The following is a 57,671-nucleotide window of genomic DNA, read 5'->3' as shown; positions in this document are numbered from 1 at the left end:
TGACCGTCGACGTCGGCGTCCGCCATCAAGATGATCTTGTGGTACCGGAGCTTCTCGATGTCGAAGTCCTCGTGCACGCCCGTGCCGAAGGCCGAGATCAGCGCCTGGACCTCGTTGTTCTGCAGGATCTTGTCGACCCGGGCCTTCTCGACGTTGAGAATCTTGCCGCGGATCGGGAGGATCGCCTGGTACTCGGGGTTACGGCCGGACTTGGCCGAGCCACCGGCGGAGTCACCCTCGACGATGAAGATCTCGCACTTGGTGGGGTCGTTGGACTGGCAGTCGCTGAGCTTGCCGGGCAGCGACGCGGTCTCCAACAGGCCCTTGCGGCGGGTCAGATCGCGCGCCTTGCGGGCCGCGACCCGGGCGGTGGCCGCCTGGATGCCCTTGCGGATGATGTCCGCGGCCTCGTTGGGATTGCGGTCCAACCAGTCGTTGAGGTGCTCGTGGACGACCTTCTGGACGAAGGTCTTCACCTCGGTGTTGCCCAGCTTGGTCTTGGTCTGGCCCTCGAACTGCGGCTCGGCGAGCTTGACCGAGATGATCGCCGTCAGACCCTCGCGGATGTCCTCGCCCGTGAGGTTGTCGTCCTTCTCCCGCAGCAGCTTCTTCTCGCGCGCGTAACGGTTGATCAGACCCGTCAGCGCGGCGCGGAAGCCCTCCTCGTGGGTGCCGCCCTCGTGGGTGTGGATGATGTTCGCGAAGCTGTAGACACCCTCGCTGTACTGGGTGTTCCACTGCATCGCGAGGTCGACGGAGAGGTTCCGCTCCTTGTCCTCGGCCTCGACCGAGACGACCGTCGGGTGAACCAGCTCCCCCTTGCGGGAGTTGAGGTACTTCACGAAGTCGACGATGCCGCCCTCGTAGTGGTACCGCACCGAGAGCGGCTTGCCCTCCTCGTCCACATGGTCCGGGCGCTCGTCCTTGAGCGAGATGGTCAGCCCCTTGTTGAGGAACGCCATCTCCTGGAAGCGCCGCGACAGCGTCTCGAAGCTGTACGTGGTGGTCTCGAAGATCTCGGGGTCGGCCCAGAAGGTGACCGAGGTGCCGTGCTCGTCGGTGGCCTCGTGCTTGGCCAGCGGGGCGGTCGGCACGCCCTGCTTGTAATCCTGGGTCCAGCGGTGGCCGTCCGTGCGGATCTCGACGGCGACCCGGGTCGACAGGGCGTTCACGACGGAGACACCCACGCCGTGCAGACCACCGGAGACCGCGTAACCGCCGCCGCCGAACTTGCCGCCGGCGTGCAGGACGGTCAGCACGACCTCGACGGCCGGCTTGTTCTCGGACGGCACGATGCCGACGGGGATACCGCGACCGTTGTCGACGACCTGCACGCCGCCGTCGGCGAGGATCGTCACCTCGATGGTGTCGGCGTGACCGGCCAGCGCCTCGTCGACGGAGTTGTCGACGACCTCCTGCACGAGGTGGTGCAGACCGCGCTCGCCCGTGGAGCCGATGTACATGCCGGGGCGCTTACGAACCGCGTCCAGGCCCTCAAGGACGGTGATCGCGCTGGCGTCATACGACTTCTCCACCGAGGAGTCGCCCACGGCGCCGGCCGAACCCCCCTCTGCGGTAGAAGCCATGTTGTTCTCGTTGAGGTCGCCGGAGTCGGCCACGAAGCGCCCTTTCTGGCACAGCACGAGCCCTTCCACACCTGTTGCGATCTCCCCGCGAAGAACAGATGGGAGCGGCTCGTCGTTCGACTTGTTCCGCGAGTGGGCGGGATTGCTACCAGTCTACCGGTAGCGCCGACACTCATGGGGGTTTGCAGGCGCCTGAGTCGTCATGTGCCGCCCTGAACCAGCATCCGCCGACTCCCCATATGCGAGACGGGGCCCCAGGACGCTCACGCAGGCACTCAGCGCTTCGGGATGTCAACCGGCGGCGACCGCCGGTGAAGTCTCATGCGTCACACGTGTTTACACGGCTCGTACGGACGTGCGCCGTTTCACGTGAAACCGTCCGTGACCGGCCACGGACGTGCGATGGGGGTGGTGTTTCACGTGAAACACCACCCCCATCGGCGGGATTCTCGATCGCGTGGCGGCCCTCACCCGTAGGTGTCGCCGGGACCCTTGCTGCCCGGCGCGCGCAGGGCTCCGTACCGGCGCCCCGGGCCGCCCGGCCCCAGCACCTTGAGCATCTTCACCGTGCCGTGGCCCAGGTCCTCGTTGAGGCGGGCCACCAGCTGCGGTGCCAGCAGCCGCAGTTGGGTCGCCCAGGCCGTCGAGTCGCACTGGACCGTCAGGATGCGGGCGTCCTCGTCGTACCGCTGCGGCTCGCAGTGCTGCGCCACCTCGGGCCCCACCAACTGCGGCCAACGGCCCATCACTCCGCCGACCGCCGCCGGGGTCTCCCAGCCGCGCTCGGTGATCAGGCGGTTGATCGCGGCGCCCAACGGCAGCGGGTCCCGGCCGTCGGCCCGCGCGCCCGAGCGCAGTCCGCCGCGGCGGGCCTGCTTCTTCTGCTGCACGGCCGCGCCCCGGGCACGCGCCTGTTCCTTGGCGGCCACCAGTGCCTGCCGGGCCAGGTCCACCCCGGACAGCTCGGGCGTTCTGGGCTGTTCCGACTGTGGTTTGGTCACCGCTCCACCCTCTCCACGGTGCCGCCGGAGACCGCGTACCGCGCCCCGGCCAGCACGCCCGGCACATCGTCGTCCACCGCCGCGGTCACGAGGACCTGCTCACCCGGCGCGACCAGCTCCGCCAGCCGCTCCCGGCGCCGGCTGTCCAACTCGGCGAAGACGTCGTCGAGCACCAACACCGGTTCGTTGCCCTCGGCGCGCAGCAGCTCGTACGAGGCCAGCCGCAGGGCCAGCGCGTACGACCAGGACTCGCCGTGGCTCGCATAGCCCTTGGCCGGCAACTGCCCCAGCTTCAGCAGCAGTTCGTCGCGGTGCGGGCCGACGAGCGTCACCCCGCGCTCGATCTCGTTCTTGCGGGCCTCGCCGAGCGCCGCCAGCAGCGCGCCGTACAGCTCCTCGCGGTTCGCGGCGGCGGCCATCGCCTCGCCCGCCGAACCGCGGTACTCCAGCCCCAACGGGCCGCCGCCCGGCGCCAGTTGCTCGTACGCCTTGTCCGCCAGCGGCCGCAGCGCGGCGATCAAGTCGAGCCGCTGGGAAAGGAGTTCGGCGCCGGCGCGGGCCAGGTGCTGGTCCCAGACGTCCAGCGTCGACAGGTCCATCTGCCGGCCGCCGTGCCGGCGGGCCAGCGCCGCCGTCTTCAGGAGGGTGTTGCGCTGCTTGAGGACGCGGTCGTAGTCCGCGCGCACCCCCGCCATCCGTGGCGAACGCGCGGTGATCAGCTCGTCGAGGAACCGCCGGCGCTCACCGGGGTCGCCCTTGACCAGCGCCAGGTCCTCGGGCGCGAACAGCACCGTCCGCACGATCCCCAACACATCGCGCGGTCTGACCTGCGACGACCTGTTGATCCGGGCGCGGTTCGCCTTGCCCGGATTGAGCTCCAGCTCGATCAGTTGCTGCCGCTCGCCCTGGGTGACCGCGGCCCGGACGATAGCCCGGTCGGCACCCATCCGCACCAGGGGTGCGTCCGAGGAGACCCGGTGGCTGCCGAGCGTGGCCAGATAGCCGACCGCCTCGACGAGGTTGGTCTTGCCCTGCCCGTTGGGCCCCACGAACGCCGTGACGCCCGGGTCGAGCGGGACCTCGACCCGGGCGTACGAGCGGAAGTCGGCGAGCGACAGATGCGTGACATGCATGGTTCCGCGCCGACCTCCCCCGGCTGCTGTGCTGGTGGTGCTTACTACTTGCTCTCGACCGCGTGGCCACCGAACTGGTTGCGCAGCGCGGCGATCATCTTCATCTGCGGCGAGTCGTCCTGGCGGGACGCGAAGCGGGCGAAGAGCGACGCGGTGATCGCCGGCAGCGGCACGGCGTTGTCGATCGCGGCCTCGACCGTCCAGCGGCCCTCACCGGAGTCGGCGGCGTAACCGCGCAGCTTCGCCAGGTGCTCGTCCTCGTCGAGGGCGTTGACCGCCAGGTCCAGCAGCCAGGAGCGGATGACCGTGCCCTCCTGCCAGGAGCGGAAGATCTCGCGGACGTTCTCCACGGAGTCGACCTTCTCCAGCAGCTCCCAGCCCTCGGCGTAGGCCTGCATCATCGCGTACTCGATGCCGTTGTGGACCATCTTCGCGAAGTGGCCCGCGCCCACCTTGCCGGCGTGCACGGAGCCGAACTCGCCCTCGGGCTTGAGGGCGTCGAAGATCGGCTGCGCCTTGGCGACGTTCTCCTTGTCGCCGCCGTACATCAGCGCGTAGCCGTTCTCCAGGCCCCAGACGCCGCCGGAGACGCCGCAGTCCACGAAGCCGATGCCCTTGGCGGCCAGCTCCTCGGCGTGCTTCTCGTCGTCGGTCCAGCGGGAGTTGCCGCCGTCCACGACGAGGTCGCCGGGCGAGAGCAGCTCGGCCAGCTCGTCGATCGTCGCCTGGGTGGCGGCGCCGGCCGGGACCATGACCCAGACCACCCGCGGACCCTTGAGCCTGTCCACAAGCCCCTTGAGGCTGTCCACATCGGCCAGGTCCGGGTTGCGGTCGTATCCGATGACGGTGTGGCCGGCGCGGCGAATGCGCTCGCGCATGTTGCCGCCCATCTTGCCGAGACCGACGAGACCGAGCTCCATCAGAGACCCTCTTTGCACATAGTCGTTGCTGTTCGTACCCGAGTCCGAGCCTACGCCCGGGACCCTGTGCACAGCTGTGGGCTCAGCCGCTCATCAGGAGGCCGTCAGCCAGTCGCCGCAAGGGCCCCGGCAGATGGCCGGGGCCCGGTCGGCACGAGGCTGGTCGCCCGCGTCAGCCCGAGAGGCGGACGGGCATGATCAGGTACTTGTACGCGTCGTCGGCCTCGGCGTCCTTGGCCGGACGGCCGCTGAGCAGCGCGGGCTTGGTCGAGGTGGTGAAGGACAACTGGGCCACCGGGGAGTCGATGGCCGACAGGCCCTCCAGAAGGAAGCCCGGGTTGAAGGCGATCGAGATGTCGTCGCCCTCCAGGTCGGCGTCGACCCTTTCCACAGCCTGTGCATCGTCGCTGGAGCCGGCCTCCAGGATCAGCACGCCCTGCTCGAAGCTCAGCCGCACCGGGGTGTTCCGCTCGGCGACCAGCGCCACGCGCTTGACGGCCTCGACGAACGGGGCGGTCTCGATCACGGCGACGGAGTTGAACTCGGTCGGGAAGAGCGTCCGGTACTTCGGCAGGTCGCCCTCAAGGAGGCGGGTCGTGGTCCGGCGGCCGGCGCCCTCGAAACCGATGAGGCCCTCGCCCTGCCCGGAGCCGGACAGCGCCAGGGTGACGGTGTCGCCGCCGCTCAGGGACTTGGCGGTGTCCAGCAGGGTCTTGGCGGGCACCAGGGCGACCGCGGAGGCGTCCGGGTTCTCCGGCTTCCACAGGAACTCGCGGACCGCGAAGCGGTAGCGGTCGGTGGAGGCGAGGGTGACGGTGTCGCCCTCGATCTCGATCCGCACACCGGTCAGCACCGGCAGGGTGTCGTCGCGACCGGCGGCGATGGCCACCTGGGCGGCCGCCGCGGCGAAGACCTCACCAGGGACGGTGCCGGTGGCGGTGGGCATCGTCGGCAGGGACGGGTACTCCTCCACAGGCAGGGTGTGGAGGGTGAAGCGGGAGGAGCCGCAGACCACGGTCACTCGTACACCGTCGGTGGAAATCTCCACCGGGCGGTTGGGGAGCGCACGGCAGATGTCGGCGAGCAGCCGGCCGGAGACGAGGACGGTGCCCTCCTCTTCCACCTCGGCGTCCACCGAAACCCGCGCGGAGACCTCGTAGTCGAAGCCGGACAGGCTCAGCGCGCCGTCGTCCGCCTTCAGGAGCAGGCCCGCGAGGACGGGCACCGGCGGACGGGCCGGGAGGCTCTTGGCCGCCCAGGCCACTGCCTCCGCGAGTACATCGCGCTCCACCCGGATCTTCACCGGAAACCGCCTCCTGCTGTTGCTGGCTCTCGCCCTGCTGGCTCTTCGTCGTCGGCTGAGTTGCCGGAGACCAGTCTGACGCACACCACCGACAGTCGGTGCGGCTCGGGGTCAAGTCGACTCGACCGGAGCGACGGGCTCCCGAGCCGAGTTGTGCACAGGGCCCGTTTCGAAGCGCATTCCCCGGTAGATATCCGTGGTCGTAGTAGTAGGCCCTGTGGAAACCGTGGACAACTGACTTTGCGCAGGTCAGCGCCGATTTTTTGTCCACCGTGCCTGTGGGTGGCGGCCGTGGATAAGCGGCTCCGGCTGTGGACCGCGTGAAGTTCTGCACACCCCATGCACAGGGCTGAGGGACTTCTCCCCAGTGCCATCCCCAGCTTTACCCCTGTTCCCCACAGCCCAACCCCGCACCTTGGTGTGACCGCTTTCACTCGGCGCGGTGAGGGCGGGTGTTGCGTTGCCGAACAGTGGACAGCGGTGTGGAGAAGCTGGGGATCACTGGGGACAACCCCGCTGTACCTGTGGGCGGCCGGTGGACAAGCTCGCGCGACGCCTGTGGACGAAAACTCTGTCCACAGGCTGTGGATTTCGTTTGGCCACAATTCCACATGCGGCTGACCTCGCCCGATGGCCCGTCAGCAGACCGACCTGTGGATCCCACAGGGATAACTTTCCTCTCCCCAGGCTGTGGACGGAAGATTCTTGCCCAATCTGTGGAGAGAGGCCGTGACCAGGCCCGGAATCGAACAGCGCCGGCGCGCTCCACAGGTTTGGGACGACGACCGGTGGCCTACAGAACCCACCGACCGGCCCGTCCACCGCCCCCGAACGCCACTCCTCGACCGCCCCGCGAGCCCCGCAGACGGCACGGACGACGGCACCGGACGCCGTTCTCCCTCCCTCACCCCGCACACGACGAAGGGCGCCCCGGGAGCGGATCCCGGAGCGCCCTGATGGCGGTCGCGGCCGGCGGTGACCGCCCGTCAGCCGTTCTTGATGCGGTTGGTCAGCTCGGTGACCTGGTTGTAGATGGAGCGCCGCTCGGCCATCAGCGCGCGGATCTTGCGATCGGCGTGCATCACCGTCGTGTGGTCGCGGCCGCCGAACTGCGCGCCGATCTTCGGCAACGAGAGGTCGGTGAGCTCCCGGCACAGGTACATCGCGATCTGGCGGGCCGTCACCAGCACCCGGCTGCGCGAGGATCCACACAGATCGTCCACGGTCAGCCCGAAGTAGTCCGCGGTCGCGGCCATGATCGCGGTCGCGGTGATCTCCGGCGCGGTGTCCTCGCCGCCGGGGATCAGGTCCTTCAGCACGATCTCGGTGAGCCCCAGGTCCACCGGCTGCCGGTTGAGCGACGCGAACGCGGTGACCCGGATCAGCGCGCCCTCCAACTCGCGGATGTTGCGCGAGATCCGGGACGCGATGAACTCCAGCACCTCCGGCGGCGCGTTCAACTGCTCCTGCACGGCCTTCTTGCGGAGGATCGCGATCCGGGTCTCCAGCTCCGGCGGCTGGACGTCGGTGATCAGCCCCCACTCGAAGCGGTTGCGCAACCGGTCCTCCAGGGTGACCAGTTGCTTCGGCGGCCGGTCACTGGAGAGCACGATCTGCTTGTTCGCGTTGTGCAGGGTGTTGAAGGTGTGGAAGAACTCCTCCTGCGTCGACTCCTTGCTCGCCAGGAACTGGATGTCGTCGACCAGCAGGATGTCCATGTCCCGGTAGCGCTTGCGGAACGCGTCCGCCTTGCCGTCCCGGATGGAGTTGATGAACTCGTTGGTGAACTCCTCGGAGCTCACGTACCGCACCCGGGTGCCCGGGTAGAGGCTGCGGGCGTAGTGCCCGATGGCGTGCAGCAGGTGGGTCTTGCCCAGACCCGACTCCCCATAGATGAAGAGGGGGTTGTACGCCTTGGCCGGCGCCTCGGCGACCGCGACCGCCGCGGCGTGCGCGAAGCGGTTGGAGGCACCGATGACGAAGGTGTCGAAGAGGTACTTGGGGTTCAGCCGCGCGGTCGGCTCGCCGGGACCGGTCGCCGGCGCGGGTTGCGCGGCGAGCGGGCTGGGCGCACCGCTGGGCGCCGGCAAAGGGGAACCGGGACCACCCGGCCGGCCACCAGGACCGGGTGGGGGAAGTCGGAGAGGTCGCGCCGCTGCTGCTCGTACCCCGGGCGCGGACCTTCCGAGGGGCGCGGCCCGGTGCGGTCGGGACCCTGTGAGCGGTAGTCGTTCTGGTGCTGCTGGAGGTGGGCGGGCGGCGGAGCGCCGTACGGCTCGCGCCACTGCTCCGCGGAGGTCTCGCGGTCGGGGTAGCCGCCCAGGGGCTGCTGTTGCCAGCCATACTCCTCGCGCGGGCCGACCGCGTCGGTGACGGCATGCTGGGGCCACGCCCCGGGCTCGTGCCGCGGCTGCGGGTAATCCGGGTACGCGGGGCGGACGCTGGGCAGGTCGTCGCCCTGGTGCCCATAGCCCTGCCGGGAGTCGCGCCGCCCGTCGTAGCCGTCGTACGCGTCGTGCTGTGCCGGCTGGTGTTGCGCCTGGTGGTGCTGTGCCGGCTGGTGCTGGGTGTGCTGCTGCGGAGGCGCGGGCGGCTGGGGCGCGGGCTCCTCGGAGGAGTCGTCGACGGTGATCGCGATCCGGATCGGCCGCCCGCATTCATGGCTGAGCGCTTCCCCGATCAGCGGCGCCAGCCGTCCTTCGAGGACGCCCTTGGCGAACTCGTTGGGCACGGCGAGCAGTGCGGTGTCCGCGACCAGCGCCAGGGGCTGGGTCCGCTTGAGCCAGTCCTGGTCCTTGGGCTTCAGGCCGTCGGTGTCGGCCCGCAAGAGGTGATCGAGTACACGTGGCCACACTGCGGCAAGATCGGCAGGTACATCAGCCACAGGGCACGCTCTCTCACAGTCCCACGAATGTGTGATTCTCAGGACGGGCGGGAAGGAAATGAAGTTCAGCCACGGTAGTCAGGGCGGGCCTGGGGATTCAAGTTGTTGTCCACAGGCTGTGCATAGTGTGTCCTGGCCGAGGCTCTCCGCGCTGTCACGGAGCTGGTTTGACCGGATGGCGTAGCCCCGCGTACCGTGCACAGGTCGAGTTGTCGATGGCTGCTGCCGCCTGCCTCCGATGGGCAAAGATCGCGCTCTCGTGATCGTGTAGCGGTGCACTCGGGCGTGGCGAGCTACTCGTGGGCGCACGGTGACAGCCAGTCGACGCCCCACAACCTGTCTCCCGAGACAGCAAGAATTCCTGGAGCCCCCGAGTGAGCAAGCGCACCTTCCAGCCGAACAACCGCCGTCGCGCGAAGACCCACGGCTTCCGTCTGCGCATGCGGACCCGTGCCGGCCGCGCGATCCTCGCGTCGCGCCGCAGCAAGGGTCGCGCCCGCCTGTCCGCCTGATCAGCCCGACCTAGGTCCATGACGTGCTGCCTACCGAAAATCGGCTGAGGCGGCGCGAGGACTTCGCGACCGCGGTACGCCGGGGACGCAGGGCCGGGCGCCCGCTCCTCGTCGTGCACTGTCGTAGCGGCGTAACGGACCCGCACGCAGCGGGGGGAACTGTTCCCCCGACGCGTGCGGGTTTCGTCGTCAGCAAGGCCATTGGCATTGCGGTCGTCCGCAACAAGGTCAAGCGGAGACTTCGCCATCTCATGCGCGACCGGCTGGACCGGCTGCCCGCCGGTAGCCTGGTTGTCGTACGGGCCCTGCCCGGCGCGGGCGCGGCGGAGTACGACCAGCTGGCCCGCGACCTGGACGCCGCTCTCCAGCGGCTGCTGGGAGGGGCGCCGAAAGGCAGCAATCCCACCGGGGCCGCAGCCGGCGGCGACGCCGCAGGCCCCCGGGCTCCCGGACGGGACCCGGGAGGGAGCGCACAGTGAAGTACCCGCTGCTGCTTTTGATCAAGATCTACCAGTGGACCATCAGCCCGCTGTTGGGCCCGGTCTGCAAGTACTACCCGTCGTGCTCGCACTATGGCTACACCGCCATCGATCGACACGGCGCGGTGAAGGGGACTGCGCTGACCGCTTGGCGCATCCTGCGGTGCAATCCGTGGTCGCTCGGTGGCGTCGACCACGTCCCTCCCCGGAAGCGTCCGGTTTGGCATCAGCGGCTGAGGAGCCGCCTGGGCGGGCCTGCCGTCCCTGAGCCTGTCGCCCAGCCCGAGACTCAGCCCAACGCCCAAGGAGCCTGATTCGTGGACACGATCCTCAAACCCCTTTATTACGCAGTTTCCTGGATCATCGTCCAGTTCCACTCGTTCTTCAGCCTGATCTTCGATCCGAACAGTGGCGCGGCTTGGGGCCTGTCCATCGTCTCGCTGGTGGTGCTGATCCGCATCTGCCTGATCCCGCTCTTCGTGAAGCAGATCAAGGCGACGCGGAACATGCAGGCGCTCCAGCCGAAGATGAAGGCGATCCAGGAGCGCTACAAGAGCGACAAGCAGCGCCAGTCCGAAGAGATGATGAAGCTCTACAAGGAGTCGGGCACCAACCCGCTCTCGAGCTGTCTCCCGATCCTGGCGCAGTCCCCGTTCTTCATCTCCCTGTACCAGGTCCTCAGCCACATCGCGCAGAACAAGACGGTCGGCGTCATCGACCCGGCGCTGCTGGCGAGCGCGCAGAAGGCGCACATCTTCGGTGCGCCTCTCGCGGCGAAGTTCATGGACACCGCCTCGAAGATCCAGGCCCTGGGCGCCTCGGTGACTGACGTCCGCGTGGTCACGGTCATCATGATCGTCCTGATGTCGGCGTCGCAGTTCTACACCCAGCGCCAGCTCATGACGAAGAACGTCGACCTGACGGTGAAGACGCCGTTCATGCAGCAGCAGAAGATGCTGATGTACGTCTTCCCGGTCATGTTCGCCGTCTTCGGCATCAACTTCCCGGTCGGGGTCCTCGTCTACTGGCTGACCACCAACGTGTGGACCATGGGTCAGCAGATGTTCGTCATCCGCCGCAACCCCACCCCGGGCAGCAAGGCGTTCACCGAGCGCCAGGAGCGGCTGCGCGCCAGCGGCAAGCTGGTGGAGAGCCCCGCCGAGATCGAGGCGAAGAAGGCCGCCGAGGAGGCGCGCCAGAACCGCCAGCAGCCCAAGCGGCAGACCAAGGCCAAGCGTCAGACCAGCGCCGGCGCCGCCGCGCCGAGTGGTGCCACGCAGAACCGCACGCGGGCGAGCTCGTCGTCGGGTGGTGCTGCGGCTTCGCAGGACAGCACGGCCACGCAGGACGACAAGGGGAAGGGTGGTACGCCCGCCAAGGGTGGTGCCGCCTCCGGATCCCGTAACACCAAGTCCGGGCAGCGCAAGGGCCAGCAGCGCCCCAAGCACCCGTCCAAGAAGTAAGAAGGAGTCCTTACGTGACGGACACGACCCCTGGCACCAAGGGCGCCGACACCCTGACCCGCCTGGAGCAGGAAGGCGAGGTCGCGGCCGACTACCTGGAGGGTCTGCTGGACATCGCGGACCTCGACGGTGACATCGACATGGACGTCGAGGCGGACCGTGCCTCGGTGTCGATCGTCGGTGATTCGACCAGCCGCGATCTGCAGAAGCTGGTCGGCCGCGACGGTGAGGTGCTGGAGGCGCTGCAGGAGCTGACGCGGCTGGCGGTGCACCGGGAGACCGGCGACCGCAGCCGTCTGATGCTCGACATTGCCGGCTTCCGGGCGCATAAGCGTGAGGAGCTCGCCAAGGTCGGCGCGAGCGCCGCGGCGGAGGCCAAGAGCACCGGTCAGCCGGTGAAGCTCGACCCGATGACGCCGTTCGAGCGCAAGGTCGTCCACGACGCGGTGGCCGCGGCCGGACTGCAGAGCGAGTCCGAGGGCGAGGAGCCGCAGCGCCGCGTGGTGGTCCTCCCGGCCTGACGCTTCGCGCTCAGTCTTCTTTGGCCCCGTCTGCTCGCAGGCGGGGCCAAAACTTCTCAGCCTTCTGTGTTATCCCCGGTCGTAGCGCCGGGATCCCGGCAGGAAAAGCAGTCCAGAGGAAGGGCGGTTCCCGTGACGGAGGCACCAGCGGAGCTCCCTCCTGCGCCGAAAACGGCGCAGGAGGTTTTCGGCGAGCGCTTTCCGGAGGCCGTACGGTACGGCGAACTGCTCGCCGACGCGGGCGTGAAGCGCGGGCTGATCGGTCCGCGGGAGGTGCCGCGGCTGTGGGAGCGGCACCTGCTGAACTGCGCGGTGCTCTCCGAGGTGGTCCCTGAGGGCGTATCGGTGTGTGACGTGGGTTCGGGAGCCGGGCTGCCCGGTATTCCGCTGGCGTTGGTGCGTCCGGACCTCAAGATCACGCTTCTGGAGCCGCTGCTGCGGCGGACGAACTTCCTCCAGGAGGTCGTCGAACTGCTCGGGCTGGACCACGTCACCGTCGTGCGAGGCCGTGCCGAAGAGGTCATGGGCAAGCTTCCGCAGGTGCACGTGGTGACCGCGCGGGCCGTCGCGCCGCTCGACCGACTGGCCGGCTGGGGCGTGCCGCTGCTGCGCCCTTACGGAGAGATGCTGGCGCTCAAGGGCGACACCGCGGAGGAAGAACTCAAGGCGGCTCGGGCCGCGCTGAGCAAGCTGGGCGTGGTGGACACGTCGATCGTGCATGTCGGTGAGGGCGTGGTGGATCCGCTGTCGACCGTGGTGCGCGTCGAGGTGGGCGAGAGCCCCGGTGGGGTGCGCTTCGCCGCCAAGCGAGCGAAGGCGGCCCGTACGAGCCGGGCGACTAGGGGGCGTCGGCGCTGATGTCGGAACGCCGGAGGAATCCGGCACGGCTTCTTGGCGGCGGGCATCACCATCCGCGGAATAACGGATAGGGCAAATTGCGCGGGCGCTACAAAAAGCCACAAGACGGAGTGTCGCGACTTAATCGGACGCGGCGCTGGCATCGTGTTTCACGTGAAACGTCGTTCTCTGCTGCAAGGGATCATCGGCCGCGGTCGTGTGGCTGCCGAGTCGCACGACCGGAAACCCACTCGGGTCACGAAAGTATCCACAGAAGTGGGTTCATCCACAGGAGAACGGACCTCACTGGTTCGCGATACCGAAAGCATGGCAGGCTCTCACCATCGTGAGCCTGATGTCGAGGAGAGTGAATCCTTGCGGTCCGACGCCAACATCGCGGGACCGATGACCGATCCGGTCCCCGGTCCCCGCAACGAGTCGTTCGGGGACGACGTTTCACGTGAAACGCCGCCCCTGATGGACAACACACCGGTAGGTCGCGCAGCGCAGTTCGCGGTAGGGGCAATGGGCCGCGTAGGCGAGGGGATGCCCCGTCCTGAAGAGACCCGGGTCATCGTGGTCGCTAATCAGAAGGGCGGAGTTGGCAAGACCACCACCACGGTGAACCTGGCGGCTTCGCTGGCGCTGCACGGGGCCCGGGTGCTGGTGATTGACCTCGACCCGCAGGGAAATGCGTCGACGGCCCTGGGGATCGACCATCACGCCGAAGTGCCGTCCATCTACGACGTACTGGTCGAGAGCAAGCCACTCTCTGACGTCGTGCAACCGGTGGTGGAGGTGGAGGGGCTCTTCTGCGCGCCCGCCACCATCGACCTGGCCGGTGCCGAGATCGAGTTGGTCTCCCTGGTGGCGCGCGAGAGCAGGCTGGACCGTGCCATCAAGGCGTATGAGCAGCCGCTGGACTACATCCTCATCGACTGCCCGCCCTCGCTCGGTCTGCTGACCGTCAACGCCTTGGTCGCCAGTGCCGAGGTGCTGATCCCGATCCAGTGCGAGTACTACGCGCTGGAAGGACTGGGCCAGTTGCTGCGAAACGTCGACCTGGTGCGGGGACACCTGAACCCCAAGCTCCACGTCTCGACGATCCTGCTCACCATGTACGACGGACGTACCCGCCTGGCCTCGCAGGTTGCCGATGAGGTGCGCAGCCACTTCGGCAACGAGGTACTTCGGACGAGCATCCCCCGTTCGGTGCGTATCTCGGAGGCCCCCAGCTACGGGCAGACGGTACTTACCTACGACCCGGGTTCCACCGGTGCGCTCTCGTATCTCGAAGCGGCGAAAGAGATCGCGTTGCGGGGGGCGGCACAACCCGGGGAGCAGGGCCTGAGCGTGAACTACCAAGCACAGCACAGCATCTCGGAGGGGACCCAGTGAGCGAACGACGTAGAGGGCTGGGCCGGGGGCTCGGCGCGCTGATCCCCGCAGCACCCCAGAGCGCGGACGCCTCCGGGCCCGCGGCGGGAAGGGGAGCGGCGTCGCCCTCGTCCGCACCGGTTTTGGCCCCGGACCGTGGGGTGGCGGCCGCCAAGGTGGCCTCGCTGCCGACGCCCGGTGTTTCACGTGAAACCGAAGCATCGGCCGCGGCGCAGAACGGCACCACGCCGGAGGTGGCCGGTGCCCACTTCGCCGAGGTGTCGCTGGATTCGATCAGGCCGAACCCGCGGCAGCCGCGGGAGGTCTTCGACGAGGACGCCCTCGCCGAACTGGTCACCTCCATCAAGGAAGTGGGCCTGCTTCAGCCGGTGGTGGTCCGTCAGACCGCGCCCGGACGCTACGAGCTCATCATGGGCGAGCGGCGCTGGCGAGCCTGCCGCGAGGCTGGCTTGGAGAAGATCCCCACGATCGTGCGGGCCACGGAAGACGAGCGCCTGCTGCTCGACGCGCTTCTGGAGAACCTCCACCGTGCCCAGCTGAACCCACTGGAAGAGGCCGCTGCCTACGACCAGTTGCTGGAGGACTTCAAGTGCACGCATGACGTATTGGCCGACCGGATCGGACGTTCGCGTCCGCAGGTCACCAACACGCTGCGGCTGTTGAAGCTCTCGCCGTCCGTGCAGAAGCGGCTCGCTGCGGGGGTGCTCTCCGCGGGCCATGCGCGGGCGCTGCTGTCCGTGGTGGATCCGGAGGAGCAGGACAACCTGGCACGACGGATCGTGGCGGAAGGGCTGTCGGTCCGTTCGGTCGAGGAGATCGTGACGCTCATGGGGTCGGACCCCAAGGGCGCAGGCAAGGGTAAGAAGCCGCGAGCGGGTGCTCGGGTGTCCCCCGCACTCACCGGTCTTGCTACCCGGCTTTCCGACCGCTTCGAAACCCGGGTGAAGGTCGATCTCGGTCAGAAGAAGGGAAAGATCGTCGTCGAATTCGCCTCGATGGAAGACCTGGAGCGCATCCTCGGCACACTCGCTCCGGGCGAGGGCCGTGTCTTGGGGAAGTCGCTGGACGAAGGCGACGACGAAAGAGGCTGAGCTGACGTATGCGGCTCGTGGGCGAGCCGTGTTCCGGAGCCGATACCGGAACACGGCTCGCCCTTTGCTTTCTGGCAGTACCCGCGCCCGGAAAGGGCGGATACGATGCGATCGGGTATGGCGCGCATCCACATGGAGAGACCTCGCATCGAGGAGAGGGCCATGCGATCAGTGAGCCGCACCGGACTACTGGCGGCGGGGTTCGGCCTCGCAGCCCTCGGAGGGTTCGTTGGTGGTCTGCTCAGGGAGCAGGCGGCGCTGACAGCGCTGCGCGGTGCGGCAGGCGAGGGAAGCGAGGACCTGGTTCCATGGGCCGTCGGCTCGTACCGCTCACGCTGGACAACCTTCCGGATCTCCCGAAGCGCTGCCGCTCCTGCGTCTTCTGGGAGCTCGACCCCGTCAGTGGCGAGGCCGCGGTAAAGACGGGGCGTCCCGAACTGGAGAAGGAAGCCTGGATCTCGGCGGTTCTGTTGGAGTGGGGATCCTGCGGGCGCGTTGTCTATGTGGACGATGTGCCGGCCGGATTCGTCATGTACGCCCCGCCGGCTTATGTACCGCGTTCGACGGCCTTCCCCACCAGCCCGGTGTCGCCGGATGCAGTGCAGCTCCTGACGGCATGGCTGACGCCTGGTTATCAGGGGCAGGGACTGGGGCGAGTGATGGTGCAGACGGTCGCCAAGGACCTGATCCAGCGTGGCTTCAAGGCCATCGAAGCCTTCGGCGACGCGCGCTGGTCCGAGCCGGCGTGTGTATTGCCCGCCGACCACCTCCTCGCAGTCGGCTTCAAGACGGTCCGCCCTCATCCGCGCTTCCCGCGGTTGCGGCTCGAACTGCGGACGACGATTTCGTGGAAGGAAGACGTGGAGCTAGCACTGGATCGGCTGCTGGGAGCCGTCCAAAAGGAGCCCGCGCTCAGGCCGTTGTAGACGGACCTGCCGGTGTTTCACGTGAAACACCGCCTTGGTTTCACGTGAAACAGGCCCGCCCCCACGAGGGGACGGGCCTGTTTCACGTGAAACGTGGCGGCGTACCTCAGGCGAGGTAGTCCGAGAGGTCGCGCTCGATGGCGGCCTTCGGCTTGGCACCGACGATCGTCTTCACGACCTCGCCGTCCTTGTAGACGTTCATGGTCGGGATCGACATGACGCCGTACTTGGCTGTGGTCGCCGGGTTCTCGTCGGTGTTCAGCTTCGCGATGACGATCTCGTCGTGCTCGGCGGCAATCGCCTCCAGGGACGGAGCGACCTGGCGGCACGGGCCGCACCAGGTGGCCCAGAAGTCCACGAGGACGGGCTTGTCGCTCTTGAGGACGACCTCTTCGAAGTTGGCGTCCGTCACGGTCACCGTGGCACCGGCCATGGCAATCTCCTTACTGGGTGGGTGGTGGGAAAGCAGGGTGCGCAGGTCAGGCGGAAGCGGTCTTCTCCGGCTCGGCCGTGGCCTCGCCGTCAGAGAGCGCCGCGAGGAACCGTTCGGCGTCGAGGGCGGCGGAGCAGCCGGTGCCGGCGGCGGTGATGGCCTGGCGGTAGGTGTGGTCGACGACGTCGCCGGCGGCGAAGACGCCCGTCAGGTTGGTGCGGGTGCTGGGCGCGTCGACGGTGAGGTAGCCCTCGTCGTCGAGAGTGAGTTGGCCCTTGAACAGTTCGGTGCGCGGGTCGTGGCCGATAGCGATGAACAGGCCGGTGACCGGAAGTTCGGAGGTCTGGCCGGTGGTGACGTTGCGCAGCGTCAGGCCGGAGAGCTTGGTCTCGCCGTGGATCTCAGCGACCTCGCTGTCCCAGACGAAACGGATCTTCGGGTCGGCGAAGGCGCGTTCCTGCATGGCCTTGCTGGCGCGGAGGCTGTCGCGGCGGTGGACGACGGTGACGGTCTTGGCGAAACGGGAAAGGAAGGTGGCCTCTTCCATGGCGGTGTCGCCGCCGCCGATGACGGCGATGTCCTGGTCCTTGAAGAAGAATCCGTCGCAGGTGGCGCACCAGGAGACGCCGCGGCCGGAGAGTTCGTCCTCGCGGGGCAGGCCGAGCTTGCGGTGCTGGGAGCCGGTGGTGACGATGACGGCCTTGGCGCGGTGGACGGTACCGGCGGTGTCGGTGACGGTCTTGATCTCCTCGGTCAGGTCGACGGAGACGATGTCGTCGGGGACCAGTTCGGCGCCGAAGCGTTCGGCCTGGGCGCGCATGTTGTCCATGAGGTCGGGGCCCATGATGCCGTCGCGGAAGCCGGGGAAGTTCTCCACGTCGGTGGTGTTCATCAGGGCGCCGCCGGCGGTGACGGCGCCTTCGAAGACCAGGGGCTTGAGGGATGCGCGGGCGGTGTAGAGCGCTGCGGTGTAGCCCGCGGGCCCGGAGCCGATGATGATCACGTTGCGGACGTCGCTCACGGGTGTCTTCCTTGTCTCTGCCGACGGCTTGCTGGGGTCTCGGAACTCTCACCCCACCCAACGGATCCTAAGGGGCAAGCATTCCCGGAGTGCCACAGCGCACAGCCCGGTGCTCAGTCTCGCCGATACGAGTGGGTCAGCAAAACCTTCCCAGGAGCCGGCGGAGCGGCGGACACACACGAGGCGGCGACGATATAGGCAGAGACGCTCTTGGGGTCGGCGGGGTGCGGGAGCACGACCAGGAAGGCGTCCTCTCCCTCGTAAGTGCTGCGGGTCGAGGCCAGTGGCTGCTCGGCGCGGCCGATGCCCTGGCGCACACATGACGGAACGGCATCCGGCTTACCCCGTAGCGGGGTCTCGGGCGAGCTGCGTGTGCCGATCTCCGGAGCTTGGTGAACCTTTTTCTCGGCGAGCAACCTGTGGACGTCCGCCCCGAGTGTCGCGGCGCTCAAGCCCGAGGGGGTTCCTGCGCCTGAGGAAGCGGAAGCGTCCGGCTTGGTGGCTTCGACGCCGCTGGTGCCAACGCCCTGGAGGAGGAGGCCACCGACTCCAAGCACCGCTGCGGCCGCCGCGGAGCCGAGCAGGATCCGGGGCCACCGTCGCGAGCGTGACGAACGTCGCCCGGGAGCCCGGCGACCTGGCCCGGAGCTACCGCGGGCTTTCCCGGGCGGAGGCACGGCCGCGGCAGCACGTGGTGGCGCTTGCACGCTGGTTTCACGTGAAACGGAGAGAGGCGCGGCCGACGTTTCACGTGAAACCGAAACGGGATCGAGCGATGTTTCACGTGGAACCGTGGCAGCGGAAGGTGGTGTTTCACGTGAAACACCGGGCTTGCCCTCGGCCGCGGCGGAGTTCAGCAGTGCCTCCGCGGCGAGTGCCGCATCAATGCGCTCGGCGACATCGGCGGGCATCCGCGTCGGGCCGGGCAGCGAACCGAGGAGCCCGCGGATTTCCTCCAGGGAGGCGTAGACGTCTTCGCACAATGCACAGCCGGCGAGATGATCCCGCAGCTCTGCTGTGTGCGAGGGGGAGAGCAGCCCGTCTGTGAGGTCGGAAATCTCAGCGACCTCTGGGTGCTCGCCTGCGTCGGTCGTCGACGTCACGCTCGCCCACCTCCGCCCTTCACGGCACCTGTGCCCTTCGGTCCTGCCGTCGGTGGGACGGATGTCCCCTGCGCCCAGTTCCTTCCCCCGCTCTTGGGATCGCTATCCCCGTCGTCGTCGCGCAGATGGGTGACCAACGGCAGCAGACGCGCGCGCCCACGCGAGCAGCGGCTTTTCACCGTTCCGGTCGGGACATCGAGGATCGCGGCAGCCTCCGCGACGGAGTACCCCTGCATATCGACGAGTACGAGAGCGGCGCGCTGTTCCTCGGGGAGTGTGCGCAGCGCGATGAGCAGTTCGCGGTGCACGTCCTGGCGCTCGGCCGGGAGAGCAGCGGACTCTTCGGGTTCGAGGAGCTGCTCCAGGCGCTCGGTCTCGGCTACCGGAGAGGTGCGTCGGGACGCGGTCTTGCGGGCCCGGTCCAGGCAGGCGTTGACCGTGATGCGGTGCAGCCAGGTCGTCACGGCCGACTGGCCGCGGAAGGTGTGGGCGGCGCGATAGGCGGAGACCAGCGCGTCCTGCACTGCGTCGGCGGCTTCCTCGCGATCGCTGAGGGTGCGTAAGGCCACGGCCCAGAGCCGGTCGCGGTGACGGCGGACGATCTCTCCGAACGCATCGGGGTCGCCCTTTACGTGCAGCGCAAGGAGATCGGCGTCGGTTGGTGTCGAAGCCTTGTCGCTGTCGGTGGACACGGGCCCCCCGGCCGTAGCTGCCTGATCTCGGTCCCATTGAAGCCGGCCGGATGAGGAAAGTAAATGCTGGGAAAGACACCTTGCCGACCGGAAATGATCTCGATGGAGGGAGGGGCGTGGATAGGGGTCCGACCTGTCGGTCGAACGGAACCCGTACCCACGCCCCTCTCGAAAGGCGAGCGTGCTCAGCCGGTGAAGGAGACCTCGGTCACGCCCTGCTTGTAACCGGCCTTGCTGTAGGACTCGGGGTCGGCCTCCGAGTAGGGCATCGCGGTCATCCACACGACGACGTACCGCGCCTTCGTCGGTGACTTCAGCGAGACCTTGGCGGTGGTTCCCGACGTCTTGGCCGTACCGAGCTCCCGCATGGAGCTCAGCGGTTCGGACGGTGAGAGGGAGTGGGCGGCGTAGAGGGTCACCGTCGTGTGGTTGCCGCTGTAGCGCAGCCCGATCGACGCGCTGCTCACCTGCTGCTCCGAGCCGAGGTCGTAGACCAGCCCGACGCCCTTCTTGAAGGCCGGGTTCAGGTCGGGGCCTTCAAGGAAGCTCTTGCTGCGCCAGAAGGTCGAGGGGTCTCCGTCGTAGGTGGCCCTCGCCTGCTCGGGGTGCTGCGGCTGGCCGTCCGGGTAGTACTCGGCGCCGTCCTCGATCTTGATCGGCTTGCCGGTCGGCTTCTTGGCGGCTCCGCCTGCGCTCTGCGAGTTCCCGGAGGCGTCCTGGTCGCCCTCGCGCTTCAGCAGGGTGTCCGCCAACTGCCAACTGCCCAGGCCCAGCGCCGCGATCAACAGCGCGGAGACCGACCACTTCAGCGCCTTGCCGGTGCGGCTCTGGAGCGGGGGCGGTGGCGCGGCGACGGGCTGCGTCGCCCGGGTGGGCTGACCGTTGCGGGTCGCCGGCTGTCCGTAGGAGCCCTGCTGGTAGCCCGTGCGCTGGTATGGCGGGGGCGTCGAGAACGCCGTCTCCGGAGGACGGATGCGCGGCATCGCCGCGACGGCCTTGGCCAGCTCTTCCGGGGTGGTGCACGGCGGCTCCTGGCGGGACGCGGTGGCCCCGTCGTTGACCAGCGCACGCATGGCGAGCTCGGACAGCCCCCGGTGGACGCCCGCGCGCACCTGGTCGGGCGCGATCAGGCCGACGCCCTTGGGGAGGCCGGCGAGGCCGTAGGCGTCGTTCTCGTACGGCCAGCGTTGGGTGAGGGCGGCGTACAGGAGGGCGCCGATGGCCTCGGTGTCCGTGCGCTGCGGGTGCTCGCAGGTGATGCCGCGGAGCGCCGCCATGACGGCGAGGCCGCGGATGCGGTACTGCCCGGATTCCGTGCGCAGCACCGAGCTCGGGGTGAGTCGCAGATGGGCCAGACCCTCGCGGTGGGCGGCGGTCATGGCCTGCGAGACCTGGCTGACGAGTTGGTAGGCGTCGTGGGGTTCGAGCGGGCCGTTGGCCAGGACGGTGGCCAGTTCGGTGGCGTCCGGCAGCCACTCGTGGACGACGTAGACGAGGTCGCTGTCCTCGACGGCGTCGAGGACCTGCACGAAACGGGGATCGCCGAGGAGCGCGGAGGCCCGGGCGGCGGAAAGCACCGGACGGGCGCGAGGGTGGTCGGCGGGCAGCACGTGCACGCCGACGGCCCGGCGGAGCTTCTCGTCGACGGCGCGCCAGCTACTGAATCCGTCCAGACGGGTGACGCACTCTTCGAGGCGGTAGCGTCTCGCCAGCTTGTGACCGCTGTGGAGTTCCGGTGGCTTGGAATCGGTCGCCTGGGCACCTTTCTCGTCGGTGCGTGCGGCGTCCTTTTCCTTGCCGGATACCTTCTCGGCCTTTGCACCGTCGTCCGTGGCCCGCCCCGCCTTGGCGGTCAGCGGCTCCTCGCCGCTCGTGTCGGCCACGTCGACGGCAGCCGTGCTCCGTTCCGCCACCGTCGTTCCTGCCTCCCCATCCGTTGCAGGCTCAATGAGCCAAGACAATTGTGCCCACAGTCCGCCACTATGCACGACACACGGTGGCAGCCGATGGTTGTGCCCGGTCAGCGTCCCAGCTTGGACCTGACCATGCCCACCAGGGCGTTGAGCTCCTCGATCCGCATTTTTCGGGCGGCGAGGTAGAAGACGGCCAGAAGTGCGGCGGCGCCGGCGATGAGCGCGGCGAGTGAGCCGACGAAGCCGGTGCCGAGCGCCTGCATCAGCACGTACACCAGGGCGCCGGAAACGATCGTGGCCGGGATGCTGGCGCCGGCCAGCCGCGCGTAGGTCCGCACGACGTGCGGGGTGTCCAGGTCGCCGCCCATCCGCTTGCTCAGGCGACGCCAGGCGACGCCGACACCGATGACGTAGGCGAGCCCGTAGGACGCCGCCATGCCCACCACGGCCCAGCGGGCGGGCAGGACCAGGAAGCAGAGGGCGGAGGCCGCGGCGTTGACGCCGGCGACGATCACCGTGTTGTAGAAGGGGGTGCGGGTGTCCTCGTACGCGTAGAAGGCGCGCAGGACGACGTACTGCACCGAGAACGGGATCAGGCCCACGCCGAAGGCCATCAGCATGTAGCCCATGGGGATGCCGGCGCCGGACGAGCCGTAGACCAGCGTGCAGAGCGGGATGCCGAGGGAGAGGAACCCGAACGAGATCGGGACGATGGCCACGGCTGACGTGCGCAGGCCCTGTGACATGTCGTCCCGGACCGCGCCGGTGTCGCCGTCGTGAGCGGAGCGCGCCAGTCGGGGCAGCAGCGCGGCCATGACGGAGACGGTGATGATCGCCTGCGGCATGTTCCAGATCAGCTGGGCGCTGGCGTAGGAGATGAAGCCGGTGCCCGGGTGGCCCTGGTGGTCGGCGGTCTTGCCGGCCCAGGTGGAGAGCTGGGTGACGACCAGCACGCCCGCCTGGTTGGCGAGGACGAACAGCACCGTCCACTTGGCCAGCTTGGCGGCCTTGCCCAGGCCGTGGCCGCGCCAGTCGAACCGGAGGCGGAGCTTGAAGTCGGCGTCGCGCAGGTACGGGATCATCGCCAGCGCCTGGACCACCAGGCCGAGGAGCGTGCCGATGCCGAGCAGTCGGATGCCGGCGTCGGGGATGGTGGTGACGCCGATGTGGGAGGTCTTCGCCGTGCCGTAGACCCAGATGAACAGGCCGAAGGTGGCGATCATGACGATGTTGTTGAGGACCGGGGTCCACATCATCGCGCCGAAGCGGCCGCGGGCGTTGAGGATCTGGCCCATGACGACGTGCAGGCCCATGAAGAAGATCGTGGGCACGCAGTAGCGGGTGAAGGCGACCGCGACCTCGTTGGCCGCCGGGTCGCGGGAGATGTCGAACGAGACCAGTTTGACCAGCAGGGGTGCGGCGAAGACCGCCAGTATCGTCAGCACGCCCAGGACGACGACGACGAGGGTGAGCAGCCGGTTGGCATACGCCTCGCCGCCGTCCTCGTCCTCCTTCATCGCGCGGACGAGCTGCGGGACGAAGACGGAGTTCAGGCCGCCGCCGATGGTCAGGATGAAGATCATCGTCGGTAGCTGGTAGGCGACCTGCCAGGAGTCACCGAGCACCGCGCCGCCGAGCGCCGCGACGATCAGCGCGGAGCGGACGAAGCCGGTGAGCCGGGACACCATCGTGCCGGCGGCCATCACCGCGCTGGACTTCAGCAGCCCGGAGGCGCGGCCGCCGGACTGCTTGCCGGCCGCCGCGACCGGGGCGGGCTCGGGTTCGGCTTCTTCGACGGCCTGTTGGGTCATCGGCTCCGGGCCGGGAGCCGCCGCCGGTGCCTGCTGGGCCATGGGGGCCGGCGCGGGGCGCGGCGGCTGGTACGGCTGCTGCTGGTCCCGGAAGAGGTGCGCGAACGCGTCCCGCTCGGGGCGCTCGTCGGCGCCCTGGGCCATCAGCGCGTCGCCGCCGGCGAACTGCACCGTCGCGTCGGGGTCGCCCTGCGACAGGTCCTGGACCGGCCCCTGTGGCTGCGCCGGTGCGGGCGTGGGCCACTGCTGCGGGTCGGGCTGCTGCTGGTAGAGCGGGTTGGCGGGCGGTCCCGAGGGGGCCGGGTGCGCGGCGTGGTCATACGGCGCCGCGCCGGCCGGGTCCTGGGCCGTCGGGGCCGGTGCCTGCTGCGGGTCGTTGCGGTAGGCGTCCTGGACGTAGGGGTCCTGGTCCGCGGGCAACGGCGGCGTCGGAGGGACCGCCCCCGAGGGATCGCCATGCGAGCCCCGGCCGCGGCCACCGTCATACGGCGCATTCATCGCTGCCCCACCTCATCCGTAGCCGGCCATCCGGCCCCGTCGTCTATCAACGGTCCACTTTCTCACCTGAGCCGGAGGGCCCGGACTTCTCCGAACCGGTGTCCGGCGTGGGGTCACTCGGCTGCTCGGGGCTGTCGCCGCCGGGGTTGCCGCTGTCGTCGCCCTCGCCCTCGGCGGTGGCACCGCCGTTGTCCTCGCCGTTCTCCTCGTCCCCGGTGTCCTCGGCGGCCGCCCGCTTGCGCTGGAGGTAGATCCGCACGCCGGCGAGCACGAGCAGCAGGACACCGCCGGCGATGACGAGCATCACAGTGGCGGTGATCTCGGTGACGTTCACGGGGAACTTCATCGGCTCACCGTAGGGCGTGCCGTCCGCGGTGTAGAGCTGGGCGGTCACCCAGGCGAGACCGTTGGCGTTCGCCGTGGTCTCGAACTTGAACGACTGGCTGTGCCCGCCGTCCACCTTGATCTCCTGGGATTTCCCGACGTCCAGCCGGTTGGGCTGCGACGAGGTCAGCCGCAGTGTCAGGCCCTGGACGCCTTGGAGGAGGTTGTTCTGCACCGTCACCGGGATCGTGGCGCTGCGCCCGGAGAGCGTCGCCTCGGACTTCGGGATCAGGCGGACCTTCTTGGTCAGGCCGTCGAGGTAGTCGCGCACCGAGGCGCGGAACGCGGTGGCGCCCTGGGAGTCGCCCCGCCACGACGTCGACATCTCGCGCATTATGGCGTTGCCGAACGGGGTGACCACGCGCTCGGGGTGGGCCAGGACGACCTTGAAGTCGTCCAGCGCGGACTGGGTGTCCTCGATCTGCCGGAAGGCGTCGGTGGGGAGCTCCTGCTGGCGCAACACATCCGGGTACGACGAGCGGCCGGGGATCTGGCGGTTGGCGGCCGGGTCGGGCTTCGCCTTCGCCGCGTCCCCCAGCTTCGTCGGCTGGACCCAGCCGGCCTGCTCCAGGTTCCGCAGCGCGCCGGCCATCGCCTGGGCCTGGGTCGCCGAGGGCATGCGCTGCGGCGCGACGACGATGCTGCGCTGCTGCTCGGGGTTCTCCAGGCCGATCATCTGGGCCTCGGCCAGGAAATCCTGGATCGCCAGGCTGGCGTTCCCCGACTTCGACATGTCGCCCTCGAAGGCCCGGGAGAGCTGGGCGTCGGTGACGATGGCGGTGTTGCCGCCGCCGATGGGCCGGGCCGCGGTCGGGGTGTACGGCAGGTCGTTGTCCCGCAGGCTGTCGCTCCGGGTGATGACGTTGTGGGCGCCGGCCGAGGTGGCGACGTCGACGATCGAGGAGTCGATGGCGCCGTCCACGGGCCAGGTGAAGTCGGTGCGCGGCTTCACGCCGAGGATGGTGTCCACGGCCTTCGAGGCGAGCTCGGTGGCCGGGCCGAGGTGGCCGAGCGAGCTGGGCACGCTCTTGCCGTGGTGCGCGAGCGAGGCCAGGTCCGGGTCACCGAAGGGCAGGGCGACGACCTCGTGGCCCTTCACGGCGTTCTGCAGATCGTTGAGCCACTGCTTGGCCACGGCCTGGTTCTTGCCGACCGGGCCGTCCGGGTCGTGCACGTGGTACGGCTTCGTCATCGCCTCGACGGTCGCGAGCAGGTCGGGGTCGACGACGAAGGTCACCGGGAGGTTCTTGCCGAGCTCGACCATCTTCTGGAGCCGGCCGCCGGGGGCGATCTCCGACGCGAGACCGTCGTTGCGGAAGACCGGCGTCTGCTGGGCGTCGGCGCCGGTCTCGGCCGTGAGGTGGGTGGTGGAGATCAGCGGCCACAGGTAGGTGAGCTGGGTCTTCTTCGCCGGCGCGGAGCCCTGCCAGGGCAGCAGGGTCCGGTCGATGCCGAGGACCTGGTCGTACGACGCGCTCGGGCCGTGACCGGACAGGGTCACGCCGAGCGGATACACCCCGTCGCTGCTGAGGCCGAGGTCCTTGACGGGGACGTTGAGGGTGAAGGTTCGGCTGGTGCCAGGGTCGAGCCGGTCGATCTTCTCGGTGTGGTCGCCGATCTCCTTGCCGTCGGCTCCCGGCTGATAGCCGGTGCGTTTGGTCACGGCCTGAATGGAGCTGCGGTCGTTGAGCGCCGCACCGCGGTGCAGCCCGACGTGGGCGTCGGTGATCGCGCTCTTGGTGTCGTTGGTCAGCGTGCCGGAGACGGTGACCGTGTCGTCCTTGCCGGGGGCGACCGGGGACATCGCGTTGATCGCGACGTTGACCGGGTGCGAGGCCGCCCGGGCCTCGGGGGCGTGGGTGACCTGGAGCGTCCCCACGAGCAGGGGTACTCCGGTGAGCAGCGTCACGGTCCTTCGCAGCCATCGGCCACGCGGCCGTTCAGTCGCCTGGAACCCTGCCGCATCGGCCACGCGCTCGCCCGTCCCTCGTCGTCGTCAGTGGTCGTCGGAATGTGCGTCCACGAATGGTAACGAGGCCCGGCGCGCCGTAGTGCCGGGGACTGCGCCACGTGATCATGACGGCGGGATCTGGGGGCCGTTGTCCCCTTTATTGACGTGACGCCGCGGGCCGCGCGGCCACGTACCCTTTTCTGTTGTGCCGAACGCCAACAATGACTTCCCCACCACGCGGTCCGAGCAGACTCCGCAGTCGACGAACGCGCTGAACCACGTGCAGCGCCGTGCCGTGAGCGAGCTGCTGCGGGTTTCCCCCGTCGCGGACGACCTGGCCCGTCGCTTCCAGGAGGCCGGGTTCACGCTTGCCCTGGTCGGCGGGTCGGTCCGGGACGCGCTGCTCGGCCGGCTCGGTAACGACCTGGACTTCACCACCGACGCCCGGCCGGAGGACGTGCTGAAGATCGTCCGGCCATGGGCGGACGCGGTCTGGGAGGTCGGCATCGCCTTCGGCACGGTCGGCTGCAAGAAGAACGCGTTCGACATCGAGGTCACGACCTACCGCTCGGAGGCGTACGACCGCACCTCGCGCAAGCCCGAGGTGTCCTACGGCGACTCGATCGAGGACGATCTGATCCGCCGGGACTTCACGGTCAACGCCATGGCGGTGCTGCTTCCGCAGAAGGAGTTCGTCGACCCGCACAACGGTCTGGAGGACCTGGCGGCCCGCGTGCTGCGGACTCCGGGGACGCCGCAGGAGTCGTTCTCCGACGACCCGCTGCGGATGATGCGGGCGGCCCGCTTCGCCGCGCAGTTGGACTTCACGGTGGCGCCCGAGGTCGTCGAGGCGATGACGGCGATGGCGGAGCGCATCGAGATCGTCTCCGCTGAGCGGGTGCGTGACGAGCTCAACAAGCTGATCATGGCGCCGAATCCGCGCAAGGGCCTGCGGCTGCTGGTCGATTCCGGGATCGCCGACCGGGTGCTGCCGGAGCTGCCCGCGCTGCGCCTGGAGAGCGACGAGCACCACCGCCACAAGGACGTCTACGAGCACACGCTGACGGTGCTGGAGCAGGCCATCGACCTTGAGGACGACGGGCCCGACCTGGTGCTGCGGCTGGCGGCGCTGCTGCACGACATCGGCAAGCCCAAGACGCGGCGCTTCGAGAGCGACGGTCGGGTCTCCTTCCACCACCACGAGGTGGTTGGGGCGAAGATGACCAAGAAGCGCATGACCGCCCTGAAGTACTCAAACGACATGATCAAGGACGTTGCGCGCCTGGTGGAGCTGCATCTGCGGTTCCACGGGTACGGCACCGGCGAGTGGACGGACTCCGCGGTCCGCCGCTACGTCCGGGACGCCGGCCCGCAACTGGACCGCCTGCACAAGCTGACCCGCTCGGACTGCACTACGCGCAACAAGCGCAAGGCGGCCGCGCTGTCGCGGGCCTACAACGGTCTGGAGGAGCGCATCGGCCTGCTCCAGGAGCAGGAGGAGCTGGACGCGATCCGCCCGGACCTGAACGGCAACGAGATCATGGAGATCCTCGACGTCGGCCCTGGCCCGCAGATCGGCAAGGCGTACAAGCACCTGCTGGAGCTGCGGCTGGAGCACGGTCCGATGGACCGCGAGGCGGCGGTGGCCGCTCTCAAGGAGTGGTGGGCGACGCAGAGTTGAGGCGCTGGGGCCCGTGGCGACCGTGAACCGGCGGTGTTTCACGTGAAACCGGGCGAGGTGCAACGGGGCGGTGTTTCACGTGAAACGCGGCGGCAGGAGCTCTGCCGTTTCACGTGAAACACCGCCCCGCGGCGCAAGTGCGCTGATTTGGCGGCTACTTGACGTTCTGAAGGCAGAGCACGAACCGGGTGTCGGAGGCCCGGCGGCGGTGCTGGACCTCCGAATAGGCGTTGGTGTCGCTCGGACAGAGCGAGGTGTCCGTGGTGTCGGTGTGGACGGCCGTCACCTTGTACTTGGCCTCCGCCGTGCCGCAGTCCACCACCTTGAGATCGGGCTTGATCTCGTTGCCCTCGTTCTTCATGCAGTCGCCGGCCTTGGCGGTATCGGCGTCGTGCCAGCTACTCACCCAGGCCACCCCGATGACGATCAGGCCCACGACCACGACGATGCCCTTCAGGATCGCCTTGGGCGACCTTCCCTGGCGGGCCGGCGGCGGGGGGACGGGAGCCCCGCCCTGCGGGAAGGGCTGCTGCGGCGCCTGCGGATAACCCTGCGGCGGCTGCTGGCCGTACGGCGGCTGCGGTTGCTGGGGATAGGCGTATCCACCCTGGGGCGGGGGCCCGCCCTGCGGCTGCCCGCTCGGGGGCGGACCGTAGGCGGCCTGCGGCGGCTGGGGTGGCTGCGGGTAGGGAGGCTGGCCGTACGGCTGCTGTCCGTAAGGGGGTTGGCCGTACGGGTTCTGCCCCTGCGGAGGCGTGGTCATGGGAAGTTCCCCCGAAATCTGGTGTTCCCGGACGTGCGGTGTCCGGGCGCGTGAAGTACGCCCGTAAGGTATCTGCTCCGCTGGGCGCCGCATCGGCGCGGGTGTCGGGGCGCCGGGGGCGGGCGCTCAGCGGCGCACGAAGCGGACCAGGGCCGCGGCGACCACCGCGTAGAGCGCGGCCACCACGACGATCAGGACCGCGGACCGGCCGTCGGGCGGCAGCATCAGGGCGGCGACCGCGGCCGCGCCGACGAACGCGACGTTGAACAGCACGTCGTAGACGGCGAAGATGCGGCCGCGGAAGGCGTCGTCGACCGAGGACTGGACCACCGTGTCCGTGGAGATCTTGGTTCCCTGGGTGCCCAGGCCGAGGACGAAGGCGGCCACCAGCATCGGCGCCGGGCGGAAGAACAGCCCCAGTGCGGGCGCCAGGACCGCGCCCGCCGCGGCACAACACGCCATCCAGCCGAAGGCGCCGAGCCGTTCGACCGCCCAGGGAGTGACCACCGCGGCCGCGAAGAATCCGGCTCCGGACACGGCGACGGTCACCCCCAGCAGCGCCAGCCCCTCGGACGTGGTGCTGGACCAGGCGTACCGGCACAGCATCAGCACCATCACCGTCAGCGCGCCGTAGCAGAAGCGGACCACCGTCATGACGGTGAGCGCGCCGGCCGGCGTGGGACGGGCGGCGAGATGGCGTAGGCCCTCCACAAGCCCGCGCACGGTGCTCAACAAGGCGTCCTTGACGTGGGGTTGGAGCACCGAGGGGTCCGGCCCGAGGAGTTGCGGAGTCATCCGCAGGGCGGTGAGGGCGGAGCAGAGGTACAGCACGGCGGCCAGCAGCACCACGAGCCCGTCCACGTCCGTGCCGGCCAGCCGGAGCGCGAAGGCCAACCCGCCGCCGACCGTCATGGCGAGCGTTCCCGCCGTGGGGGAAAGGGCGTTGGCCATCACGAGCTGGTGCCGGCCGTCGACCACGCGAGGCAGGGCGGCCGAAAGTCCCGCCAGGACAAAGCGGTTCACGGCGGTCACGCAGAGCGCGGAGACGTAGAAGAGCCAGTCGGGGACGTGCATCGCGATCAGCACCGCGGTGAGCGCGGCGAGCAGGGTACGCAGCAGATTGCCGTGGAGCAGGACCTGCCGCCGGCGCCAGCGGTCGAGCAACACCCCGGTGAACGGCCCGAGAAGGGAGTACGGCAGCAGCAGGATCGCCATGGCGGAGGCGATCGCCTCGGGCGACGCCTGCTTCTCGGGCGAGAAGATGACGAAGGTGGCGAGCGCCGCCTGGAACACCCCGTCGGCGGCCTGCGAGAGGAGCCGCACGGCCAGGAGCGAACGAAAGTCGCGCAGCCGGAGTAATACGCGGAGATCGCGCGCAACATGCATGAGGCACAGCCTCACACAGCCCGCCGGCCTCCGGGAGGAATAACCGGAGGCCGGCGGTGAGAGGGGGAGCGCTTAGCGCTCGACCTCACCGCGGATGAACTTCTCGACGTTCTCCCGCGCCTCGTCGTCGAAGTACTGCACCGGCGGCGACTTCATGAAGTAGGAGGAGGCGGAGAGGATCGGGCCGCCGATGCCCCGGTCCTTGGCGATCTTGGCGGCACGCACCGCGTCGATGATGACGCCGGCGGAGTTCGGGGAGTCCCAGACCTCCAGCTTGTATTCGAGGTTCAGCGGGACGTCGCCGAAGGCGCGGCCCTCAAGGCGGACGTAGGCCCACTTGCGGTCGTCCAGCCAGGCCACGTAGTCGGACGGGCCGATGTGGACGTTCTTCTCGCCCAGTTCGCGGTCGGGGATCTGGGAGGTGACCGCCTGCGTCTTGGAGATCTTCTTGGACTCCAGGCGCTCGCGCTCCAGCATGTTCTTGAAGTCCATGTTGCCGCCGACGTTGAGCTGCATCGTGCGGTCCAGGACGACACCCCGGTCCTCGAAGAGCTTGGCCAGCACGCGGTGCGTAATGGTGGCGCCGACCTGGGACTTGATGTCGTCACCGACGATCGGCACGCCGGCCTCGGTGAACTTGTCCGCCCACTCCTTGGTGCCGGCGATGAAGACCGGGAGGGCGTTGACGAAGGCGACCTTGGCGTCGATGGCGCACTGCGCGTAGTACTTCGCCGCGTCCTCGGAGCCGACGGGGAGGTAGCAGACCAGGACGTCGACCTGCCGGTCCTTGAGCACTCGGACGATGTCGACCGGGGCCTCGGCGGACTCCTCGATCGTCTCGCGGTAGTACTTGCCCAGGCCGTCGAGGGTGTGGCCGCGCTGGACCTGGACACCGGTGTTCGGCACGTCGCAGATCTTGACGGTGTTGTTCTCGCTGGCGCCGATGGCGTCGGAGAGGTCGAGGCCGACCTTCTTGGCGTCAACGTCGAAGGCGGCCACGAACTCGACGTCGCGGACGTGGTATTCGCCGAACTGCACGTGCATGAGGCCGGGCACGCGGCTGTCCGGGTCGGTGTCCTTGTAGTACTCGACGCCCTGTACCAGCGAGGCGGCGCAGTTGCCCACGCCGACAATGGCTACGCGAACCGAACCCATTCCGGTTGCTCCCTGTGATCTCGATGAGGACCTGTAGGGCAGGGCCTCATGTGGTGGTGTCATTCGGACGGGTCCGGCCGGGAACCACCCCGGTGCCGGGGCAGGCCGCCCGTGTCTCCTGACTGGTTGTTCTTGTCCTGCGCTGTGGAGTCCTCCGGTGCGCGCTGTTCGCGCCCGGTGCGCTCGCTCTCGATGAGCTCGTTGAGCCAACGGACCTCGCGCTCCACGGACTCCATGCCGTGCCGCTGCAGTTCGAGGGTGTAGTCGTCCAGTCGCTCGCGGGTCCTGGCCAGGGAGGTGCGCATCTTCTCCAGGCGCTCCTCCAGCCGGCTGCGGCGGCCTTCCAGCACGCGCATCCGCACGTCCCGCGACGTCTGGCCGAAGAACGCGAAGCGGACACCGAAGTGTTCGTCCTCCCAGGCGTCCGGCCCGGAGTGGCTGAGCAGTTCCTCGAAGTGCTCTTTGCCCGCCGGGGTCAACCGGTAGACGATCTTTGCCCGGCGTCCGGTGAGTGCCGTGGCGGGAACGCCCTCCGGGGCGCCACCCGTTTCCTCGACGAGCCAGCCGTTCGTGACCAGCGACTTGAGGCAGGGGTAGAGCGTGCCGTAGCTGAAGGCGCGGAAGACCCCGAGCGAGGTGTTGAGCCGCTTGCGCAGTTCGTAACCGTGCATCGGGGATTCCCGGAGCAGACCGAGGACGGCGAATTCGAGGATGCCGGAACGCCTGCTCATCCTCCGCCTCCTAGGCCCTGTGCGGTCTTTATCTCGATCTGATGTATCGAGTCGATACATCCAGACGATAGATCGGTGCCCTGAGCGGAACAAGAGGGCGGACGGTGAACGGCGTCACATCACTTATTCGTGCGACGCAACCTGACTGTTTTGGAGTGAATTTCAACGCTGGGCAGGTTTTGGCCGTGCGTAGTCTGTGCGGCATGCAGACTGCCGGGAACCGTGGGCCTATACGTGACGTCCCTGACCTCGGTGTAGTGCGGCCCGCGCGTCAGGAACGGGCCGTGCACTGGGGGGACCTGAAGCCAACTGCCGCCTTCAGGCGACGAGAGAGCGCGCCTGTCCGAGGAGTATTCGTTCCATGAGCGAGCACCGTCGCAAACCACCCCAGCCGCAAGGTGGCGGGCGTGCCGCTGCCAGACGCGCCGCACAGTCTTCCGGACGCCGCGCTGTTCCGCCGCGCGGCGCTGATGCCACCCCTCCGCCGCCCCAACCCCGGCCGGGTGGCCGCGCCGAGGCCCGTCGGGCCGCCCAACGGGGCGGCCGGCGCAAGGCGTTCGACTCCGCAGCCATGGCGTCCGGTGGTGGCGTCGGCCAGGGCGGCGGTCGCCGCGGTGGTGGCGGCGGTGGCGGTGAAGGGGGTCGTGGGCGAGGCCGTGGCGGCGGAAAGCCGCCCAAGAAGCGCTTCATTGACTACCCGCGGGCCAACCACACCGGTTGGCGACGGTGGATGCCGTCCTGGAAACAGGTGGCGAGCATCTGCGTCGGGACCGCCGCCCTGGTCGTCGGCGCGGCCGGTGTCGGGCTCGCGATGGTGCAGGTGCCCAACGTGAACCAGGCCGCCAAGTCGCAGAACAACGTCTACCTTTGGTCCAACGGCAAGGTCATGGCACGCGACGGCGAGACCAACCGCCAGGTGGTCGGCATCGCCGAGATCCCGAAGTCGATGCAGTACGCCGTGATCTCCGCGGAGAACGCCTCCTTCGAGACCGACCACGGCGTCGACCCCATGGGCATCCTCCGGGCCCTGGTCAACATGGCCCGGGGTGGTGACACCCAGGGTGGTTCGACCATCACTCAGCAGTACGTCAAGAACGCGATGCTGAGTCAGGAACAGACCCTGGACCGGAAGTTCAAGGAACTGTTCATCTCGATCAAGGTCGGCTGGAAGCAGGGCAAGCCGGAGATCCTCCAGGGCTACCTGAACACCAGCTACTTCGGCCGCGGTGCCTACGGGATCCAGGCCGCGGCACAGGCTTACTACGGCAAGGACGCCGCCAAGCTGGACCCGAGCGAGAGTGCCTTCCTGGCCTCCCTGCTCAAGGGCGCCAACCTCTACGACCCCGCGGGCGGCATCGGCGCGAGCGCCACGCCGGCCGCGAACACCGCGCGGGCCAAGGAGCGTTGGGCCTGGATCCTCGACCGCATGGTCGCCAACGGCCACCTGTCGCAGGCCGACGAGGCCAAGTACAAGGCCAAGGGCTTCCCCGCCCCGCAGAAGCCGAGGCCGGTGGCGAGCAAGGGCGGTCAGGTCGGCTACCTGATCGACGTCGCCAAGAAGTACGTCCTCAAGAACTCGGACATCAGCGAGGCGCGCTTCGACAAGGGCGGCTACACGGTCCAGACGACCTTCGACGAGAAGAAGACCAAGGAACTCGCCGCCGCGGTGAACAAGGTCAACGACCGCTACATCGACCCGAAGAAGCGGCCGGACAAGGACAAGTACGTTCAGTTCGGCGGCGCTTCGGTGGTGCCGGGTGACGGCCGGATCGTGGCCCTGTACGGCGGCGAGGGCTACGACAAGGGGCACTTCAGCAACAACGCCGACACCTTCGGCGTGCCGGTCGGCTCGACCTGGAAGCCGTTCGTCCTCTCCGCGGCGATGAAGTACGGGAAGGCCGGGAGCAGTCAGCCGCTCTCGCCGGACAGCAAGTACAACGGCGACGACCACCTCAAGGTGAAGAACGCGGACGGCTCGTACGTGTTGAAGAAGGACGGTTCGCCCTTCTACCAGGTGAACGAGAGCAACTACCCCTGGGGCTACATCTCCTTGCGCAAGGCGATGGAGCAGTCGGTCAACACCCCGTTCGTCCAACTCGGCATGGACGTCGGCATGGACAAGGTGCGGTCCATGGCGGAGGCCGCCGGCATCTCGAAGTCCAGCTTCGACAAGAACCTCAACCCGTCGTTCGCACTGGGTACTTCGACGCCGAGCGCGATCCGCATGGCGGACGCCTATGCCACCTTCGCCGCCTCCGGTACGCAGGCGGAGCCCTACTCGGTGACCAAGGTGGTCTCCGAGGGCAAGGAGCTGCCGGGCTTCGACAAGCCGACTCCTAAGGCGAATGCGATCGACGCGAACATCGCCAACAACGTCACCGACGTGCTGCAGAACGTGATCAAGAACGGCACCGGCAAGAACGCCCTGAAGCTCGGCATGCCGGCCGCGGGCAAGACGGGTACCACGGACGAGAACAAGTCGGCCTGGTTCGTCGGCTACACCAAGCAGTTGTCGACCGCCATCGCCATGTTCCGCGAGGACGCCCAGAACCCGCGCCAGTTGTCGATGAACGGCGTCGGTGGCTTCGACTCGATCCACGGTGGTGCGCTGCCGACCGAGGTGTGGACGCAGTACATGATGCAGGCGATGTCCGGCATGACTCCGCAGCCGTTCCCGGAGGCCCAGCCGATCGGGCAGGTCATCAACGAGCCCGGCATGCCCTCCCCCACGCCGACGCCCACGCCGAGCATCACGCAGTCGCCGAGCCCGAGTGCCACGCCCAGCCAGACCGCCACCCCGACGGGCAGCGGCAGCCCGACGCCGACCAAGAGCTGCTCGCCCTGGGACCTGCACTGCAAGGACCACGGAAGCAACGCCGGGACCACCGGCGGCGGCCCGGGCGGACCCGGTGGTGACACCGGCGGGACGTCTCCCGGCACACCCGACCCGACCAGCGGTGGGAGCACCGGCGGAGGCATCTTCGGCGGGCCCACCGGAGGTGAGACGGGCTGACCGTTTCACGTGAAACGTTGACGCGTTTCACGTGAAACATGGCTCGACGAAGCCCCCGACCCGGCGCGACCGGGTGGGGGCTTCGTCGCGTTCGTCCCCGGTGCGTACGGCAGGATGGGGCCATGACGAGCCTGCGACAGGACGAGCCCGTTCGGCCGACGAAACGGGATGAGGTGGCCGCGGCCGGCAGCGAGCTGGTCGGCGGGCCGATCGGCCGGCATGCCCTGCTCGGGGTGCACTGGCTGACCCCGGTACGGGTGGTCGCGCTCGTCGCCCTCGGCATGTTCGCGCTCGGCATGGTGCAGAAGCTGCCCTGCTACAACGGCGGCTGGTTCTTCGGCGCCACCAGCCAGTACGTCCACGCCTGTTACTCGGACATCCCCCACCTCTACTCGGGCCGGGGCTTCGCCGACGGCCTGATCCCCTACTTCGACAAGTTGCCCGGGGACATGCAGTACCTGGAGTACCCGGTGCTGACCGGGCTCTTCATGGAAGTCGCCTCGTGGCTGACTCCGCACGGCGGGGCGATCCAGGGCCGGGAGCAGATCTACTGGCTGGTCAATGCCGGCATGCTGATGGTCTGCGCCGCCGTCATCGCGGTCTGCGTGGCCCGAACCCACCGGCGGCGCCCGTGGGACGGTCTGCTGGTGGCCCTGGCGCCGGCCTTCGCCCTCACCGCCACCATCAACTGGGACCTGTTGGCGGTCGCCCTGACCGCCGCCGGCATGCTGATGTGGTCGCGCAGCCGCCCGCTGGCGGCCGGCGTTCTGATCGGGCTGGCGACCGCGGCGAAGCTCTATCCGGTGCTGCTGCTGGGCCCGTTGCTCGTGCTGTGCTGGCGGGCCGGGACCTGGCGCGCGTACGGGCGGACCGTCCTCGGCGCGGTGGTCTCCTGGCTGGTGGTGAACCTGCCGGTGATGATCGCCCACGATGCCTCCGGCTTCCGCATCCGGGAGGGCTGGGCGAAGTTCTACACCTTCAGCCAGGAGCGGCCGATCGACTTCGGCTCGCTCTGGCTGTTGCTCTCCCAGCGCACCGGCAACCCGCTGGAGAACGCCAACCTCTACGCGACGCTGCTGATGATCGTCGGCTGCGGTGCCCTCGCGTTGCTGACGCTCTACGCCCCGCGTCGACCGCGCTTCGCCCAACTCGCGTTCCTGGTCGTGGCGTTGTTCATCCTCACCAACAAGGTCTACTCGCCGCAGTACGTCCTGTGGCTGATCCCGTTGGCCGCGCTGGCCCGGCCGCGCTGGCGGGACTTCCTGATCTGGCAGGCGTGCGAGGTCATGTACTTCCTGGGGATCTGGATGTACCTGGCCTACACCGGCAACGGTGACAAGCACCAGGGGCTGCCGCCCGAGGGATACCAACTGGCCATCGCCCTGCACCTGTTGGGCACCCTCTATGTGTGTGCCATGGTCGTCCGGGACATCCTGATGCCCGAGCGCGACGTGGTCCGTAGGGACGGGGACGACGACCCCTCGGGCGGTGTCCTGGACCGCAGCCCCGATGTCTTCGTGCTCGGGCGGACGGCCCACGAGCCGCAGCACGCGGTGCGCTTCGAGGCGGCACCGCGGGTGCGCTGGGGCGCCGCCCGGGACTGAGCGGCGGAACGCGTCAGGGGCCCGGTGCCGCGGAACTCTCCGCGGCACCGGGCCCCTGACATTGTGTGCGGGCCGGCCGGCTCAGCGGTCCACGACGCGGTCGTACTGCGTGGTGGTGTGCCGCAGGTGGGCCACCAACTCCTCGCCCACCTTGGGCTCCGGGGCGTCGCCCGGGACGAAGAGGATCGACACCTGCATGTGCGGGGGCTCGGCGAACCAGCGCTGCTTGCCGGCCCAGACGTACGGCGCCAGGTTGCGGTTGACGCTCGCCAGGCCGGCGCGGGCCACGCCCTTGGCACGCGGCATCACGCCGTGCAGCGCCTTGGGCGACTCCAGGCCCACGCCGTGCGAGGTGCCGCCGGCCACCACGACGAGGTAGCCGTCCGAGGCCGCCTTCTGCTGGCGGTAGCCGAACCGGTCGCCCTTGGCGACGCGGGTGACGTCGAGGACCGAGCCGCGGTACTCGGTGGCGTCGTGGTCGCCGAGCCAGAGGCGGGTGCCGATCCGCGCCCGGAAGCGGGTCTGCGGGAACTGCTGCTGGAGCCGGGTGAGTTCGTCGGGCTTGAGGTGGCTGACGAACATGGTGTGCAGCGGGAGGCGGGCGGCGCGCAGCCGGTCCATCCACCCGATGACCTCGTCGACGGAGTCGGAGCCGTCGGTGCGGTCCAGCGGCAGGTGGATCGCGAAGCCCTCCAGCCGGACGTCCTCGATGGCCGCGGCCAGCTTCGGCAGGTCCTCCGGCTGGACGCCGTGCCGCTTCATGCTGCTCATGACCTCGATGACGACACGGGCGCCGACCAGCCCGCCCACGCCCTCGACCGAGGAGACCGAGCGGATCGCCCGGTCCGGCAGCGGCACCGGCTCCTCGCCGTGCCGGAAGGGCGTCAGCACCAGCAGGTCGCCGCTGAAGTAGTCCTTGATCTGGGCCGCTTCGTAGGTCGTGCCGACCGCGAGGATGTCGGAACCGAGCCGGGTGGCCTCCTCTGCGAGGCGCTCGTGGCCGAAGCCGTAGCCGTTGCCCTTGCAGACCGGGACCAGCCCGGGGAACTGCTGGAGAACGCTCTGCTGATGCGCCCGCCAGCGCGCGGTGTCGACGTAGAGGGTGAGCGCCATGGCCGGCCCGGAACCTTTCTCGTGGGGGTGTGTCAGGAGTACGGACGGTACGGAGGAGGGGTCAGCGGCGCGACATGTAGATGTCGAGCGCCTTGTGCAGGAGCTTGTTGAGCGGGAAGTCCCACTCGCCGAGGTACTCCGCCGCCTGCCCGCCCGTGCCGACCTTGAACTGGATCAGGCCGAAGAGGTGGTCGTTCTCGTCCAGCGAGTCGCTGATGCCGCGGAGGTCGTAGACCGAGGCACCGAGCGCGTGGGCGTCCTGGAGCATCCGCCACTGCATCGCGTTGGAGGGCCGCACCTCGCGGCCGATGTTGTCCGAGGCGCCGTACGAGTACCAGACGTGTCCGCCGACGACGAGCATGGTCGCGGCGGAGAGGTTCACCCCGTTGTGGCGGGCGAAGTAGAGCCGCATGCGGTTCGGGTCCTCGGCGTTGAGGGCGGACCACATGCGCTGGAAGTAGCTGAGCGGGCGCGGCCGGAACTGGTCGCGCTTCGCGGTGATCTCGTAGAGCCGCTGCCACTCTTCCAGGTCCTGGTAGCCGCCCTGGACGACCTCGACGCCGGCCTTCTCGGCCTTCTTGATGTTGCGGCGCCACAGTTGGTTGAAGCCCTTGTGGACCTCTTCGAGCGGCCGGCCGTTCAGCGGGACCTGGAAGACGTAGCGGGGCTGCACGTCGCCGAAGCCGGCGCCGCCGTCCTCGCCCTGCTGCCACCCCATGCGGCGCAGCCGGTCGGCGACCTCGAAGGCGCGTGCCTCGATGTGGCTGGCCTCGACGTCCCGCAGCCGCTTGACGTCGGGGTTCTGGATGCCCGACTTGATCGCGGCGGAGTCCCAGCGGCGGATGACCACCGGCGGGCCCATCTTCACGGAGAAGGCGCCCTGCTGCTTGAGGTGGCCGAGCATCGGCTGCAGCCAGTCCTCCAGGTTCGGCGCGTACCAGTTGATGACCGGGCCCTCGGGAAGGTAGGCGAGGTACCGCTTGATCTTGGGAAGCTGGCGGTAGAGGACCAGACCGGCACCGACCAGCTCGCCGGACGCGTCGAACCAGCCCAGGCTCTCGGACCGCCACTCGGCCTTGACGTCAGCCCAGGCCGGGACCTGCATGTGGCTCGCCGCGGGCAGGCTCTGGATGTATGCCAGATGCTGCTCTCGACTGATGGTCCTCAGGGTCAGGCTCATGCGGGGCGCTCCTCGGCTGGTGTGTCCCCACGGTCGGGGCTCCGGCTCTCGCGCCGAAGCCTACTGTGACCCGGGAGCGCCCCGTTTGGGCCGTACGGGACCGGGCCCCGTAGAGCCCAGCGTGACGGGTGCGGACTAGCCGATGACGCCGCCGAAGAGGCCGCCGTGGGCCAGGCCGATGTAGAACCCGACGCCGGCGGCACCGAGCCCGATGATCAACAGGAACCGTTCCGCCGTCGTGGAGGAGATGTACTGACCCCACAGGCCCGTACCGATCCCGATCAGGCCCACCCAGGAACTGATCAGGTGGAGGCCGGGGGAGAGAGCGGTGAAGGCGGCAATCGCTCCGAGGACGAGGGTCACGACCGCGAAGGTGTTCTCCACGGGATGGGTTTGGCCGTCGCTGTTGAGGATCGCGAGCAGATTCCGCTGGGTCCGTGCTGCCTGTGCCATACGGCACCTCCCACTGACGGGGCGGCGCACTGTAACGCCGCTCACACCCATTGTGTTCCAGATTGCGGGGTCCGGTGGGCGGATTTCAACCGGAAGCGCGGAGGCAGGTACTCTGTACGGTCTGCGCACATGTCTGCCCGGATGACGGGCCGGCGGGCGCGGAAACGCATCACGACCCTCCTGCCACGGAACGACCGTGGCCGCTGAGTCCAAAGGAGGTGGGTTCACCATGCGTCACTACGAGGTGATGGTCATCCTCGACCCCGATCTGGAGGAGCGCGCCGTCGCCCCCCTGATCGAGAACTTCCTCTCCGTCGTCCGCGAGGGCAACGGAAAGGTCGAGAAGGTCGACACCTGGGGCCGTCGTCGTCTCTCGTACGAGATCAACAAGAAGCCCGAGGGCATCTACTCGGTCATCGACCTGCAGGCCGAGCCTGCGGTCGTCAAGGAGCTCGACCGTCAGATGAACCTGAACGAGTCGGTTCTTCGGACCAAGGTCCTCCGTCCCGAGACCCACTGAGCGCGTACGCGTTCAGCGGTAACCGGGTTCGAGTAGCAACACCAGCAGCCAGCAGCACACCCGCCGAGAGGTTCCCCTAATGGCAGGCGAGACCGTCATCACGGTCGTCGGCAATCTTGTCGACGACCCCGAGCTGCGCTTCACCCCGTCCGGTGCGGCGGTCGCGAAGTTCCGCGTCGCGTCCACTCCCCGCACCTTCGACCGCCAGACCAACGAGTGGAAGGACGGCGAGAGCCTGTTCCTGACCTGCTCGGTGTGGCGTCAGGCGGCGGAGAACGTCGCCGAATCCCTTACGCGGGGTACCCGCGTGATCGTCCAGGGCCGTCTCAAGCAGCGGTCCTACGAGGATCGCGAGGGCGTGAAGCGCACGGTCTACGAGCTCGACGTCGAGGAAGTGGGCGCGAGCCTGCGGAACGCCACGGCGAAGGTCACCAAGACCAGCGGTCGCGGTGGCCAGGGCGGCGGCTTCGGCGGCGGCCAGCAGGGCGGCGGCCAGGGTGGCGGCGGCTGGGGCGGCGGCCCCAGCGGCGGTCAGCAGGGTGGCGGTGCTCCGGCCGACGACCCGTGGGCCACCGGTGGTCCCTCTGGCGGTGGCCAGGGTGGCGGCGGTGGCTGGGGCGGCGGCTCCGGCGGCTCCGGTGGCGGTGGCTACTCGGACGAGCCGCCCTTCTAGGTCCGGCGATGCGTTCCTCCGCCGGTGTTTCACGTGAAACGGCGTGTTTCACGTGACACGAGGTCGGAGAGCGGCCGGTGCCTGAGGGCGTCAGCACACACTTCTTGAACTCACTGGAGAGAGACAATGGCGAAGCCGCCTGCTCGCAAGCCTAAGAAGAAGGTTTGCGTGTTCTGCAAGGAGAAGATCTCCTACGTCGACTACAAGGACACGAACCTGCTGCGGAAGTTCATCTCCGACCGCGGCAAGATCCGTGCCCGCCGGGTCACCGGCAACTGCACTCAGCACCAGCGTGACGTCGCCACGGCCGTGAAGAACAGCCGTGAGATGGCGCTGCTGCCCTACACGTCCACCGCGCGATAAGGGAAGGGTGACCGACACATGAAGATCATCCTCACCCACGAGGTCTCCGGCCTCGGCACCGCCGGCGACGTCGTTGACGTCAAGGACGGGTACGCCCGCAACTACCTGGTTCCGCGCGGTTTCGCGATCCGCTGGACCAAGGGTGGCGAGAAGGACGTCGAGCAGATCCGCCGCGGTCGCAAGATCCGCGAGATCGCCACGATCGAGCAGGCCAACGAGGTCAAGGCTCAGCTTGAGGGCGTCAACGTGAAGCTGGCCGTGCGTGCCGGCGAGGCCGGCCGCCTGTTCGGCTCGGTCACCCAGGCCGACATCGCCTCGGCGATCAAGGCCGCCGGTGGTCCGGACGTCGACAAGCGCCGCGTCGAGGTCGGTTCGCCGATCAAGACCCTGGGCGCGCACCAGATCTCGGTGCGTCTGCACGCCGAGGTCGTCGCGAAGCTGGGCGTCGAGGTCATCGCCGCCTGAGCGTAGTTCGCAGCGAACGCCGAAGGGCCGTACTCCCTCGTGGGGTACGGCCCTTCGCGCTGTGCGGGTGGGGCTGAGCGGCGGTCAGTCCTCGTCCTGGGCGCGCTTGTAGAGCTTGGCGATGTCGTCGTCGAAGTACGCGGCGTAGGACACGTCGTCCTGGTCGCCGCCGCCCTCGTGACCGCCGAGGACGCCGATGACCGTGCCGGTGTGGCTCTTGGGGTCGTAGTCGGCCAGCCAGGGGCTGCCGCTGGTGCCGCCCTCGAAGTCGGTGCACTGGATGCGCATCTGGGTGTCGCTGAACTTCGTGGCGCGGTTCTGGCAGGAGATCGGGGTGTCCCGGCTGGTGGGGTAGCCGGTGATCTTGACCTCGTTGTCGAAGCCGCGGTCGATGCCGAGGGTGTTGCCGCCGAGGACGTCCTGGATCTGCTTGCCGTCCTTGGTGTCGAGGCTGAGGAAGGCGACGTCGAGGTCCTCGTCCTGCGACTTGGCCCAACGGTCGTCCACCACAACCTTGTTGACCTTCCACAGGCCGGTGGGCTCGTCGCCGTTGCGGTAGTCCGGGGCGAAGACCAGGTCGTCCACCGGCTTGCCGGTGTCGGCGTCGAAGGCGCAGTGGGCCGCGGTGATCAGCATGTTCCGGCCCGGGCTCTGCACCACGCTCGCGGTGCAGAAGTGGGCACCGTGGTCGTCCTTCTCGAAGACCGCGCCGATCCGGCCGTTCTCCTCGGTCCTGCGCGGGGTGTAGGCGTTGCCGTCCTGGGGCGGGGCGGAGGCCGACGGGTCCTGGTCCTGGGGCGGCCCGCCGGGCTCGCCGGACTTGCCATAACCGGCGGGGCCACTGCCGGCTCTGCTGTGGTGGTCCTCCTCCGCGGCGTAGCCCACCACTGCGGCTGCCCCGACGATGACGAGCGTCAGGGGCAGGACGGATTTCCTGGCAAGCGAGCGCACAAGGTCATTATCTGTGCGGGGCCGGAATTCGGCAGGTGCTTCATCGCGAGGCTCCGGTCACAATCCACCGTCCGGATCGGGTGCGCAGCCAGAGCGTCAGCATCCGGACGGTCATCATGAGGGCCATCGCCCACCACACGGCGACCAGACCGCCGCCGAGGGCCGGGACGGCGAGGGCCGCAGGGACGAAGACGGCCAGCGTCACCACCATCGCCCCGGCGAGGTAGGGCCCGTCCCCCGCGCCCATGAGGACGCCGTCGAGGATGAAGACGACGCCCGAGACCGGCTGGGTGACCGCGACGACCAGGAGCGTGGCGAGCAGCGGGTGTTGAACGGCGGGATCGGTGGTGAAGAGGGGGATGAAGAGCGGCCGGGCGAGCGTCACCAAGACGCCGAGGACCACGCCGGAGGCGATGCCCCACTGGACCATCCGGCGGCAGGCGGCCCGGGCGCCGTCCTCGTCCCCGGCGCCGAGGTAACGCCCGATGATGGCCTGCCCGGCGATGGCGATGGCGTCCAGCGCGAAGGCCAGGAGGGACCAGAGGGACAGCACGATCTGGTGGGCGGCGACCTCGGCGTCGCCGAGCCGGGCGGCGACGGCGGTGGCGATCATCAGCACCGCGCGCAGCGAGAGGGTGCGGATCAGCAGCGGGACGCCGGCCTGGGCGCAGGCTCGGATCCCGGCGGCGTCCGGGCGGAGTGAGGCACCATGGTGGCGGGCGCCGCGGACCACGACGACGAGGTAGGCGACGGCCATGCCGCACTGGGCGATCACGGTGCCCCAGGCGGAGCCGGCGATGCCGAGGCCGGCGAGGTACACCAGCCCGGCGTTGAGGGCGGCGTTGGCGGTGAAGCCGCCGACGGCGACGTAGAGCGGGGTCCTGGTGTCCTGGAGGCCGCGCAGGACTCCGGTGGCGGCGAGCACGACCAGCATCGCGGGGATGCCGAGCGCGCTGATCCGCAGGTACGTGGTGGCGTACGGGGCGGCGGCCGGGGAGGCGCCGAAGACCTCGACGAGCCAGGGAGCGGTGGGCAGGACGACGGCGATGACGGCCGCGCCGAGGAGTAGGGCGAGCCAGATGCCGTCCATGCCCTGGCGTATTGCCGCGGGGAGGTCGCCGGCGCCGACCCGGCGGGCGACCGCGGCGGTGGTGGCGTAGGCGAGGAAGACGAAGACCGAGACGGCGGTCGTGAGGAGGGCGGCGGCGACGCCGAGACCGGCGAGCTGGCGGGTGCCGAGGTGGCCGATGACGGCGCTGTCGACCATGACGAAGAGCGGTTCCGCGACCAGGGCGCCGAAGGCCGGCAGGGCCAGCGCGACGATCTCGCGGTCATGGCGGCGGGGGGCACGCCGTGGCGTCGCGGGGGCCTGTGTCATGAGCGGCAATCTAATCGTCCACAGGTAACAGATGCAACTGTCTTGTGATCCTTACTTTCCGCTGTGTGGAGGTGCCTTCTGTGTGGCGTTCGCAGCGATCATGAACAGGTTGCCGAAGTTTTTCTCCCCCACAGCCTATGGATGAGAAAAGCCCAGGTCAGGCAGGTGTGGATGGCGTAATTGTGTGCTTGTCCACAGAAGTTTCCCCCGGCCCGTGCACAGGATCCGGGGACTTCTCCACAGCTATGGGGCGGTCATCCACATGGCCTGTGGATAACCAGATTGGCGGACGGTGCGTGCGGGCCTACCGTGGTCCGGCACCCGCCGCCTGTTCCGGCCAGGAAACCCCGTCCGAACTCGACGCGCCGTAACCGGAGTCGGGCGACTTGATTGTCAGAGCTGTGCCGTAAGAAAGAACCGCACAGCAAGGTCCGCGTCGCGGACGGGAGGAGGTGCCGGGGTGAGCATTCCCGAGCCCATGGAAGACCCCTGGGCGGACTCCGGTCCGAGCGACCTGCTGCCGGCCGCCCGCTCCCGTCGGGGCGACGGCAAGGGCCGGGGTCGCGGCGACCGCCCGGACCGCGACGACGAGGGCGGCGGTTCCTGGTCCGGCGGCTTCGAGCGCGTCCCCCCGCAGGACCTCGACGCCGAGCAGTCCGTGCTCGGCGGCATGCTGCTGTCCAAGGACGCCATCGCCGATGTCGTCGAGGTGCTCAAGGGCGAGGACTTCTACCGTCCGGCCCACGAGCTGATCTACCAGGCGATCCTCGACCTCTACGCCAAGGGCGAGCCGGCCGACCCGATCACCATCGCCGCCGAGCTCACCAAGCGCGGCGAGATCGGCCGGGTCGGCGGCGGCTCGTACCTGCACACCCTGGTGCAGTCCGTTCCGACGGCCGCCAACGCCGAGTACTACGCGGAGATCGTCCACGAGCGGGCGGTGCTGCGCCGCCTCGTCGAGGCCGGCACCCGGATCACGCAGATGGGATACGCCGCCGACGGCGACGTCGACGAGATCGTCAACAAGGCCCAGGCGGAGATCTACGCCGTCACCGAGCAGCGGACCAGCGAGGACTACCTGCCGCTCGGCGAGATCATGGAGGGCGCGCTCGACGAGATCGAGGCGATCGGCTCGCGCCAGGGCCAGATGACCGGCGTGCCGACCGGCTTCACCGATCTCGACGCGCTCACCAACGGTCTGCACCCGGGCCAGATGATCGTGATCGCGGCCCGTCCGGCCATGGGTAAGTCGACGCTGGCGCTGGACTTCGCGCGGGCCTGCTCGATCAAGAACAACCTGCCGAGCGTGATCTTCTCGCTCGAAATGGGGCGCAACGAGATCGCGATGCGTCTGCTGTCCGCCGAGGCGCGGGTCGCGCTGCACCACATGCGCTCCGGCAGCATGACCGACGACGACTGGACGCGGCTGGCGCGCCGGATGCCGGACGTCTCGGCGGCGCCGCTCTACATCGACGATTCGCCGAACCTCTCGATGATGGAGATCCGCGCCAAGTGCCGCCGGCTGAAGCAGCGGAACGAGCTCAAGCTGGTCGTCATCGACTACCTCCAGCTCATGCAGTCCGGCGGTTCCAAGCGGGCCGAGAGCCGTCAGCAGGAGGTTTCGGACATGTCCCGAAACCTCAAGCTGCTGGCCAAGGAGTTGGAGCTCCCGGTCATCGCGCTCTCGCAGTTGAACCGTGGCCCCGAGCAGCGCACGGACAAGAAGCCGATGGTCTCCGACCTGCGTGAATCCGGTTCCATCGAGCAGGACGCCGACATGGTCATCCTGCTGCACCGCGAGGACGCCTACGAGAAGGAGTCGCCGCGGGCCGGCGAGGCCGACCTGATCGTGGCGAAGCACCGTAACGGTCCCACCGCGACGATCACGGTGGCCTTCCAGGGTCACTACTCGCGCTTCGTGGACATGGCGCAGACCTGAGCCGAGCGGGCGCCCCGCGCCGAAGCGGCGGTGCCCGGTGGGCGGGCAGGATGGCGGCGCGGTGGGCGTTGTCCGCCGTTGACAGCGGCCGGCCGGGCCGGTGCGGCCGGCGGGAAGTCTCATTGGGGAGCGTCATGACGGTTGTGGAGTCGACGGATGCGCAGGAGCCCGGGGTGGGTGCGGTGGTTCCGCGTGACGGTGTCGTCGTCGAAGTGGCCGAGGATCATGCGGAGTTGTTGCCGCAGACGCGGCGGGGTCTGGTGCGGCGGTTGGCGGTTGCGCAGTCCGAGGGGCGGGCGCCGTCGATGATGGGGGCCGTGGTCCGCGGGGGCCGGGTGGTCTGGGCGGGGGCCCGTGGCGCGGTGGACGGAGAGGTGCCGCACGGCGATGTGCAGTACCGGATCGGCTCGTTGACCAAGAACTTCGTGGCCGTGCTGGTGCTGCGGCTCCGGGACGAGGGGCTGCTGGGGCTGGACGATCCCATCGGGGCCTATCTGCAGGACGTCCCCGTTCCGGAAGCGACGGTCGCCCAACTCCTCGCGCACGGTGCGGGGTTGGCGGCGGAGTCGCGAGGCCCCTGGTGGGAGCGGACCGACGGCGGATTGCGGCCCGAGCCGACCGATCTGTTCGGTGAGCGGTCCCGGCTGCATCCGGTGGGGCGGCGCCATCACTACTCCAACCTCGGCTACGCGGTGCTCGGGGCACTCGTGGAGCGGCTGCGGGGCGGGACGCCATGGGGCGAGGTCCTGCGGCGCGAGGTGCTGGAGCCGCTGGGCATGGCCCGGACGACGCTTCTGCCGGGGGCGCCGCACGCGGAGGGCTGGGCGGTCCATCCGTGGGCCGATGCGGTGCTGCCGGAGCCCGCGCACGACACCGGACTGATGGGCCCGGCGGGGCAGTTGTGGTCCACGGCGGAGGACCTGTGCCGGTGGGCGGCCTTCCTGCTGCGGGGCGATGAGCGGGTGCTGAGCGGGGCGAGCCTGGCCGAGATGCAGGAGCCCGCGGTGCCGCCGGAGGGCGACAGCTGGGACGGGGGGTACGGGCTGGGCACACAGCTGGTACGGCGGCGCGGGCGGCTGCTCGCCGGCCACACCGGGTCGATGCCGGGATTCCTGGCGGCGCTGTGGATCGACCGGGGGCAGGACACGGCGGCGCTGGCGCTGGCGAACTGCACCTCCGGCGTGCCGATCAGCATGGTGGCGGCCGACTTCCTGGAGATCGTCGCGAGCCAGGAGCCGCGGATCCCGGAGCCGTGGCGCCCGCTGCCGGGCCCGGTGGACGAGGAGTTGTTGGCCCTGACCGGGCCCTGGTACTGGGGCGCGAACCCGTTCGCGCTGCGGTTGATGGACGGGCGCGGGCTGGAGTTGATCACGCTGTCCGGTGGCGGGCGCACCTCGCGCTTCCGGGCCGAGGAAGACGGCACCTGGACCGGGCTGGACGGCTACTACGCCGGCGAGACGCTCCGCGCGCAGCGGGCGCCGGACGGCACGGTCACCCACCTCGACCTGGGGAGCTTCGTCTTCACCCGCGGGCCCTACGAGCCCGCGGGACCGGTGCCGGGCGGGGTGGACCCCGAGGGCTGGCGGGGCGTCTGACCGGAGGCGGGGAACGGCAGCGGGGGCCGGCCGGGCGGCCCCCGCGCCGCGGGTCGTCCGGGCCCGGGGAGGGGCCAGGACCCGGCCGACGGGGGTGCACCGGCGGACGTACAGTCGAGCGAGATGTCAGGAGCCGCCGCAGCGCGCGGCTCGCTACCGCTGGAAGGCCACCGTGACTGCCGTGACTGCGAACGCCGACGCCCCGCTTCTGCTCGACCTGCCCCCGCTCGACGCCGCCCGTTTCGCGCGCATCGAGGACAAGGTCGCGGCCCTGATGCGCACCCGCTGCGATGTCGTGACGATGCAGGGCGAGGCGCTGCTGCCCCTGGAGGCGTGCATCCGCTCGGCCGTGCGGCCCGGCAGCACCGCCCTCAACATCATCACCGGCCCCTACGGCGAGACGTTCGGCGGCTGGCTGCGGTCCTGTGGCGCCGAGGTGATCACCATCAGCGCGCCGTTCACCGGTGCGGTCAGCCCCGGGCAGGTGGCGGACGCGCTGCGGGAGCACCCCGAGATCGACTTCGTGAGCCTGGTGCACGCCGAGGCGGCGACCGGCAACACCAACCCGGTCGCTGAGATCGGCACGGTGGTACGGGAGCACGGGGCGCTGCTGATGCTCGACGCGGTCGCCTCGGTGGGCGCCGAGCCGCTGCTCACCGACGCGTGGGGCGTGGACCTCTGCGTCATCGGCGGCCAGAAGGCGTTGGCCGGTCCGGCCGGGGTCTCCGCGGTGTCGGTCAGCGCCCGCGCCTGGGAGCGGATCGCCGCCAACGAGCAGGCGCCGCGGCGCTCTTACCTCTCGCTGCTGGACTGGAAGGAGCGCTGGATCGACGCCGGTCGCACCGCCCTTCCGCACGCCCCGGCGCAGTTGGAGATGCTCGCGCTGGAGCAGGCGGTGGACCGGATCGAGGAAGAGGGGCTGGACGCGGTCATCACCCGGCACCGGGCGGCCGCCGCGGCGGTCCGGGCGGGCGTCGCGGTGCTCGGCGGTCCGGTGCCGTACGTGATCCGCGACGAGCACGCGGCGCCGGCCGCCACCACGCTCCGCGCGCCGGCGGAGGCGGACGCCCGTGAGGTGGTGTCCGCGGCCCTGGCCGCCGACGGCTCCGTCCCGATGCAGGCCGCCGCCGGTGCGCTGGCCGCGGAGATGATCAGGGTGAACCACTACGGGCGGGCCGCGGACCGGGCGGTGGTGCTCGCCTCGCTGGCGGCGCTGGGCGCCGGTCTGCGGGCGTTGGGAGTCGCGGTCGACGAGGACGCGGCGGTCGGCGCGGCCGGTGCGGCATGGGACGGGGCCGTCGCCGCGGCCTGAGCCGTGCCGGCCCACTGATCCGGCGGGCGGTTCTCGGCCGTCGGACGCACCCTCGACAAGAGGCCAGGGGTGTGGTCTGTTTCACGTGAAACAGACCACACCCCTTTTGTGTTGGGGCGCGCCGCCGCCGGTCGTGTGCGGCGCGCTGCGCGCCCGGAGCCCGCGTCGTCTCCCTCGCCTCCGCCTCCCTCGCTGTCTCCGCCGCCCCGCGCCCCGTTCCTCGCGCCTCCCTGCCCCGCTCGTCACCCCAGCGTGGCGATCCGCACGTGTGTTTTAACGGCCTCGTAGAATCGGAACGATCAACCCGGTTGTTCTCCCGGGTGTGGAGCGCGGAGGAGCCGGGTGGTGCCAGCAGGTGTGTGGCGGGCGGAGAGCCGGTCGGCGACCCCGCGCGCGGATGCCCGGCGCAATCGTGCGCTGGTGCTCCAGGCGGCCCGATCCGCCTTTGAGGAACGGGGGTTGGGGGTCCCGCTCGATGAGATCGCCCGGCGCGCCGGGGTCGGTGCGGGGACGGTGTACCGCCATTTCCCTTCCAAGGAAGCCCTGTTCAGGGCGGCGGTCCGGGACCGTATGCGGCTCTTCGCCGATGCCGCGGGGGAGTTGACCGAAGCGGACGACCCCGGCGAGGTGTTCTTCCGCTTCCTGGCGTCGGTGGTGCGGCTGGCCGCCCCCAACCGGGCGCTGTGCGAGGTGCTGGAGGCGGCCGGCACGCGCGGACCCGGGGCGGCCGAGGAGGGCGACGGGGCCCCGGAGCTGGAGTTCCTGGCGGCCCTCGGCGTGCTGCTGGCGCGGGCCCAACATGCCGGCGCGGTAAGGGCGGACGTCGACCTGGACGACGTCCGCGTGCTGCTGGCCGGGTGTCTGACGATGGAGCGCCGGCGGTCGGCGGGGCGGGGAGCCGCGGGCGCGGACGGGGAGCCCGGAGCGGTGCCGGCGGGCCGGATGGCGGCGCTGCTGCTCGACGGGCTGCGCGCCGATCGGAGCGTAACGGAACTTCCGGCAGCCGGGGCGAAGCGTAACGAAGCCCGGTGTCAGGTGTGCGGGGCGGCGCTCGCGGCGGCGCGCACCGGGCGGCCCGCGCGGTACTGCGGCGGGGCCTGCCGGCAGAAGGCCCACCGCGCCCGCCGCACCGCTCCCCCGGCCGGCCGCTGATCGTTCCCCGGGGCCGTCAGAGGGTCAGCTTGAAGCCGAGGTGGGACGCCTCGAAGCCGAGCCGCTCGTAGAAGCGGTGGGCGTCGACCCGGGTGGCGTCGGAGGTGAGCTGGACGAGCTGGCAGCCCAGCTTCCGGGACTGGCTGATCGCCCAGTCGATGAGCTCGGTGCCCAGGCCGGCGCCGCGCTCGTCGGCGTGGATACGTACCGCCTCGATGATCGAGCGGGTGGCGCCGCGCCGGGAGAGCCCGGGGATCACCGTGAGCTGGAGCGTGCCGACGACCCGGCCGTCGCGGTCGGCGACGACCAGGTGCTGGTGCGGATCGGCGTCCAGGACGGCGAACGCGCCGCGGTAGGGCGTCAGGTCGTCGGGGGACTCGCGGGTGGCGCCCAGGGGGTCGTCGGCCAGCATCGCCACGATGGCGGGCAGGTCGTCCTCGGTGGCGCGCCTTATCTCAAGATCGCTCATGGCCGCGACCTTATGCCGCGCGGGCCGGACTGCCCAGGGTTCGGGCGATCGCGGGACCCGCGGCGGGCCGGCCCCGTTACGCGGAGGCGCCGAGCGTCTCGACCGCCGTCACCAGCGGCGCCAGCTCGGGCCGCTGCGCGGCGTCCCGGAGGGCCTCGCGCAGCGCGGTGTCATGGGCGGGCCGGGCCGCTTCGAGGAGGTGCAGGCCGTCCGGCGTGACGTTGGTGTAGATGCCGCGCCGGTCGTCGGGGCAGAGGTAGCGGGAGAGCAGCCCGCGCTCTTCGAGCCGGGTGACCAGGCGGGTGGTGGCGCTCTGGCTGAGCACGACCGCGTCCGCGACCTGGTGCATCCGGAGGTGGCCGCCGGGCCCGTCGTGCTGCTCGCTGAGCACGTTGAGCACCGAGAACTCCCGGACGCTGAGGCCGTGTTGGGCCTGCAAGGCGCGCTCGATGTGCGACTCGATGCGGCCGTGCAGGGAGGAGAGCGCGCACCAGCCCTGGGCAAGGGCGCCGGAGGCGGCATCCCGCGTCGTGGTCGTTTTCCGCGTCCGCTGCGTCATCGCAGACCTCCTCATCCGTCGTCCGCACCAGGATAGGCCACATCCGAAATAGTCAGCGCTTGCAAATAAACCGCGTATGCAATTATTGTCTACGCCGGTTTGGGATGTGTGCAATCAATGGGAAGGACCCGCCATGCCTCTCGCGCTCCTGGCGCTCGCCATCGGCGCCTTCGGGATCGGAACGACCGAGTTCGCGGTCATGGGGCTGCTGCCCGACATGGCGGCGGACTTCGGCGTCTCCATCCCGCTCGCCGGCTACGCGACCACGCTCTACGCCCTCGGCGTGGTGGTCGGCGCCCCCCTGATGACGGTGGTCGGCACCCGCTTCACCCGGAAGCAGATGCTGATGCTGCTGATGGGCCTGTTCGTCGTGGGCAACCTGCTCACCGGCCTGGCGCCCACCTTCGGGCTGGTGCTCGTCGGCCGGGTCGTCTCGGCGTTCGCCCACGGCGCGTTCTTCGGTATCGGCTCGCTGGTGGCCGCCGACCTCGTCGCCCCGGAGAAGCGGGCCATCGCGCTCTCGCTGCTGTTCAGCGGCCTGACCGTGGCCAACGTCGTGGGCGTACCGGCCGGCACCCTGGTCAGCCAGCAGTTCGGCTGGCGCACCACGTTCTACGCGATCACCGTGCTCGGCGTGCTGGGGCTGTTCGGCATCGTGAAGCTGGTCCCGGCGCAGCGGGCCAAGGCCGCCGCCCGGATCGGCAGCGAGCTGGCGGTCTTCCGCAACCCGCAGGTCGGCCTGGCGATGCTGATGACCGTCCTCGGCTTCGGCGGGGTCTTCGCGGCCATCACCTACCTCGCCTCGATGATGACCGGGGTCGCCGGCTTCGCGCCGTCCTCCGTCGTCTGGCTGCTCGCGGTCTTCGGCCTCGGGATGGTCGGCGGGAACCTCTTCTCCGGCCGGTTCACCGACCGCGCCATGATGCCGATGCTCTACGCGTCCCTGGCCGGACTGGCGGTGGCGCTGGCCGCGTTCACCTTCACCGCGCACCACAAGGTCGCCGCGGTCGTCACCATCGGGCTGATCGGCTTCTTCGGCTTCGCGACCGTACCTCCGCTCCAGAAGCGGGTGTTGGACCAGGCGGCCGCCGCGCCCACCCTGGCCTCGGCCGGCAACATCGCGGCCTTCAACTTGGGCAATGCGCTGGCCGCGTGGCTCGGCGGCCTGGTGATCTCGGGCGGGCTCGGGCTGACCGCGCCCAACTGGGTGGGCGCGCTGATGACCGCCGCGGCGCTGGGGGTGGCGGTGCTGGCCTCCTCCCTGGAGCGCCGTCGGCCGGGCCACAGCCAGGTGGTGGCCGAGGGCGGTCCGGCCGTGACGGCGGAGAGGACCGAGGGGGTCGAGGCGGCCGCGCCGGCGGCGCGGAGCTGAGCGTTCCGGTCCTCCGTCCTGGTGGGGCCGTGCCGCCGCGGCCCGCCAACGGGACCCGTCACGACGCGACGTCCATCCGGGCCCGACCCCCGGCCGACCGTGCCCCGCGCGGTCGGCCGCCGCGCGTGGTGCGCCCCCACGGCTTGAGGACGGAGAGCGCGGTCAGGAAGAGGTACAGCGCGGCGGCGACCCCAGGGGCCACGAGGAGGCCGACGTCGGACGCCGGGTGACCGGCGGCGGCCGCCGCGGCGAGGCGGGCGACGCCGGGACGGAGCGCGAGCACCGTCAGCAGCAGGGCCGGGGGCGTCAGCCACGCCTTGGTGAGGACCCAGCGGTACCGGGTCAGCCCCCACGGCGTCCCGAGGGCCAGCACCAACCCGCTGGCCAGTGAGGCCAGCGCCACCGGGAGCACCAGGTCGTCGATGAGGAGCTGCATCGCCCGGTAGGCGACCTCGGCGGTCGGGGCGGTGGCGGCCGTGAAGCCGGTGACCCCGAGCACGAACAGCCCGGCGGTGAGCCCCAGCCAGCCGACGGAGCAGGCGACATGGGCGACGAGGAGGGCCCGGCGGACGGGCCGGCGAAGCTGCATGCCCCCACGGTGCCGGGTGACGGGGGACGGGACATCTGACGGCGGGAGTATCCGCGCGTACGCGGCGGCGAGTACGGCCCGGGCCGGCCGGCGGGCGGGCGGGACGCCGGGGGCGGCGACGCCCTGGCTAGGCTCCGGTCATGAGCAAGCTGCATCTGTTCGATATGGACGGCACCCTGCTCCACGGGTCCGCGGCCGCCGTCGAGATCGCCCGCCAACTGGGGTTGGACCGCGAGATCGCCGAACTGGAGCGGGCGTTCGCGGCCCGGGAGTTGACCCCGGCGGGCTTCGCGCAGCGGGCGTGCGACCTGTGGGCCGCCGAGCTGACCGAGGAGCATGTGGCGGTGGCCTTCGAGGGCGCGCCGTGGCTGGCCGGTATCCGGGAGGTGTGGGCCGACATCCGGGCCCGCGGCGAGCGGTGCGCCGTGATTTCCCTCTCGCCCGGATTCTTCGTCGAGCGGCTGCTGGACTGGGGCGTCGACACCGCGCACGGCTCCCGTTGGCCCGCGGTGCCGATCCGCACCCCGGTGGAACCGGCCGGCATCCTCTCGTCGTCAGCGAAGGTGCGGATCGCGGACGAGCTCTGTGCGCGGTACGGGCTGGGCCGGGACGACTGCGTGGCATACGGCGACTCGATGTCGGATGTCGAACTCTTCGCGGTGGTACCGGAGTCGGTGGCGGTGAATGCCGATCACCATGTCAGCGACCTGGCCACGTATGCGTATGCGGGACGTGATCTTCGTGCGGCATACGAACTGGTGCGTACCGGCGGGTAATTCGACGGGGTGCACGTTTTCTGTGGTGCATTCGTCCGCCGCGCGTACGGAATTTGCCGTCTGTGGGGAGGATCACTGGTATTGGCGGGGGCGCGTTGAGTGTCCCCGGATCGGGGGTTGTGGTTTCAACTACTGCCGGTATGGTCGACTCCGGCTCGACGGGGGTGCGGGTCCTTCGCGGGGCGTGGACGGCGGGCAAAGCTCGTCAGCCTAGCGGGGAGACGGCCCGTGTCACCCGGACTTCCGACTGTTTGTCCGATGCGGTGGAGTGGGGTGGCATGCTGACGGAACGGTATGTGCGCCGCTTGCCGCAGGGAAGTGAGAAGTGTCCTCTTTAGAGAGTGTTGCCGGGATCGCTTGAGGCGACGAAGAATTCCGGGCAGGGCGGGGGAATTCCGGGCAGTTCCGGTCAGTGGAACGGCAAAGACCACCGAAAGACGTTCGAGGCGAGGCAGACCATGGACGCTCCGACCACCACGTCGGCCGATAACGGCCCTTCTGGCGGCAGCAGTGGCGATTGGGGTTGGTTCACTCCGCCGGCGAAGAAAACTTCCGGAGACGAGCCGGGGCGGCAAAACGGCCGGGACGAGCGGGAATCGGCGCACGAAGACCGCGACGAGCCGGACGAACGCGTCGATGGGGAGCAGATACCCAGCCGGCCCGTGAACCCGATACGCCCGGTGGGCACCGCCGCCGAGCGGGAGCGCGAGCCGGAGGCGCAGCGGGTGCCGCGGCAGGGCACGCTGCCCCGGTGGGGGACGGACCATCAGCTCGGCGCCCCGGTCCCCGAGGAGGGCACGGCGCCCGCCGCCCCGCGTCCCGGGACGGAGCCGGAGCCGGTCCACGAGCCCGCCGCGCACACGCCGTTCGACGCCTTCGGCGGCTTCGACCCGCGCACTCCGGCCTCCGGGCCCACCGCGGAGGCCCCCGCGGCCCCTTCGAACTCGGCGGCCCCCACCACCCCGTCGGCCGCTCCCGAGCCACCGTCCGCTCCAGCCCCGCCCGCACCACCGGCCCCGTCGGCGGCTCCGCCCTCCCTGGCCGCACTGGAAGCCAGCGGCCCGTCAGAAGCCACGGCCTCTCCCGACGCGGTGCTCATCCGGCGCACCATGAACGAGATCGAGCCCGTGGCCGACAAGGTCACCTCGTACTTCTACGCGCTGCTGTTCGTCCAGCACCCCGATCTGCGGGCGCTGTTCCCCGCCTCGATGGACACCCAGCGCGACCGGCTCTTCAAGGCGCTGCTCACCGCCGCCAAGCACGTTGACAACGCCGAGGTGCTCGGCCAGTACCTTGCCCAACTCGGCCGCGGCCACCGCAAGTACGGCACCCTGCCCGACCACTACCCGGCGGTCGGCGAGTGCCTGCTGAGCGCGCTCTCCCGTTATGCCACGGCCACGTGGAGCCCGGAGGCCGAGGGCGCGTGGGTGCGCGCCTACACCACCATCTCCCAGCTCATGATCGACGCGGCGGCCGAGGACGAGGCCATCGCCCCGGCCTGGTGGCAGGCCGAGGTCATCGCGCACGAACTGCGCACCCCCGACACCGCGGTGGTGACGGTCCGCCCGGACCAGCCGTACCCGTTCCGCGCCGGCCAGTACACCAGCATGGAGACCCCCTGGTGGCCCCGGGTGTGGCGGCACTACTCCTTCGCCTCGGCGCCGCGCCCCGACGGCCTGCTCTCGTTCCACGTGAAGGCGGTGCCGGCCGGCTGGGTCTCCAACGCGCTGGTGCACCGCGCCCGGCCCGGCGACGTCGTGCGGCTGGGCGCGCCCGCCGGCTCGATGACCGTCGACCACTCCACCGGCAACGGCCTGTTGTGCGTCGGCGGCGGCACCGGCATCGCGCCCATCAAGGCGCTGATCGAGGACATCGCCGACCACGGCGCCCGGCGCCCGGTGGAGGTCTTCTACGGCGCCCGCAGCGACCACGACCTCTACGACATCGACACCATGCTGCGGCTGGAGCGGACCCACCCCTGGCTCTCCGTCCGCCCGGTCGTCACCGTCGGGCCGGGGACCCGGGGCGGCCCGAACACCCTCACCGGCCAACTCCCCGACGCCGTACGGCAATACGGGCCGTACCGGGAATACGACGCATACCTTTCCGGCCCGCCGGGGCTGATCCGCAGCGGTGTGGAGGCACTGGTGGGGGTCGGCGTCCCGGCCGGGCGGATTTGGCACGACTCCATCGACGAGCTGGTAGCAACGGGAGACTGAAGCCTTGGCAGCACACGGTGAACACGACCGCGCGACGGAGGGTGGGGGCCCGGGCTGGCCGGCGGAGCGGCCCGGGAGCGACGGTGAGCACCTGGTGCAGCGGAGACTCGGGACGACCGCGCGCGCCGACCGCTTCTACGCGGACCAGGTGCTGGACCATCTCAACGCGCGGATGCGGGAGTTCGTGGCCTGCCAGGAGATGTTCTTCCTGGCCACGGCCGACCGGCACGGCGAGTGCGACTCCACCTTCCGGGCCGGGCCGCCCGGCTTCGTCCAGGTGCTGGGCGACCGGCTGCTGGCGTATCCCGAGTACCGCGGAAACGGCGTCATGGCCTCCCTCGGCAACCTCTCCGAGAACCCGCGGTTGGGCATCCTCATGGTCGACTTCACCCGTTACCGGATCGGGCTGCACGTCAACGGGCGGGCCCGGGTGGTGCTGGACGAGGAGATGCGGGCGCACTATCCGGGGCTGCCGGTCGATCCGGTCCCGGGCCGGCGGGCCCAACTGTGGGTGGTGGTCGAGGTCGAGGAGGCGTACATCCACTGCTCCAAGCACATCCCGCACTTCCAGAAGGTCCCCGCGACCGAGCGCCGGGCGCGCGCCTGGGGCACCGACGACGTCAAGCGCAAGGGCGGCGACTTCTTCGGGTCCGCCGCCGAGGCCGAGCGTCGCCCGCCGTTCCGCCGCCCGCAGCGCGGGACGGAGCATCTGCGCGGCGGATTGCACGAGGACGTCCCCGATTCCGACCAACGGCGGCCCGCGCGGGGCGACGTGGCCGCGGAGCTGAACGAGGAGTTCCTCGACCGGGTCGATGCGGTGCTGGCCCGGGCCCAGCCGCGCCGGCCGGGCGAGGACGGCCCGGAGTTCCGCGGCTGGTTCGACCGGCGGGACGGCTGACCGGAGGCCGGTTCGCCGGGGCGCTGCTAGCCGAGGTCGGGGGCGTGCATCGCGCGCACGCCCTCGATGTTGCCGTCCAGATAGTGCCGCAGGGAGAGCGGGACGACGTCGACCGAGGCGATCCCGATCCGGGTGAAGGGCACCCGCACGATCTCGTACTCGCCGCACGGCTCCTCGACCTCGGGGCCGTGCCGGCGGGCCGGGTCCATCGAGTCCAGCCGGCAGACGAAGAAGTGCTGCACCTTGACGCCGTCCACCCCGCCGTCGGTGAGGTGCTCGACGGTGTCGACGAAGACCGGCACCACGTCGGTGACCTTGGCGCCCAGCTCCTCGTCCAGCTCGCGGTGGAGGGCCTCGATGACCGTGGCGTCCTCCGGCTCCACGCCACCGCCGGGAGTGATCCAGTACGGGGCCCGGCCCGGCTTGGTGCGCTTGATCAGTACGAGGTCCGCGCCGTCGAGCAGAATCGCGCGGGCGGTGCGTTTGACGACTGGCCGTACGGTCATAGGGGACAGATGCCGCAGTCGAGCCGGGGCGAAACCCCCGTCCCACGGCTCACGTCACCAGTCGGCCGCGGTCCGCAGCAGCCACTCGTGCGCCCGCGCGATGTGCGGCAGGCCCAGCGTCCCGGTCCGCACGGCCAGGAAGTAGGTGCGCAGCGGCGGCACCGGCGGGTCGAGGAGGGCGATCACCGCGCCGCTGTCCAGCGCCTCGACGCACAGGTAGCGGGGCAGGACGGCCAGCCCCGCGCCCGCCGCGACGCAGGACAGTACCGCCCGCAGATCGTCGACGACGACCGCGGCGGAGGCGGTGGGCTTGGCGTCGAAGATGGCGGCCCAGTAGCGGGCGATCAGCGGCAGGCTCTCGTGGACCTCGACCAGCGGGACGGGGTCGAGCACGCGGACGCCGCCGGCCTGGACCACGCCGGGGCCGCCCAGTCGGGTCGCCCAGCGGGGCGCGGCGACCAGTACGTGTTCCTCGTCGCAGAGCGGGGTGGCGGTGAGCAGCCCGCCGCGCGGTCGGGTGGTGGTGACGGTCAGGTCGTGGTGGCCGGCGGCCAGGCCGTTCAGCAGTTCGTCGGCGGCGCCGTAGGCGGTGCGTATGGACAGGCCCTGGGAGACCAGCGGGCTCAGCGCGGGTAACGCGCGCTCGGCGGTGAACTCCGGGGGACCGCCGAGGTGGAGGGTGCGGGTGGTGGAGTCCTGGTCCAGGCCCGCCTCGGTGATCTCGGTGAGGGCGTCGAGGTGGGGCGCGACCTTGTGGGCGAGTTCGTCGCCGAAGGTGGTGGCGGTGACGCCACGGGCGCAACGGACGAAGAGGGGGCGCCCCAACTGGCGCTCCAGCGTGCGTATTTGGCTGGTCACCGCGGGCTGGGAGAGTCCGAGGAGCGCGGCGGCCCGGGTGAACGAGCCGGCCCGGTGGACCGTGACGAAGGTACGCAGCAGGGCCAGATCCATCGCGTACCTCCTGCGCCCCTCAGAAGCCTGGTCGCGGGGCAACTA

49 protein-coding genes and 2 pseudogenes (1 of these 51 cut by a window edge) are annotated in these 57,671 nt (G+C 69.9%); 24 read left to right on the top strand and 27 right to left on the bottom strand.

Translation table 11 applies throughout. The features are described 5' to 3' along the window. From gyrB to dnaA, 6 genes and pseudogenes are all read right to left on the bottom strand, one after another. On the bottom strand, positions 1 to 1,643 hold the 5' portion of the coding sequence (gene gyrB, locus PV796_RS19895; protein WP_274914647.1) for a DNA topoisomerase (ATP-hydrolyzing) subunit B. The gene continues 412 nt to the left of window position 1, outside the view; 1,643 of the gene's 2,055 nt are visible here — the first part of the coding sequence; the start codon lies at positions 1,641 to 1,643; the stop codon falls past the left edge of the window. Between the two features lie 410 nt (positions 1,644 to 2,053). Then, entirely contained in the window at positions 2,054 to 2,587 is a 534-nt protein-coding gene (locus PV796_RS19890; protein ID WP_274914646.1) for a DUF721 domain-containing protein, read from the bottom strand. Next, positions 2,584 to 3,720 carry a DNA replication/repair protein RecF gene (recF, locus tag PV796_RS19885; protein WP_274914645.1) on the bottom strand — a complete coding sequence of 379 codons (1,137 nt, stop codon included), beginning with the start codon at positions 3,718 to 3,720 and terminating at the stop codon, positions 2,584 to 2,586. The genes PV796_RS19890 and recF overlap by 4 nt, the downstream gene beginning before the upstream one ends. 44 nt (positions 3,721 to 3,764) lie before the next feature. Then, entirely contained in the window at positions 3,765 to 4,640 is an 876-nt protein-coding gene (gene gnd / locus PV796_RS19880; RefSeq protein WP_274914644.1) for a phosphogluconate dehydrogenase (NAD(+)-dependent, decarboxylating), read from the bottom strand. 172 nt (positions 4,641 to 4,812) lie between these two features. After that, positions 4,813 to 5,943: a DNA polymerase III subunit beta gene (gene dnaN, locus PV796_RS19875; RefSeq protein WP_274914643.1), complete on the bottom strand. Its 1,131-nt coding sequence runs from the start codon at positions 5,941 to 5,943 to the stop codon at positions 4,813 to 4,815. Between the two features lie 986 nt (positions 5,944 to 6,929). Beyond that, positions 6,930 to 8,398 (bottom strand): annotated as a pseudogene (gene dnaA, locus PV796_RS19870) (chromosomal replication initiator protein DnaA); the annotation flags it as partial. A gap of 803 nt (positions 8,399 to 9,201) precedes the next feature. Here dnaA and rpmH point away from each other — a divergent pair. The 9 genes and pseudogenes from rpmH to PV796_RS19825 all read left to right on the top strand — a co-directional run bounded on the left by rpmH (position 9,202) and on the right by PV796_RS19825 (position 16,054). Next, positions 9,202 to 9,339, top strand: coding sequence for a 50S ribosomal protein L34 (gene rpmH, locus PV796_RS19865; protein WP_003956500.1), 138 nt, complete (start codon positions 9,202 to 9,204; stop codon positions 9,337 to 9,339). A 23-nt stretch (positions 9,340 to 9,362) separates the two neighbouring features. Beyond that, positions 9,363 to 9,731: pseudogene (gene rnpA, locus PV796_RS19860) on the top strand (ribonuclease P protein component); the annotation flags it as partial. Positions 9,732 to 9,814: 83 nt separating this feature from the next. After that, the gene (gene yidD / locus PV796_RS19855) at positions 9,815 to 10,132 is read left to right on the top strand and encodes a membrane protein insertion efficiency factor YidD (protein WP_248012778.1); all 318 of its coding nucleotides are present in this window, start codon (positions 9,815 to 9,817) and stop codon (positions 10,130 to 10,132) included. Positions 10,133 to 10,135: 3 nt separating this feature from the next. Beyond that, a complete protein-coding gene (yidC, locus tag PV796_RS19850) occupies positions 10,136 to 11,281 on the top strand; it encodes a membrane protein insertase YidC (RefSeq protein ID WP_274914642.1) in 1,146 nt (381 codons plus the stop codon). A 14-nt stretch (positions 11,282 to 11,295) separates the two neighbouring features. Next, a complete protein-coding gene (locus PV796_RS19845; protein ID WP_274914641.1) occupies positions 11,296 to 11,802 on the top strand; it encodes a Jag family protein in 507 nt (168 codons plus the stop codon). Between the two features lie 132 nt (positions 11,803 to 11,934). Further along, positions 11,935 to 12,660, top strand: a complete 726-nt coding sequence (rsmG, locus tag PV796_RS19840; RefSeq protein WP_274914640.1) for a 16S rRNA (guanine(527)-N(7))-methyltransferase RsmG — start codon at positions 11,935 to 11,937, stop codon at positions 12,658 to 12,660. A 306-nt stretch (positions 12,661 to 12,966) separates the two neighbouring features. Further along, on the top strand, positions 12,967 to 14,037 hold the full coding sequence (locus PV796_RS19835) for a ParA family protein (protein ID WP_274919137.1): 1,071 nt from the start codon (positions 12,967 to 12,969) through the stop codon (positions 14,035 to 14,037). Then, positions 14,034 to 15,128, top strand: coding sequence for a ParB/RepB/Spo0J family partition protein (locus PV796_RS19830; protein WP_274914639.1), 1,095 nt, complete (start codon positions 14,034 to 14,036; stop codon positions 15,126 to 15,128). The genes PV796_RS19835 and PV796_RS19830 overlap by 4 nt, the downstream gene beginning before the upstream one ends. 308 nt (positions 15,129 to 15,436) lie before the next feature. Then, positions 15,437 to 16,054, top strand: coding sequence for a GNAT family N-acetyltransferase (locus tag PV796_RS19825; protein WP_274914638.1), 618 nt, complete (start codon positions 15,437 to 15,439; stop codon positions 16,052 to 16,054). A 106-nt stretch (positions 16,055 to 16,160) separates the two neighbouring features. On the opposite strand, the gene trxA is transcribed toward PV796_RS19825, so the two are convergent. The 7 genes from trxA to PV796_RS19790 form a co-directional block, all read right to left on the bottom strand. After that, positions 16,161 to 16,487, bottom strand: a complete 327-nt coding sequence (trxA, locus tag PV796_RS19820) for a thioredoxin (RefSeq protein WP_274914637.1) — start codon at positions 16,485 to 16,487, stop codon at positions 16,161 to 16,163. Positions 16,488 to 16,533: 46 nt separating this feature from the next. After that, a complete protein-coding gene (gene trxB, locus PV796_RS19815) occupies positions 16,534 to 17,508 on the bottom strand; it encodes a thioredoxin-disulfide reductase (protein WP_274914636.1) in 975 nt (324 codons plus the stop codon). 113 nt (positions 17,509 to 17,621) lie between these two features. Continuing rightward, positions 17,622 to 18,611, bottom strand: coding sequence for an anti-sigma factor family protein (locus PV796_RS19810; protein ID WP_274914635.1), 990 nt, complete (start codon positions 18,609 to 18,611; stop codon positions 17,622 to 17,624). Continuing rightward, positions 18,608 to 19,303 carry an RNA polymerase sigma factor SigM gene (gene sigM, locus PV796_RS19805; protein ID WP_274914634.1) on the bottom strand — a complete coding sequence of 232 codons (696 nt, stop codon included), beginning with the start codon at positions 19,301 to 19,303 and terminating at the stop codon, positions 18,608 to 18,610. Before sigM ends, PV796_RS19810 begins: the two co-directional genes overlap by 4 nt. A 185-nt stretch (positions 19,304 to 19,488) precedes the next feature. Then, entirely contained in the window at positions 19,489 to 21,216 is a 1,728-nt protein-coding gene (locus tag PV796_RS19800; RefSeq protein ID WP_274914633.1) for a serine/threonine protein kinase, read from the bottom strand. A gap of 107 nt (positions 21,217 to 21,323) precedes the next feature. Beyond that, positions 21,324 to 23,525, bottom strand: coding sequence for a murein biosynthesis integral membrane protein MurJ (murJ, locus tag PV796_RS19795; protein ID WP_274914632.1), 2,202 nt, complete (start codon positions 23,523 to 23,525; stop codon positions 21,324 to 21,326). Positions 23,526 to 23,571: 46 nt separating this feature from the next. Further along, a complete protein-coding gene (locus tag PV796_RS19790; protein ID WP_274914631.1) occupies positions 23,572 to 25,818 on the bottom strand; it encodes a DUF6049 family protein in 2,247 nt (748 codons plus the stop codon). Between the two features lie 247 nt (positions 25,819 to 26,065). Between PV796_RS19790 and PV796_RS19785 the strand changes: the two genes are divergently transcribed. Beyond that, positions 26,066 to 27,541: a CCA tRNA nucleotidyltransferase gene (locus tag PV796_RS19785; RefSeq protein WP_274914630.1), complete on the top strand. Its 1,476-nt coding sequence runs from the start codon at positions 26,066 to 26,068 to the stop codon at positions 27,539 to 27,541. Between the two features lie 154 nt (positions 27,542 to 27,695). Here the strand turns inward: PV796_RS19785 and PV796_RS19780 are convergent, their stop codons facing one another. From PV796_RS19780 to PV796_RS19765, 4 genes are all read right to left on the bottom strand, one after another. Continuing rightward, complete coding sequence (locus tag PV796_RS19780) at positions 27,696 to 28,304, bottom strand: LppU/SCO3897 family protein (RefSeq protein ID WP_274914629.1); 609 nt, start codon at positions 28,302 to 28,304, stop codon at positions 27,696 to 27,698. A gap of 126 nt (positions 28,305 to 28,430) precedes the next feature. Then, positions 28,431 to 29,690 (bottom strand): MFS transporter, encoded by a 1,260-nt coding sequence (locus PV796_RS19775; RefSeq protein ID WP_274914628.1) that lies wholly within the window; start codon positions 29,688 to 29,690, stop codon positions 28,431 to 28,433. A 72-nt stretch (positions 29,691 to 29,762) separates the two neighbouring features. Beyond that, a complete protein-coding gene (locus tag PV796_RS19770; RefSeq protein WP_274914627.1) occupies positions 29,763 to 30,845 on the bottom strand; it encodes an inositol-3-phosphate synthase in 1,083 nt (360 codons plus the stop codon). Positions 30,846 to 30,904: 59 nt separating this feature from the next. Beyond that, entirely contained in the window at positions 30,905 to 31,576 is a 672-nt protein-coding gene (locus tag PV796_RS19765; protein ID WP_274914626.1) for a PadR family transcriptional regulator, read from the bottom strand. Positions 31,577 to 31,937: 361 nt separating this feature from the next. On the opposite strand from PV796_RS19765, the gene PV796_RS19760 reads away from it, so the two are divergent. Further along, a complete protein-coding gene (locus PV796_RS19760) occupies positions 31,938 to 34,589 on the top strand; it encodes a transglycosylase domain-containing protein (protein ID WP_376564903.1) in 2,652 nt (883 codons plus the stop codon). A 122-nt stretch (positions 34,590 to 34,711) separates the two neighbouring features. Beyond that, positions 34,712 to 36,193 carry a glycosyltransferase family 87 protein gene (locus PV796_RS19755; protein ID WP_274914624.1) on the top strand — a complete coding sequence of 494 codons (1,482 nt, stop codon included), beginning with the start codon at positions 34,712 to 34,714 and terminating at the stop codon, positions 36,191 to 36,193. An 81-nt stretch (positions 36,194 to 36,274) separates the two neighbouring features. On the opposite strand, the gene PV796_RS19750 is transcribed toward PV796_RS19755, so the two are convergent. From PV796_RS19750 to PV796_RS19740, 3 genes are all read right to left on the bottom strand, one after another. Further along, on the bottom strand, positions 36,275 to 37,306 hold the full coding sequence (locus PV796_RS19750) for an alanine racemase (RefSeq protein ID WP_274914623.1): 1,032 nt from the start codon (positions 37,304 to 37,306) through the stop codon (positions 36,275 to 36,277). A gap of 61 nt (positions 37,307 to 37,367) precedes the next feature. Then, positions 37,368 to 38,486 carry a lipid II:glycine glycyltransferase FemX gene (locus tag PV796_RS19745; RefSeq protein WP_274914622.1) on the bottom strand — a complete coding sequence of 373 codons (1,119 nt, stop codon included), beginning with the start codon at positions 38,484 to 38,486 and terminating at the stop codon, positions 37,368 to 37,370. 135 nt (positions 38,487 to 38,621) lie between these two features. Then, complete coding sequence (locus tag PV796_RS19740) at positions 38,622 to 38,939, bottom strand: hypothetical protein (protein ID WP_274914621.1); 318 nt, start codon at positions 38,937 to 38,939, stop codon at positions 38,622 to 38,624. A 229-nt stretch (positions 38,940 to 39,168) separates the two neighbouring features. Here PV796_RS19740 and rpsF point away from each other — a divergent pair, with 229 nt between their 5' ends. The 4 genes from rpsF (at position 39,169) to rplI (ending at position 40,960) form a co-directional block, all read left to right on the top strand. Next, a complete protein-coding gene (gene rpsF / locus PV796_RS19735; protein ID WP_018542659.1) occupies positions 39,169 to 39,459 on the top strand; it encodes a 30S ribosomal protein S6 in 291 nt (96 codons plus the stop codon). Positions 39,460 to 39,538: 79 nt separating this feature from the next. Further along, positions 39,539 to 40,132 (top strand): single-stranded DNA-binding protein, encoded by a 594-nt coding sequence (locus PV796_RS19730; RefSeq protein ID WP_274914620.1) that lies wholly within the window; start codon positions 39,539 to 39,541, stop codon positions 40,130 to 40,132. A gap of 126 nt (positions 40,133 to 40,258) precedes the next feature. Further along, positions 40,259 to 40,495, top strand: coding sequence for a 30S ribosomal protein S18 (gene rpsR / locus PV796_RS19725; protein ID WP_003978893.1), 237 nt, complete (start codon positions 40,259 to 40,261; stop codon positions 40,493 to 40,495). Positions 40,496 to 40,513: 18 nt separating this feature from the next. Continuing rightward, positions 40,514 to 40,960, top strand: a complete 447-nt coding sequence (gene rplI, locus PV796_RS19720; protein ID WP_274914619.1) for a 50S ribosomal protein L9 — start codon at positions 40,514 to 40,516, stop codon at positions 40,958 to 40,960. An 84-nt stretch (positions 40,961 to 41,044) separates the two neighbouring features. On the opposite strand, the gene PV796_RS19715 is transcribed toward rplI, so the two are convergent. Then, positions 41,045 to 41,911, bottom strand: coding sequence for a trypsin-like serine peptidase (locus PV796_RS19715; protein ID WP_274914618.1), 867 nt, complete (start codon positions 41,909 to 41,911; stop codon positions 41,045 to 41,047). Positions 41,912 to 41,951: 40 nt separating this feature from the next. Further along, on the bottom strand, positions 41,952 to 43,289 hold the full coding sequence (locus PV796_RS19710; RefSeq protein ID WP_274914617.1) for an MATE family efflux transporter: 1,338 nt from the start codon (positions 43,287 to 43,289) through the stop codon (positions 41,952 to 41,954). A 460-nt stretch (positions 43,290 to 43,749) separates the two neighbouring features. Here PV796_RS19710 and dnaB point away from each other — a divergent pair, with 460 nt between their 5' ends. The 4 genes from dnaB to PV796_RS19690 all read left to right on the top strand — a co-directional run bounded on the left by dnaB (position 43,750) and on the right by PV796_RS19690 (position 49,287). After that, on the top strand, positions 43,750 to 45,228 hold the full coding sequence (gene dnaB / locus PV796_RS19705) for a replicative DNA helicase (RefSeq protein WP_274914616.1): 1,479 nt from the start codon (positions 43,750 to 43,752) through the stop codon (positions 45,226 to 45,228). A 134-nt stretch (positions 45,229 to 45,362) separates the two neighbouring features. Continuing rightward, entirely contained in the window at positions 45,363 to 46,823 is a 1,461-nt protein-coding gene (locus tag PV796_RS19700; protein ID WP_274914615.1) for a serine hydrolase domain-containing protein, read from the top strand. A 172-nt stretch (positions 46,824 to 46,995) separates the two neighbouring features. Next, positions 46,996 to 48,135 (top strand): pyridoxal-phosphate-dependent aminotransferase family protein, encoded by a 1,140-nt coding sequence (locus tag PV796_RS19695; protein ID WP_274914614.1) that lies wholly within the window; start codon positions 46,996 to 46,998, stop codon positions 48,133 to 48,135. Positions 48,136 to 48,480: 345 nt separating this feature from the next. Then, a complete protein-coding gene (locus PV796_RS19690; protein ID WP_274914613.1) occupies positions 48,481 to 49,287 on the top strand; it encodes a TetR/AcrR family transcriptional regulator in 807 nt (268 codons plus the stop codon). A gap of 16 nt (positions 49,288 to 49,303) precedes the next feature. Here PV796_RS19690 and PV796_RS19685 read toward each other — a convergent pair whose 3' ends face one another. Both PV796_RS19685 and PV796_RS19680 read right to left on the bottom strand, forming a co-directional pair. Next, positions 49,304 to 49,756, bottom strand: coding sequence for a GNAT family N-acetyltransferase (locus tag PV796_RS19685; protein WP_274914612.1), 453 nt, complete (start codon positions 49,754 to 49,756; stop codon positions 49,304 to 49,306). 76 nt (positions 49,757 to 49,832) lie between these two features. Next, positions 49,833 to 50,315: a MarR family winged helix-turn-helix transcriptional regulator gene (locus PV796_RS19680; protein WP_274914611.1), complete on the bottom strand. Its 483-nt coding sequence runs from the start codon at positions 50,313 to 50,315 to the stop codon at positions 49,833 to 49,835. 133 nt (positions 50,316 to 50,448) lie between these two features. Between PV796_RS19680 and PV796_RS19675 the strand changes: the two genes are divergently transcribed. Then, positions 50,449 to 51,687 (top strand): MFS transporter, encoded by a 1,239-nt coding sequence (locus PV796_RS19675; RefSeq protein WP_274914610.1) that lies wholly within the window; start codon positions 50,449 to 50,451, stop codon positions 51,685 to 51,687. 58 nt (positions 51,688 to 51,745) lie between these two features. On the opposite strand, the gene PV796_RS19670 is transcribed toward PV796_RS19675, so the two are convergent. After that, a complete protein-coding gene (locus PV796_RS19670; RefSeq protein ID WP_274914609.1) occupies positions 51,746 to 52,276 on the bottom strand; it encodes a DUF2269 domain-containing protein in 531 nt (176 codons plus the stop codon). A 140-nt stretch (positions 52,277 to 52,416) separates the two neighbouring features. Between PV796_RS19670 and PV796_RS19665 the strand changes: the two genes are divergently transcribed. The 3 genes from PV796_RS19665 (at position 52,417) to PV796_RS19655 (ending at position 56,169) form a co-directional block, all read left to right on the top strand. Next, positions 52,417 to 53,052, top strand: coding sequence for an HAD family hydrolase (locus tag PV796_RS19665; protein ID WP_274914608.1), 636 nt, complete (start codon positions 52,417 to 52,419; stop codon positions 53,050 to 53,052). A gap of 458 nt (positions 53,053 to 53,510) precedes the next feature. Continuing rightward, a complete protein-coding gene (locus tag PV796_RS19660) occupies positions 53,511 to 55,271 on the top strand; it encodes a globin domain-containing protein (protein ID WP_274914607.1) in 1,761 nt (586 codons plus the stop codon). A gap of 94 nt (positions 55,272 to 55,365) precedes the next feature. Then, entirely contained in the window at positions 55,366 to 56,169 is an 804-nt protein-coding gene (locus PV796_RS19655) for a pyridoxamine 5'-phosphate oxidase family protein (RefSeq protein WP_274919136.1), read from the top strand. Between the two features lie 26 nt (positions 56,170 to 56,195). On the opposite strand, the gene PV796_RS19650 is transcribed toward PV796_RS19655, so the two are convergent. Beyond that, complete coding sequence (locus tag PV796_RS19650; protein WP_274914606.1) at positions 56,196 to 56,675, bottom strand: NUDIX domain-containing protein; 480 nt, start codon at positions 56,673 to 56,675, stop codon at positions 56,196 to 56,198. Positions 56,676 to 56,729: 54 nt separating this feature from the next. After that, positions 56,730 to 57,626, bottom strand: a complete 897-nt coding sequence (locus tag PV796_RS19645; protein WP_274914605.1) for a LysR family transcriptional regulator — start codon at positions 57,624 to 57,626, stop codon at positions 56,730 to 56,732. Positions 57,627 to 57,671 lie beyond the last annotated feature (45 nt).

It is taken from the genome of Streptomyces sp. WZ-12 (assembly GCF_028898845.1).
GTDB lineage: Bacteria > Actinomycetota > Actinomycetes > Streptomycetales > Streptomycetaceae > Streptomyces.
This window is presented reverse-complemented; position numbering and strand designations above follow the sequence as displayed.

Excerpts from the sequence above, each read along its gene's own strand:
- PV796_RS19675 (WP_274914610.1), top strand. The coding sequence starts at position 50,449 with ATGCCTCTCGCGCTCCTGGCGCTCGCCATCGGCGCCTTCGGGATCGGA.
- PV796_RS19730 (WP_274914620.1), top strand. The coding sequence starts at position 39,539 with ATGGCAGGCGAGACCGTCATCACGGTCGTCGGCAATCTTGTCGACGAC.
- PV796_RS19750 (WP_274914623.1), bottom strand. The coding sequence starts at position 37,306 with ATGGCGCTCACCCTCTACGTCGACACCGCGCGCTGGCGGGCGCATCAG.
- trxA (WP_274914637.1), bottom strand. The coding sequence starts at position 16,487 with ATGGCCGGTGCCACGGTGACCGTGACGGACGCCAACTTCGAAGAGGTC.
- PV796_RS19760 (WP_376564903.1), top strand. The coding sequence starts at position 31,938 with ATGAGCGAGCACCGTCGCAAACCACCCCAGCCGCAAGGTGGCGGGCGT.
- rpsR (WP_003978893.1), top strand. The coding sequence starts at position 40,259 with ATGGCGAAGCCGCCTGCTCGCAAGCCTAAGAAGAAGGTTTGCGTGTTC.
- PV796_RS19835 (WP_274919137.1), top strand. The coding sequence starts at position 12,967 with ATGGCAGGCTCTCACCATCGTGAGCCTGATGTCGAGGAGAGTGAATCC.
- PV796_RS19765 (WP_274914626.1), bottom strand. The coding sequence starts at position 31,576 with ATGAGCAGGCGTTCCGGCATCCTCGAATTCGCCGTCCTCGGTCTGCTC.
- PV796_RS19710 (WP_274914617.1), bottom strand. The coding sequence starts at position 43,289 with ATGACACAGGCCCCCGCGACGCCACGGCGTGCCCCCCGCCGCCATGAC.
- PV796_RS19770 (WP_274914627.1), bottom strand. The coding sequence starts at position 30,845 with ATGGGTTCGGTTCGCGTAGCCATTGTCGGCGTGGGCAACTGCGCCGCC.
- recF (WP_274914645.1), bottom strand. The coding sequence starts at position 3,720 with ATGCATGTCACGCATCTGTCGCTCGCCGACTTCCGCTCGTACGCCCGG.
- PV796_RS19780 (WP_274914629.1), bottom strand. The coding sequence starts at position 28,304 with ATGACCACGCCTCCGCAGGGGCAGAACCCGTACGGCCAACCCCCTTAC.
- PV796_RS19700 (WP_274914615.1), top strand. The coding sequence starts at position 45,363 with ATGACGGTTGTGGAGTCGACGGATGCGCAGGAGCCCGGGGTGGGTGCG.
- PV796_RS19670 (WP_274914609.1), bottom strand. The coding sequence starts at position 52,276 with ATGCAGCTTCGCCGGCCCGTCCGCCGGGCCCTCCTCGTCGCCCATGTC.
- PV796_RS19645 (WP_274914605.1), bottom strand. The coding sequence starts at position 57,626 with ATGGATCTGGCCCTGCTGCGTACCTTCGTCACGGTCCACCGGGCCGGC.
- PV796_RS19775 (WP_274914628.1), bottom strand. The coding sequence starts at position 29,690 with ATGCATGTTGCGCGCGATCTCCGCGTATTACTCCGGCTGCGCGACTTT.
- rplI (WP_274914619.1), top strand. The coding sequence starts at position 40,514 with ATGAAGATCATCCTCACCCACGAGGTCTCCGGCCTCGGCACCGCCGGC.
- PV796_RS19685 (WP_274914612.1), bottom strand. The coding sequence starts at position 49,756 with ATGAGCGATCTTGAGATAAGGCGCGCCACCGAGGACGACCTGCCCGCC.
- gnd (WP_274914644.1), bottom strand. The coding sequence starts at position 4,640 with ATGGAGCTCGGTCTCGTCGGTCTCGGCAAGATGGGCGGCAACATGCGC.
- murJ (WP_274914632.1), bottom strand. The coding sequence starts at position 23,525 with ATGAATGCGCCGTATGACGGTGGCCGCGGCCGGGGCTCGCATGGCGAT.
- PV796_RS19825 (WP_274914638.1), top strand. The coding sequence starts at position 15,437 with ATGGGCCGTCGGCTCGTACCGCTCACGCTGGACAACCTTCCGGATCTC.
- PV796_RS19740 (WP_274914621.1), bottom strand. The coding sequence starts at position 38,939 with ATGGCACAGGCAGCACGGACCCAGCGGAATCTGCTCGCGATCCTCAAC.
- rpsF (WP_018542659.1), top strand. The coding sequence starts at position 39,169 with ATGCGTCACTACGAGGTGATGGTCATCCTCGACCCCGATCTGGAGGAG.
- PV796_RS19665 (WP_274914608.1), top strand. The coding sequence starts at position 52,417 with ATGAGCAAGCTGCATCTGTTCGATATGGACGGCACCCTGCTCCACGGG.
- PV796_RS19680 (WP_274914611.1), bottom strand. The coding sequence starts at position 50,315 with ATGACGCAGCGGACGCGGAAAACGACCACGACGCGGGATGCCGCCTCC.
- PV796_RS19660 (WP_274914607.1), top strand. The coding sequence starts at position 53,511 with ATGGACGCTCCGACCACCACGTCGGCCGATAACGGCCCTTCTGGCGGC.
- PV796_RS19745 (WP_274914622.1), bottom strand. The coding sequence starts at position 38,486 with ATGAGCCTGACCCTGAGGACCATCAGTCGAGAGCAGCATCTGGCATAC.
- PV796_RS19650 (WP_274914606.1), bottom strand. The coding sequence starts at position 56,675 with ATGACCGTACGGCCAGTCGTCAAACGCACCGCCCGCGCGATTCTGCTC.
- PV796_RS19755 (WP_274914624.1), top strand. The coding sequence starts at position 34,712 with ATGACGAGCCTGCGACAGGACGAGCCCGTTCGGCCGACGAAACGGGAT.